Raw genomic sequence first — 57,671 nt, forward strand, 5'->3', positions numbered from 1 at the left:
CATCTCAACAAAATATCAAGCTGCAAATATCTGATTATTTTTTCTCCTCTCCACAACTTTTGAACATGATCCGTTATAAATAAATTATGGACAAATTTAACACAACACTGCAAAAGACAGACCATAACAAGGGTTTGGTGTCAGACGGGTCGAACGTTCCCATTCGACAGTTATTTGTAAATTTGGGCTCTGTCGTTAGTGGTCAGGTGCTGACTACACAATAAACAAGATGAATATGAAACTAATGAAACCTTTTATTATAATTTCCGCTTTAATTCTTACATATTGCTCAGTCAATAATTCGCGAGCAAAAAACAACGACAATGAAACACATTTTGTGGCAGACACGACAAAACACGACAGTACATATCTTTGCACAGGTTGGTATTACGTTGTGTACAACGACAGCAATTTCAAACGACAGTTAGATAAAACTAACGACACCTTTTCCATTGACCCCAAACCAATCGTTACAGCAAAAAACTTTACGACTTTTGAAATTTATACAAGCAACTATGGCGACATAGGGCTCACAATGCAACTTGACGAAAATGGAACTGAAAGCTGGAGTATTGCGACAGAAAAAGCAATTGGAAATTATCTTGCGTTTATTCTTGACGACAAACTTTTGTACCTAGCACGTGTAAATTCTCAAATTACAGTAGGCGTAACGGCATTAAATCGTGGCGACTATTCAAAAGAAGAACTTGAAAAAATTAGAATGATAATTGAAAGTGAAAAATAATACAAACTATCCAAACCGCTAACAAGGGTTTGGTGTCAGGCAGGTCGAACGTTCCCACTCGACAGTTATTTGTTAACTTTTGAATCAACATATGGACATAATATGAACATACTAGTAGTCATTACAAGGAAATATGGTTTTTTTTGATGTAGTTTTAAACGGCAGTATATATGCGCGAACAATAGAGTTGGCGCGATAAGTATCTTAAGTGGGTTTGTGGTTTTTCAGACGCGCAAGGTTGGGGGATTTATATCGGGAAAGACGATAATGGAAATGTTGTGGAAGTGGAAGACTATAAAAAGCTGATGGACGATATTCCCAACAAGATACGTAATGAAATGGGGGTAACCGTTGAGGTTAGTGTACGTGTTTTATAATCAGTTGTTTATGCTTTGTTGCAAAATTTTAGACGTATTTCGTATATAGGTGTGGCTTGAGAAATAGTTTGTATATTGGTTTCGCAAATACAATTGTTATGGGCAAGCTGAGCAGACGATAACACTAACGACAATGAACAAGGAAGTTACTTCAAAAATAATCGGACGACTTAAACAGGAAGACAACTTCCCTGATTGGTGGAAAAGCTCAGAAATTGAAATTCCTTTTTTTGACAACGAAAAGTTGACAATAACATTTACGGATTTTGAGCCTGAGCACGACAAGACTTTTGTTGAAGAAGCAGACCAAGCTTTAACAAACTTCCTTAAACTGACACCTACAGACAGAAACTTAATTTCTGAACTCGCTTATAAAAATTGTATGGACTTTTTAGAAGCAATTGGTTTTGACGAAATGGACGCCCCTCTCAGACAAATAAAAGACCGGAACAAAATTTGGAATTTTATACAGCCGACAGAAATTTATGTAACAAGACGGCCTTATAAGGAACAAGATGTTTATGTCCAAATTGCTTGTGAATGCGATTGGGAACAAGAGCACGGACTTCAGCTTGTGTTTAGACAAGGAAAACAACTGACAAGAATAAGCGACCAAGACGGACATTTAACCGAAGCAGACGCTTATGACAAACCTGACGAGGAAGACGAATTATTATCACATTACAACAATGGAACGACAAGAAAGCTAGCCCATAACGGCACCTTGCCAAAAGCGGGGCGTTCGTGGTGGCACAAACTTTTCGGCTCCGAATAAACATTAGTTGTAGCTTGACAAATGGTACTCCGAAAGCCCTTCCTTCGGTAAACCTCGAAACGCTAGCGGTAATTATAACAGGCGACACCACAGTACCAATAAGTTGAAAAATGACACTACCAAAAGACAGAATAATAATTGCAAGTGATGTTAGCGGCAGGGACGGAATTGGAGTAGAAATTTACCGTGATGACAAGCTCGTGATTGAAATATTTCGTGACGACACAAAACGCACAAGGACTGTTACGCTTTACCAACAAGACGTCTCATTGGACGTACTTGAGGAAAGCATCCAGACTTTTAAAAAAGAAATACCTTGGGACTTTATTGATTACGACAACTTCAAATAATTCGACTTATGCCATTTCCAGTAGACATAAAATATATCCTCGAAACGGAGCAAGAGCTTGAATTTGTATTTCCCGAAAGTTTCAAGTCTAAAATGATAAAAGAGAACGGAGGAGAACTAATGACAGGGGATGGTGATTGGCAGCTGTTTCCGTTTTTTGACAAGTCGGACAACAAAAGAATGAGCAGGACTTGCAACCACATTGTTTTAGAAACTAAACAAGCAAGAGAGTGGGACAATTTCCCTGACAACGGAATTGCAATTGCTTCAAATGGTTCGGGCGACAACTTGGTTTTATTACCATTTGACAACGACAACAAAAAATTGAAAGAAGAAATTTATTTATGGCAACACGAAACGGGAGACATTCAACAAGTAGCGAGGACGATAGACGAACTGACAGAAGAATAAATGTTTACCTTCGGCGTTGCGGTTGCGTCAGGCGGGCTGACATGCAAACCTCGAGCTTTTCGCTTCGGTTGCCCCGCCCGAACGCAAAGCCCGAAACAGTTACCTGCAAGCGCAAAGCCCGACACAGTATGACAGAAATTCTAAAAGCTCAATTTGACGAAATTTGTAAAGGGACAATTCTGCCTTTTTTCAAAGAGCTTGGTTTTAAGCGAAAAACTTTACATTTCGTTAAACAGACAAACGAGGTAACTCAATGTTTCAATGTGCAGAAAAGTCAATGGAATTCTTACCACAATGTTATGTTCACTTTTAATTTTGGATTTTACAACGCAGACATTTCTTCTATTCTTGCTGACAAGGAAATAGTAAATGAATTCCCTAAAACTTATGACTGCTTTATTCAGAATAGACTTGGAATATTTTCCCACAACAGAGACCATTGGTATACGTTATCAAAAAATATTGACGTTAGGAAAACTGCCGAGCAAATTAAAACAGACCTCGAAAAATATTTAAAACCAATGTTTGACAATTACGTTTCGCTTGACACTCTAAAACAGTTAATAGCAAAAGATGAAAAATATATTAGTCCGACTGTTTCACCACATTATTTGATAGCATTTTATATGTTGACAGACCAAATGGAGAAAGGACGCAAAACGATAATTGACACTGTTTCTGACAAAAGCCTTTGGACATACAACCCTGAGGTTTTTCTGAAACAAGACGGACATATGATTTTCTTTTTTAAAAATCAAGAAGTAGAAGAAACTTTGGACATTTTTGAAAACCAAATAACAGTAAGACGAAATAAATGAGAAAAACAACCGCTAACAGGGGAGAGTGTCAGGCGGGCTAACGTATCACTTGGGGCTTTGTGCTCCGAAACCCGAACGAATGCAAAGACTGGGAACGTTATAGGGCATTTTAAGACAGACGACAAAACGATAATGATAAATCAACTATTAAAAGGACTTGTTGACCTAATTTACGGGACAGGACGAGTAAGGCGAAAGTTTGAACTTAACAATCCGAACGAAAAGGTTCTGGCGGCAGACGCAAGTAAGGATATCGTGACCACAACAAATCAAGACATTCAACGTGGACTTGATTGGGTGACATCCCAACGAGCAGTTATCCTGCTGACAGACAAAAAGCTTGTTTGTGGTAAGTGGATAATTCCAATTGATACTATTTCAACGGCTCAACTATTAGAAATTAATTCGCTATTTGGCGGCGGACAAGTCTTAAAAATTCAAACAACGGATGACAAAAACTATCAATTCGGAATGCAATTCAATACTGAATGGACGAGTCAACAACAGCTTCCTTTGACACTTGAACATGGACAAGTAAAACACTCTGCGTTTAGTATTATCGTGAGACTAATTGTAGTTGGATATCTGATTTACTGGATTTATGAACGTTTTTTTGCTAACTAAAAAATATTAGGCAGACTGACAACTGAATGACGATACTGCCTGCTGGCCCGGTTACGACAGACTTACATCAGGTTATGACAAATTTTTCAGCATCTGCCCTTATTTCGGCTCTCGTCTTAGCTCCTAGAGGGGTCGCTTCGAAGTGAACATCCGTACCATTCAAGCTTATAGGGTAGAGCAATCCCGAGCGGACGTTCCGCTTATACTTGCTTTCGCTGATCCCCAATTTTTCAATGAGTTCCTTCCTTATCCATAATTTTCTATCTTCGAGATGAAAGCGTCTCCTTCACGATCCATAGCATGTACCTAATAATAGCCACAGCACTACTGACTTTTGCATTCGTGGGGTATTAACATCGGAAAATCTTGAAAGGTAATAGGTCTGAAAAAAAACTTGGAAACCAATTTGTGAACTCTATTTTTCAGGTGTGCTATTAAATTCTTCCATAAAGATATTCATCTCGACAAATTTAAAATTAGGTCTTCAACCTGTAAGCGGCTAAAGGTCGCTACTCTTTAAGTTTTTATAATTGTAAAATTTAAAGAAATAAGATTATTTAACCTAATTTTGTTGCTGTTACGAGATAAAAAAACTTTAGCGGTCTAAAAACAATAATATGAAGGAAATTTATTCTGTAGATGGTGTAGATAGCATCGATTTGCAATTACTAAATATACTGCACGAGAATTCAAATTTTACTACAAAGGAACTCGCTCAAATGGTGAATCTTTCTGCTTCGCCGGTATTTGAAAGAGTAAAACGGCTGGAAAAAAAAGGCTATATCAAAAAATATATTGCGATACTCGATGCCGAAAAGCTGAACCAGGGCTTTACGGTATTTTGTAACATTAAACTAAAACAGCACGACCGAAGTATAGGCCATAAATTTGTGACGGATATACTGGAAATCAACGAGGTTATAGAATGTTATAACATTTCGGGCGATTATGATTTCCTCTTAAAAGTAACCGTGCGCGACATGAAGCATTACCAAGATTTTGTTTTTAACAAGCTTGGTTCTGTAGATAGTATCGGTAGTACACAGAGCACATTTGTAATGGCTGAAATAAAAAATACTTTTGGAGCAGGAGTAAGGGAAGAATAGGTTTATAGCGCACTGATTTAGTACATCCCCTGTTATTATCGAGCTTGGATTTATACCTATTCCTAAGGGAATCGGTACACGTTCAGTATGCCTGTGTGTTGATTTTTTTGTCTTTACTAATTTCGAGTGTAAGGACGGTTTTTCTACCGGTTTAAATTTCTAAAGGAAAATAATCTGTTTTTTTTTACTTTTACGCTCAAATAAAGAATATTTATCTTTTTTGTTTTTAATAAAAGAATAATTATCTGAATTATATCTTAATTAGAAAAATTCATCTTTTATATTGAAATTTGTAAGACAAAATAACTGAATCCAATTAAATGGGAGCGATTATAAAAGAGGATTCAATACTAAATTAAATGAATTTATGGAAAATATCCAGCATGCCGTCAAGTCTGAATTTGTGTTCACACTAAAGAGTATTTATTTCAACGAGAACTATATACCGTCCAACAGTACGCGTACAACAACCAACTTTGCTAACTTGGCAAGAGGAACAAGCCGTCAAGAAAATTTACGTAATACCATTAATATGATAAACAATCGTTTTAATGCCTTGGCGAACTGGGATAATCCGAATAATGATCGCTATTCGGTAGAGTTAGAGATTGTTTCTGTTGATATCGATATTGATGGTAGCGGTACAACATTCCCATCGATTGAGATTTTAAAAACGCATATTATTGATCATACAACAGGTCAGCGCATTGAAGGTATTGTTGGAAATAACTTTTCTTCTTACGTGCGCGATTACGATTTTAGCGTATTACTTTTGGAGCATAACAAGGGGAAAGACAAGTTTAGCATTCCGGATAATTTTGGGGACTTACACGGTAATATATTTAAGCATTTTGTATCATCAGAAAGTTACAAAAACAACTTTATCAAAGCACCGGTTATATGTTTGAGTGTATCAGATAATAAAATTTATCAACGTACAGGAAACCATCATCCGATATTAGGTTTTGAATATCAACCCAACGAATCTTCTTTAACAGAGCAATACTTCATAAAAATGGGCTTGCAGGTTCGTTATTTTATGCCGCCTAATAGCGTTGCACCTTTGGCGTTTTTCTTCTTCGGAGACTTATTGGCTGATTATACAAATCTTGAATTGATCAGTACGATTAGTACAATGGAGACGTTCCAAAAAATTTATAGACCTGAGATTTATAATGCCAATTCTGCGGCAGGGGTGTGCTATAAACCTAGTTTGAAAAATCAAGATCATTCTTTAACAAAAATTGTATACAACCGGGAAGAGCGTAGTCAGTTAGCAATCGAGCAAGGTAGATTTGCAGAAAAGCATTTCATTAAGCCTCACCAAAGTGCCTTAGAGCAGTGGTCTGCAGATTTTGCGCGTTAATCAATAGAATACATTAAAATTATTTTTATATGAAGAAATTAGTGCCCACCTCAATTGTTGGTAGTTTACCTAAACCGGCTTGGCTTGCACCTCCGGAAAAACTATGGTCACCTTGGAAATTAGAGGGCGATCAGTTACTTGAAGGGAAACAAGATGCTTTACGCATTTCTTTACAAGAACAGCAATTGGCAGGGGTGGATATAATTAGTGATGGTGAGCAAACCCGCCAACATTTCGTAACCACTTTTATTGAGCATTTAAGTGGAGTGGATTTTGAGAATCGCAAAATTGTAAAAATTCGTGACCGTTATGATGCGAGTGTTCCGATTGTTGTTGGTGAGGTTGCACGTCAAAAAGCGGTTTTTGTTGATGATGCCAAATTTTTACGTAAACAGACTGATAAGCCTATAAAATGGGCATTACCAGGGCCGATGACTATGGTAGATACGTTATACGATGACCATTATAAAAGCCGGGAAAAATTAGCGTGGGAATTTGCGAAAGCACTCAATGAAGAAGCCAGAGAACTGCAAGATGCTGGGGTAGATATTATCCAGTTCGATGAACCTGCTTTTAATGTGTTTTTTGATGAAGTTAACGACTGGGGAATGGCAGCACTAGAGAAGGCCATTGAAGGTTTAAAATGTGAAACTGCAGTTCATATTTGTTACGGGTACGGTATCAAAGCTAATAATGACTGGAAAAAAACATTAGGTTCAGAATGGCGTCAGTACGAAGAAATTTTCCCGAAAATTCAAAAATCTAATATTGATATTGTATCGTTAGAATGCCATAACTCAAATGTGCCTTTAAATTTAATTGAACTGGTTCGTGGTAAGAAAGTAATGGTTGGTGCAATTGATGTGGCAAGCAATACTATCGAAACACCAGAAGAGGTAGCTAATACCCTACGTAGAACGCTTGAGTTTGTAAATATCGAGAATCTGTACCCTAGTACAAACTGTGGTATGGCTCCTTTGTCGCGAGAAGTAGCAAGAGGTAAGCTAAGTGCTTTAAGTGCTGGAGCAGAAATTATACGCAAAGAATTTGCAATTTAGTGCCAATGTGTTAATTGGAAAAAATGCATTCTTGTTTGCGCCTTTGTCCGTTGAGTTTTTCCATTAAACTCGACGGACAAAGGCGCATATGAATGTAGACACGCAGTCATATATTGCTCCTTCAATGTGATTCTTTACCACAAAAGAATAAAGGAGCACAGATCGTAAATAAAATTTATATTTCTTTTCGTCGAGCCATTCCCTGAGCAATGATGCTGGCTGCAATCAATTGCAACGCATGATAAAGCATGAGTGGCAACAATACAATGCCGGTGATGGTGCTGTGCTGAAAGAGTACTTTTGACATGACAGTGCCGTGTACCAATGACTTTTTAGATCCACAAAATAAGACAGTAATACGATCTTCATCTGAAAAACCAAAAAAGCGACAGAGAAGTCCGACACAAAAAAATACGGCAAAAAACAAGACCATCATCCCTAGGGTGAGTCCGACAAGTTCAAGAGCGGTAAAACCTTCAAAAAGATGTTCGGAGAATGATTTGCAAAACGACGTATAAATGATCGTGAGGATGATTGCCTGATCGAAATATTTGAGTTGTTTTTTATATTTTTCGGCGATGGCACCAAAACGGGAGTTGAGGCTGATACCGATGATGACAGGCAATAGGACTTGAAGAGTCAACTTTATGACAATATCAGTAACATCAAAATCACCTGTTGCTGAAGCGATGAAAAGCCCAACCCAGAGCGGTGTAACCAATACTCCAATCAAACTGGAAATGCTTGCATTGAAAATGGCTGCAGGAATGTTACCCTTGGCGATGGAAACCATAACCACGGAAGATGAAACGGTAGACGGTAAAGCTGCGAGAAAAAATACACCCAACCAAAGCAACTCGAAGTCGGTGTTGACGAACAAGGGACGAGATGCTAAAACAAGGAGCGGAAAAAACAAAAAGGTTGTCAGTTGAACGACAATATGCATTTTCCAGTTGGAAAGCCCAGCTTTTAGTTTATCAACACTAAGTCGCAACCCATAAAATAAGAAAATCAACGATACGCCTGCATTGGCAATCTCTTCTAGCGAAACAGGTTCTTTGATCATGCCTGGCTGCGGCAAAAAATAGGCCAGCAGAATCATGGTACCTATCATTAACAGGAAACCGTCGAAACCTGCTTTACTTAATACTTTTAATAACTTTTTCAATGTGTTCTTAATATATATTCTTCAGTTGAGCCAAAATTACAAAAATATCTCACGTAGATAAATTTGTTAAATAATATCTTCCGCAGATGGAGCTGATGATATATATCAACAACTTGTCTAACCACAGTAAAAGAATTTGTATAGAATACTTGTACAATGTTTTGGGGATTAAATTTCTTAAAAACAGTAAGTTATTAAAATAGGACGGAGCCGGATTTTTAATTTTTCGTCGACATAGATGGTCAAATGTCTGAGGGAGCTATTTAGTTCTTGGGATAACTTGTCTAAACTTTCAAAATAAACTTTCAGTATTTTTTGAAAGTTCAATAATTTCTTGTATGTTTGTCTCATGGAACTAGTGGAAGCAAAGAAAAAATTTATTGAGACCTGGGGTAAGTTGGGTTCGGAATGGGGTATAAATCGTACTATGGCGCAAGTTCATGCGTTACTTTTGATTTCTCCAGATGCGCTTACTACAGAAGAGATAATGGAAACACTAAGTATCTCGAGAGGAAACGCTAACATGACGTTGAGAGATTTAATCGGTTGGGGCTTGATCGAAAAGCAACATAAAGCAGGGGAGCGCAAAGAATATTTCTATGCAGATAAAGATACTTGGAACATTGCTCGTCAAGTAGCGAAAGAGCGGAAAAAAAGAGAATTAGATCCTGTGATAAAAGCTTTGGATGAATTAACACAAATAAAAGGGGACGTGAATGATTTAGAATACAAGACATTTAACAAATCGGTTACTGATATTAATAAGTTAGCGAAAAATGTAGATAAAACACTAGATACCATGCTTAAAGCCGAAGAAAACTGGTTTTGGGGATCTATTTTTAAAATATTCAAATAGAATATTTTTTTTGCTTTTGTTTTTTCAATTTTTTCTGAAAGTTCAATAATTATAAATATACGCTATAATGAAAACACTTAAAAATCATCTCATTCTTTTCGATGCCGAATGTCCAATGTGTCGTATATATACGCGTGCGTTTGTGAAAAGTGGCATGCTAGATAGCGATGGAAGAATGGCTTATCAAGAGGTTTCAACACAAGATTGTCCGGTACTTGATCGACAACGGGCTATTAACGAAATAGCGCTATTCAACCGGGAAACAGGAGAAGTAACTTACGGAGTTGAAAGCTTGTTTAAGATTTTCGCGACATCATTCCCCATGCTTAAGCCTCTGTTTCTATGGCGGCCTTTTCTTTGGTTGATGAGTAAGATCTATGCTTTTATTTCCTTTAATCGAAGAGTGATTATTCCTGCTACTTCTGCAAATGATAGATTTGAATTGCAGCCTACATTTAAGTTGAACTATCGTCTCGCTTATCTCTTTTTCACTTGGCTGCTTACCTCGGTTATACTTGCGTCTTACGGTCGTTTGATTTTAGGCTTGCTTCCCGAAGGACCTCTGTATCGGGAATATCTAATTTGTGCTGGACAGATTCTTTTTCAGGGGGCTTCCGTGCGTATGATTAACAAAGGTAGAAGCTGGGATTATTTGGGTAATATGATGACTATTTCTTTTGGAGGGGCTATACTTCTTTTTCCTATGATATTTTTAGGGCAATGGTTACATTTTCATCCTTTTTTTTACGCTAGTTGGTTCCTCATAGTCGTTGTCCTCATGTTATTAGAGCACATCAGGCGGACCAAGCTCCTTGGACTCGGTTGGCTGTTAACATGCAGTTGGATACTATATCGTATCCTGGTTATCTTATTGATTCTTTTAAATTCGTAATGAATATGATGTATCAAAAAATAGTACTCGCCGGAGGTAACGGATATCTTGGCGGAGTTTTGGCTGAATATTATAGTCCCCTTGCAAATGAAGTAATTATCCTGAGTAGAAAGAACAAGGTTGCTAAGGGAAATATAAAAACTGTGCTTTGGGACGGTAGCACTACGGGAGAATGGCAAAAATGCCTGATTGGAGCATACTTATTGATCAATCTGTGTGGAAAAAATGTGAATTGCAGATATACAGAGAGAAACAAAATGGCGATTATTCGTTCAAGAGTAGTTCCTACCTCGCTTTTAGGAAGGGTAATAGCTGATATGGACAAACCGCCAAAATTGTGGATTAATGTTACCTCTGCTACCGTTTATAGGCATGCGGAAGATCGACCTCAAGATGAGGAGACGGGAGAGATAGGTTATGGATTTTCTATTGATGTTTGCCGCCAATGGGAACAAGCTTTTTTTAATATAGATACACCTCATACCCGAAAGGTAGCTTTGCGAATGGGGATAGTACTCGGTCGTGCAGATGGCGCTTTCCCTCGGTTGCTAAATTTAGTAAAATGGGGTTTAGGTGGAAAGCAGGGAGATGGTCAACAATATGTTTCGTGGGTACATGAGCAAGATGTCGCAAAGTGTACAGAATGGATAATGACGCATGAACTGTTGACGGGGGTGATTAATTGTACAGCACCCGAGCCAATAAAAAACACACAACTAATGGCAATTATTCGCAAAGCTTATGGGATTGGCTTTGGCTTGCCTACTCCAACATGGTTACTCGAAATAGGAGCAAAGGTGATCGGTACGGAGACTGAGTTGATTCTGAAAAGTAGGTGGGTTTTACCTAAAATTCTCGTTGATAGTGGTTATCGATTTCTTTTTGAAAAAACGGAATATGCGGTGAAGGATCTTTTAAGTATCAGAATTTAATTTTATGACTACTATTTACGAGAGATGTTGTATGTTGAAAAACAAAACTTTCTATAAAAAGAAAGTTCAGAAAAACATTTTTACATTTTTTTTTATTTTTATTAAATCGATTTTAATGTATTTATATGCTTCTGAAGGGAAAAATTTCAATATTGGATTTTGTTAAGACTATTAAGTTTGATTTGATCGCCATTTCGATATTTAGTGTGTTAGTCGGTTTATTGGCTAAAACCCATTATCTGTCTGCCCTGGTTATTCCTTTAGGCTTAATCGCAATTGTAGGAACAGCGATATCTTTGTTGCTTGCTTTTCGTACGGGACAAGCATACGATCGTTGGTGGGAGGCGCGTATCATTTGGGGGGCAATAGTGAATGATTCGCGTACGCTTATCCGCCAACTCAAAGAATTTCTGCCTGAAGACCAAGACGATGAAGTTAGGTTATTTATGGAACGACAGATTATTTGGAACTATGCACTGAGTGAATCTTTAAGAAAATTGCCTTTTTCCAATAAGGTCGAAGCATATTTAAATGCGCATCAAGTAACCGACTTTAATGTGCCTAATGCATTACTAAACTTGCATGGAATGCAGTTGAAAAGTTTGGCGGATCGTGGTTTACTAACTGAATTTAGGCAAGTACAGCTGGATCAGACTTTAACGAAATTATGTGACGCTATGGGAAAATGCGAACGTATTAAAAATACGATTTTTCCGGTTTCTTATAGTACTTTGATTCATTTTCTCATTTACCTATTTACGCTGTTGCTTCCTTTTGGTTTGGATGATAACTACGCTTTCATTAAAGCTGTTCTTACCGCTGCTATTCCAACTATATTTATCGTTATTGAGCGTACCGCTATATTAATGCAGGATCCTTTTGAGAACGGTCCCTTAGATACTCCAATGACAAATATTAGTCAAAACATTGAAGTTGTACTCAGGCAGCAACTAGGTTTGGATGCCGAGAGACCAGCATCGCCGGATCCCGATGCATATTATATTTTATAATCCGATATTTGTCCTGTAGATTTAAAGTGTATCTGTTGCTTTTCTATCATCAGATTAAAATTTCGTCAAGACGAAATACGAATGATTGTAGCGCTAAAAAATGCAAAGGATATGCATGGAGATTTGGTGAGGAAGCACAAACGCCAAATGAGGTAGAATATATAGAGGCCTATTTTATGTGGGCGCAAATACGAATTAAGAATTACTTATAGTGGAACAAAAAACTCATTTTTTTAGAGGAAAGCCTCATCTGTTACTTCATGTTTCTGCTTGGCTCTGTTTTCTGTCTTTTCCTGTTTTTTTTCTGGATAGTCGAAACTTTAGCTTCATCTTGTGCTCTTCTGAATTTTGGTTCTTTACATGCTGTTTTCTTTCTTGTTTTTACATCAATGCTTATTGGTGGGCGCCATATGTGATAAGAAAAAGAAAAATTCTTTTGTATGTTGTTTCTGTTGTGCTTGTTGGAGGCCTATTTGCCTTTTATTTGCAGCCTTTTGACAAACTTATGCGTCGTAGCACTACAAATCACTCATCCGTGGTGTCGCCACCTATACCGTTAGAGTTCCGGGGCAACGATTTCCCGCCACCAAAACCTCCACAAGGACCACATAATAATCCCTCAATAGGTAGAGGTGGGCAAAATATTGATGTCGCTGCTGTCTATATATTTTTGTTGGTCCTCGCCTTAGGAACGTTGTTTCGGATTACAAGTTATTGGATGGAATCGGAAAGAAAAGTTCAACAGGAACAAAATGACAGAATGAAGGCCGAATTATCTTTCTTAAAGGCCCAAGTTCATCCTCATTTTTTATTTAATACGCTCAATAATATTTATTCGCTTGCGCTGACGAATGATCCAGCAGTGGCGGAGAGTATTTATAAATTATCGAAATTGATGCGGTATTACATGGATGAAAAAGAAGATAACGAAATAAATATTTCTTTAGAAATACAGGTTATAAAAGATTTTATTGCTTTGCAGAAATTAAGAACAGGACCTAATTGCCTTATAAAAGAGCAGTATTTGGGGTTGCATTTCGATAAAAAGATTCAACCTTTTATTCTTTTACCATTTATAGAAAATGCTTTTAAGTTTGGATTGAGCTCTATTGAAGAATGCGAACTGTCATTTGCTATTGAACTAACAGCATCTTCGTGTGAATTGACGGTTAGAAATTCAATTCCTAGAAAAAAAAATCTACAATCTAGTGCTGGGACAGGCATAAAGAATACTTTACGCTTATTGACTCATTTTTATAAAGATCGATTTGTAATCGATATTCAAGAGGATGAGCGGAGTTTTTTTGTGAAGCTTTTACTTTATATTTGATACTATGTTGTCTTGTATTGCTCTAGATGATGAACCATTAGCTTTGCGTATTCTTATAGAGTTCGCAAGGAGGCACTCGGCTGTTCATCTTTTGGCCTCCTTTTCCAGTCCTTTGGAGGCCAGACGCTATATAGATGAAAATAAAGTTGATCTGCTCTTTTTGGATATCGACATGCTTGAAGTCAATGGAATTGAGTTCTTCCGGGAATTAAAGCAAAAACCCCTGTTGGTTTTTACTACTGCCCATAAGGAATATGCCGTCGAAGGATTTGAGGTGGATGCTGTAGATTATTTATTGAAGCCTTTTGATTTTTCTCGATTTTCTCGGGCAATTGAGAAAGTGCAGGCCCGGTTTGTGAAAACGATAGATCGCCCATTTCTTTCCGTTTATTCGGAATACCAGCGTACTAAAATTTATTTGGATGAAATTGAATGCATTGAAAGTATGCAAGACTATGTCAAAATACATTTGATTACAGGTAAAATTATTTTGACGTTATCTACGATGAAAGCCATGCAGGAACGTCTTCCTCCAGATAGTTTCATCCGCATCCACCGAAGTTATATAGTTGCCACTGCACGGATTCTTTCTTTTTCGAATAGAAAGGTGCAACTTCCTCATTTTTCACTCAGTGTGGGGGAAAGTTATTATAAAGATGTTATTCAATTATTTGGAGATTCGTCGGTACAATAGTATCATTGGTCGGTACTTAACAATATTTTACAAATTCTCCCTGTAAACTTGTCGGTATCAAGAAGAGATATTATGGAAAGAAAGCATTTTATTAGGACATTATCTTTTTTAGCCTTTTCAGGTCCCATGGTTTGGGCTGCTTGTAAAAAAGATGATGACGTTACGACGTCTGAACAATCAGGAGAAGATATCGATGTGGATACGAGCTGTAGTGTGACGCCTACGGAAACTGAAGGTCCGTTTCCAACAAAGACACCCTCGTCTTATGTACGCTCCGATATCCGAAAAGGAGATAACATTGGTGTGGATATGACAGCACTGATCACCATTGCTAATGTGAGTAATAACTGTGCTGCATTAGAGGGCGCACTTGTAGATATCTGGCATTGTGATGTAGATGGTAACTATTCTCAATATGGTGGTACACAGATGCAATCTAGCAATTATCAATCTGTAAATTGGTACCGTGGTCGCCAAGTAACAGATGCAAACGGGCTCGTAACTTTTCAAACAATCTTCCCAGGTTGGTATCAATCCCGGGCAACACACATTCACGTACATGTGTACGATTCGACGGGTAAATCACTTCTCGTGACACAGATAGCATTTCAAGATAGTTTATGTATTAGTGTAAATACAAATGGATCTTCTTATGGCTATACAAAGGGGACATCAGGTTATACTTATAATGCAAATGATAATGTGTTTGGTGACGGTGTGGATAAGGAAATGTCTACTGTTACAGGTTCTCTTTCAGAAGGTTATGAGATGAAAATTACGATTAAGGTAAGTGCTTGATAAAGTGAGGTTTATTTATGGATGATATTCGTATATATATAGCCGATCAACGTGGAGAAATAGAATCTGATAATGTGCTGGTAAAAAGTACGTTGAATTACGGTTCTTTTTCCGCTCCCTATCGGTCGCCTATAGGAAAGCTTAAACACGTTAATGAATGGCGAGGAAAGGGAACTAAGAGTATCTTTTCGTTGACTTCAGCAAAAGGTGATACACACGTTGTTGTTCCATTGGCAGGTGATTTATCCATAACAATAGGAACAGAAAAGCATGAAGTACTTTTGGGTACTGTTTTTATTTATCAAGCTGCTGATAACGCTACAGGATTAGTCGTTAGCTCTTTAACAGCAGAAGATGATGAGATGGTTTTTCAGGAATTGATCTTCTCATCGGTGAAAGATACTTTAAACCTTGTAACTTGTTTAAAGTTGCCAATCGTCGATCTAAACCAGAGGAATAAGGTACTTCCTCTGGATAACGATGCTTTCGAATTCCGACTTTATTTTGGAGCATTTGTAGGAAGGCATACGTTCCATTTAAGCTTAGATGAGAAATTTTCAAATTTCTTTATACTAACGTTGGATGGTACTTTCGAAGTAGAAGAGCGGTTATTATATACTGGTGATGCATTATTTCTGCCTAGGCCTACGCAGGTGGAAACAGAATGCTTGTCGACTGCAGGTTTGCTGTTGGCGATATACTTTTAAGAAGTTGTTCTAATTTATAAGTTATTATATGAGCTTACTTGGGTTGATTAATTTGTTGAAACTAAATAAAAAAACTCCCGGAGCAGAGCGCTTCAGGAGTTTACCAAACCAATTATTAACCTAAATTATGAATTACTTATATAACGTATTGTACTGCGTTTTGTTTTATCAATAGGTGATTTATTTATTATTTTCCTTTTCATCCTGATATTGTTGAAACATACGGGATGTTCTCCGTTTAATTTTATCCCTCAAAATTTTGGGTGATAATACTTGAATACACTCTCCAAAGCCCAAAATTTCGCGCTCCAACTCAAAGTTTAGCACCACGTCTAAACGGATGGTGATTCCACCATTTTCTTCTTTTGTCAAGAGCTGTTGGGAATTATGAATAGGTTTCGTGAGTACATAAGGTGCATTGTAGGAGTCTATTCGTAATATAACACGATGCCCTCTATCTTTTTCTGTCTTGGTAACCCCAATAGTGTCTGCATAGTAACGTTCAAAATCTACACCTTCGTATTCGATGTAATCCGCTTTTGTCATTTCCGCCATATCTTCGATGCGATCTAATGCAAGTGTGATTAATGTTTTTCCTTTTCGTGGTCGACAAATAACAAACCATCTATTGCGGTATTCTTTTAATAGATAAGGATAATAAACGGCATCTTGTTCGTTGGCAGATTTGAATGATTTGTAGGTAATTAATAAAGGTATCTTTTCACGAATGGCTTTATGTATCGGTGTAATCCATTTCAATCCTTTTAATAATTTATTACTTTCTAATTGGACATAAGAAGGATTTTTTTCGTTTTTTTTGGATAGATTATTCTCTAGGCGAACGATCATATCGCTCATCTCATCAAAATATGAAAAGCCATTGAGGTGCTTTAAAATGTCTACAGCATCTTTCATTTTAGCCATATCGTTATCGCTTAATGGCGAGTTACTGATCGAATATTGTGCATCTTCGTAAGTATAATATTTGCGTTTTAAGACAACGATTGGAGCATTGTAGCCTAGCTTATTGCTGCGCATGAGTTGAATATCTCCTTGCACCGTTCGTTTGCTGACGCCACTGTGGATCCCCTCTAATTCATAGATGCCATCTGAAACTTTTTCGATTAAGTCGTCAAGGGTCCATTTGCGGTGCCGTTGTCGAAGGCAATTATCAATTATCTTATATCGAATTAAAGCTAGTTTATTAATAGCCATATCTGTTTCTGTTACAATGTTGTTAGATAAAGTTAAATCATTTTGATTAGCCACGCAATACAAATGCGTAATACACTCTCTTGTATTGTTTTTAGTTTTTTATGTTGTTGTATTTTAGTTGTTTATGTTTTTTTTGTGTTTTTTATTTTTTACGTAAAATGGTTGCGCAGTACCTGCGCCATCTTTGTGTTGTCGGATGTGACAAACGTTCTTTGATGAAATAACGAGAGTTTATAAATATTTGCCTTCGGGCATAAAGAGACCTTAAATCAGAAATGAGCCCTAGTCGCCTGTTTCTGTATAGCAGGGAAGTATTGATTCCGTGGAATGCAATATGCTGGTAAAGTGGATGATTTTGAGGTTTTAACGCGCTAGCGTCGTAGGTTCGAATCCTACTTCCGATCACTCGGAATAGCTCAGGGGTAGAGCATAGCACCAGTGTTGTGTGTCACAGGTTCGATTCCTGTCTTACAAAATGTGAGTAGTTCAGTGGTAGAACAACAACTTTCAATCGTGTGGGTTCGAATCCCACTTCTATTTCGATAGAATTGCATAATTGGGTAGTGTACAGATTCAGTGAATCTGATTTTGAAAAGTTATGACTTTCTTCAAAAAAGTCCAAAAAGAGCTTTTCCTTACCTCGTTCGCAACTCGTTTCCCACCCCAATTAAAGCAGGTGTTATCTGCTGATGAGGGGATCGAAACATAAGTTGAAGTTATTTACTCAACTTGTATTTCAAAACAAGTAATCGTGTGGATAATTGCATTTTAATAGTTAATTAATGCGGTTGTACAGTCGTCTACTCCTTTTGAGATCCGTGAGAAGATAATGAACGAGATAGGAAAGGCTTTTAAAAGCAAATGGTATCGATAGTGCAGTAGTCATATTATGGCTTGCGTCATTATTGCAAGAAAATAAAAAAGTAGAAATCATGAAAAGAGTAACAATTAGTATCAATCATGTTGGTTTAGTCGTCAAAAACAATAACGTTTTACGCTTGCTTACCGCTGGTAAGCATTGGTTGGGATTTAGAGAACGTATCGAAATATATGATCTATCAATTCCATTCTCTACAAAGCATGCTATTGATGTGCTCTTACAATTGAATGGTTTTTCTGATGTAGTTGAAATTGTTGAGGTAGCTGATGATGAAATTTGTCTTGTTTTTGTGAACAACAACTTTCACAAGGTACTGCCTGCGGGGCGACATGTTTTCTGGAAGAGTTTGGATCGCTACCGTTTTCAAATAGAGAGTATTGCAACGATAGAAATTCCACCTACGGTGGGGAGGCTGCTGTTGGAAAAACAACCTTTGGCATCCTATATTCGGCAGTATACGTTAGAACCTTCGGAAAAAGGTTTGCTTTTTGTTGATGGCGTTTTTACGAAGGTATTGGATGGAGGAAAGTATTACTGGTGGAAAAATTCTACTTCCATTGCGGTAAGTAAAGCCGATATGCGGGGCGTTGCGCTAGAAATGTCGGGACAGGAAATCTTAACGAGAGATAAAGCACAGATACGTATTAATTTCTCGATACATTATCAAGTGCAAGATTTGGAGAAAGCGTTGTTAGCGAATAAAGATTACGAAAAACAATTATATGCGCGATTGCAAATGTTGCTTAGGATGTATGTAGGTCAGTTGTCTTTAGATGAGTTAATGGAGAACAAAACTGAAATTGGGAAATATATCATGCGCGAGGGAGCCGAAGATGCGAATGCGCTAGGGGTGATATTGTATCGTGCTGGGGTAAAAGATATTATTCTTCCAGGGGATGTACGAGATATTATGAATCATGTGTTGATTGCAGAGAAATGTGCACAAGCGAATATTATCATGCGGAGAGAGGAAACAGCCTCAACAAGAAGTCTATTGAATACGGCACGTTTAATGGAGGAGAATAGTATGTTGTATAAGTTAAAAGAAATGGAATATGTGGAGAAAATTGCTGAAAAAGTAAATAGTATTTCACTGTCTGGTAATGGGCAAATTATAGATCAGCTAAAGCATTTGTTTGTAAAGTAGGCGCCGAATAAAAATACTTTGTTTGTAAAAAGAGGTGTAAGGGGCATCATAAAGAGGTCGATGCTCCTTACTTGAATGGGGGATTACAGCACCTACTTACAGTACCCAAAATGCGAGCGAAATCTTCTTGCTGTTATTTGATGTGTTTTAGCTTGAAAACAGATTATTTAAACGGTTTAGTTTGTGTTTTTATTAGGTTATTTGCCCAATAGGCAGTAATAGTTCTGTTGTTTTAAGCCGTTTTTTTTGATAAAAATGCAGGTTTTGGTCTGTATTTATATATATTTAGAAGACATTTACAGGGTTATGCCTGATGTATGCCGATTTTATATATAATATTTCAGAAACCTATTGATTAGAAAATAGCTATGGACAAACAGCTGAAAGGCTTTCTTATTTTATTTCTTTTAATTCCATTTTGGGTAAAAGGACAGGAGTTAAGACAGGAGTTTTTACTAGAACGTGATTGGCGTTTTTTTAAAGGAGAAGTGGAAGGTGCTTTTCATCCTTACTTTGATGATAGTCGTTGGCAAACAGTGACAATCCCACATGATTGGGCAATCTTTGGGCCTTTTGACCGGAATAATGATCTACAGGAAGTTGCGGTGACACAAAATGGGGAGAAAGCAGCTTCGGTAAAAACGGGTCGTACTGGGGGCTTGCCTTATGTAGGTGTAGGTTGGTATCGAAAATCTTTTGATGTACCTCAGTTTGTTAAAGGGAAAAAAAGTGTCACAATAAAATTTGATGGCGCGATGAGTGAAGCGCGTGTTTATGTAAATGGAAAAGAGGTTTGTTTTTGGCCATATGGATATAATTCCTTTTATTGTGATGTCTCTGATGCTATTCATGTTGATGGAAAGGCAAATGAACTTGCTGTAAGACTTGAAAATAAACCTCAATCTTCTCGCTGGTATCCTGGGGCAGGTCTTTATAGAAATGTACATTTAGTAGTAACGGAGAACGTACATGTGCCTATTTGGGGCACTTATATTACAACTCCTTTTGTTTCCGAAGCTACAGCTGCTATTCGGTTAGAGACCAAATTGCAAGGTGCTTCAGGAAAGAAAGTGAGAGTGGTTACAGATATATTAAATAGCGAAGGTAAGGTTGTTGCACATAAGGACAATCAACAGAAAATGAGCTATGATCGACCATTTATACAAAATTTTGAGGTATTGAATCCGTCACTTTGGAGTCCTGAAGCCCCTAGTTTATACCAAGCTTATTCTAAAATCTATGTAGATGAGGTGTTAGTTGATCATTATCAAACGCAATTTGGCATTCGAGATGTAAAGTTTATCGCCGATAAAGGTTTTTTCTTAAATGGTAAATTGAGGAAGTTTCAAGGTGTGTGTAACCACCACGATTTAGGGCCTTTGGGTGCCGCAATTAATGTATCCGCACTTCGCTATCAGTTGGAATTATTGAAAGATATGGGCTGTGATGCGGTTAGGACTTCGCACAATATGCCTGCTCCGGAGTTGGTATCACTGTGTGATGAATTGGGATTGATGATGATGATTGAGCCTTTTGATGAATGGGAGATTGCGAAATGTACGAATGGTTACCATCGCTTTTTTGAAGAATGGGCAGAAAAGGATATGATCAATATGCTGCATCAGTTTCGAAATAATCCCTCCGTTGTGATGTGGAGTATTGGTAACGAAGTGCCTACGCAATGTCGGGCAGATGGTTATAAAGTTGCTTCATTTTTGCAGGAAATATGCCATCGAGAGGATCCTACTAGACCTGTTACCTGTGGAATGGATCAGGTAAGTTGTGTGCTTGAAAATGGATTTGCTAGTTTATTGGATATTCCTGGGCTAAATTATCGTACGCAACGTTATCAAGAAAGTTATGCGAAGTTGCCACAAAATCTAGTACTTGGATCTGAGACAGCCTCCACTGTAAGTTCAAGAGGAATCTATAAATTTCCTGTAGAAAAGAAGGGGGATGCCTTATATGCCGATCACCAGTCGTCATCTTACGACGTAGAACATTGCTCTTGGTCCAATCTTCCTGATGAAGATTTTGCGCTAGCTGAGGATTATCCGTGGACTATAGGGCAGTTTGTTTGGACTGGATTTGATTACCTTGGAGAACCGTCGCCTTACGATAAGGATTCATGGCCAAATCACAGTTCTATGTTTGGAATTATTGATTTAGCAAGTATTCCAAAGGATCGTTATTACCTGTATCGAAGCGTGTGGAATAAAAACGAAAATACACTTCATGTTCTACCTCATTGGACCTGGCCCGATCGTATTGGACAGAAGACTCCCGTTTTTGTTTATACCAATTATCCTAAGGCTGAACTTTTTATTAATGGAAAAAGTCAAGGGATTCAAGAGAAAAGTCATGAAAGCCAATTACATCGTTATCGTTTGATGTGGATGGAAGCGGTATATGAGCCTGGAGAAATTAAAGTTGTTGCGTATGACGCCAAAGGTGAAATTGCGGAGGAGAAGACGATACAAACGGCTGGAAAACCCTATCAGCTGCTTTTGGAACCTGTTCAAAAGACGATTAAGGCTGATGGGAAAGCGCTAACATACATACGCGTAAAAGCCGTGGATAAGGCGGGAAATCTCTGTCCGTTTGATAGTTCTTTAGTTAATTTTGAAATTAACGGAGTTGGTGTCTATAAGGCCGCAGCGAATGGCGATGCAACTTGTCTCGATCCATTTCATTTGCCGAAAATGCATCTCTTTAGTGGACAACTAACTTGTATTGTACAGGCTACTGATAAAGAAGGTCGTATAGAAGTACGAGCAAAGGCAAAAGGTTTGAGAGAAGGGAAGGTAGAAATTATAGCAAACAAGTAAAATACATAAAAACCTACTATGTGTTGTTTTGTTTAAGGGATAGATAGAATAAAATAATGGGATCTACAGCACAAATTCGCTACGATATTGTTTTTCTACGTTGTATCGCTATTTTGGCTGTGATCTGCTATCACTTTAAGTTGCCTCTTTTGAAAGATGGATATGCTGGAGTTGATATCTTTTTTGTTATTTCTGGATACCTTATAACCGCAATAATAGGTAAGAATGATCGAGAAACGAACGTTAATCTTCTTGATTTTTTTTACAGACGGCTAGCAAAGATATTGCCGCCTTTATTGGGGCTTATTTTTGTTTTTTCAGTTCTCATAGGCTTTATACTTCCTTTTAAGCTGTATGATTTTGGCCGGTTTGCGTTCGCAAGTAGTTTATTTTTCTCCAATATCTATTACTATTTGGGTGCTGGGTATTTTATGCCATCCTCGCAATTGAATTTTCTTTTGCATACTTGGTCGCTTTCGCTTGAACTACAGTTTTATGTTAGTTATCCGCTGTTGTTACTTTTATTTCGTTGGTGGAATAAAAGAAAAAAGGTGCCACTTTCTTATTTTATTTACGTTTTAGCGGGAATGTCCGTAATACTGATGTATTGTTGTGGGCAAAAAGACCAGTCTTTGGCATTTTATATGTATCCTACACGTCTTTGGGAGTTTTGTATAGGTGCTCTTGCATTTGTTTATCGGGAAAACGTATTTGTCAGATTTAGCATTGCCAGACGAAATATGCTGGGCGCTGTCTTTCTTGGGATGCTTATTTTTTCAATATCGGGAATTCTATCTTTGGGTAAAATGGGCTGGCCATCTTTCTTGACAATCATACCTACTGTTTGTACCGGCATTATTATTTGTATAGCTCCCGATATTTCTCTTTTTAAAAATAGGTTTATCGTATTTATAGCCAAAATATCATACTCTTGGTATTTGTGGCATTGGCCGATTATTGTATTCGCCACTTACCTTTCTTGGCCCGAAACTTTATGGAGTAAGCTGGCCTATTGTATTGGTTCTTTTTTTCTAAGTGTGATCGCATATACTATTTTTGAACAAAATAGAATCCTACGTAAACCGAAGATAATGTTGATTAGTGCTTTAACAGCAATTGGAATGGTCTATTCTTTTACACAGATATTCCAAACGGGTTTTCCGCTAGATAAACAGCTGGCCAAGTTGTACAATTTTTACAGAAATTACCCAACGGTACAGGCACCTTCCCAATTTCATTTTGGCCAGGGACATTTACTAGCCAGTGCTGATTTTGGAAAAGTAGATACAAATTTACTGCTTCAATTTTCCGATAGTTTGGATAATTATCTTCTTTTGGGGGATTGCCACGCAGGGATGTTTTCACACACGTTAATGGAATTAGCACAAAAAAATAATGTGAATCTGCTACAAGCAACAGGAGATGAGACTTTCCCCGCGCCAAATGTTACATCGCTTTATGCTGGGCCGGAACAGTTGGTGCATTATCTTTATGAGAGTTATCTTCCAATGTATGGTAAAAGGATAAAAAAAGTAATTTTAATGGCAAATTATGTAGACTATACGAAAGCGCAGCTAGAGACCTATCTTCGTCGTGTGCAGGGCTATTTTCGGCCAATGAATATCCCGGTAGTCTATATTGGACAGACGGAAAGTTACACTATAGAGTATCCCATTATTGAGAGTTTGCGCCTGAAATTTGGTGTCAATCCCACTGATTATCTTGTGCCTTCGCGTCGTAACGTTAATGAATATATGAAGAAATCCCCCTTCGTAAACGCATACATCGACCTTTATCAGTCCCCTGATATACAACAGACGAATGCAAAAGAGACATATCTGTATGATGCAGATCATTTCTCCATCTTTGGAACAAATCAATATGCTGCCCAGCTTGAAGAGGTTATATTTTTAGATAAGTAGCTGCCTTGAATTTGTTGTCTCCCATCGTGAAATGAAATCGTTAGTTAATAGTTTGTGTGCGTCGCTCTATATGCACACAGGTTCTTACTAAATGCTTACCTTGTTTTGCGAATATGGACATTCTTTAGAATGGATTAAGCACTCTTTGCTTGAACAGTTTCTTCATTGACACTTTTACCAAAAAATCCATATAATATAAGTCCTAAAAGTAGAACCAAAACTATTTTTCCGCCATATCTGGTGTAAAAAGGCAGGGATAGCAATTTATCTTTATCAATTTTGTTCGCAAGTAGTATATCTTCAAGTTGTGCGTCGGTCAATTCGTAGTATACGTCTGCGCCATCTGTTGTCAGTACAAGTTTCGGTTCTTTGGTAATCCAAGCAGGAATAATCCAAGCGATGTTGAACTCTTGGTGGAGTCTTGCCAAATCTAGGTACACGGAAGTACTTTCCTTTTCTTTATATTCTTCTGAATCAGGTAAATTTGCCACTATTTCTAACTTGTCTATCTTTCCAAAAGGAATTCGAGCTTTTGCTTTTAATGTATTTGTAACAAGCAAAGTGAGCGCCATCAGGATGATCGTTTTCATACGTTTCTAAATATTATTTATAATTGTTCTGTTACTAGACTGTTATTGTTAGCGTCAAATAATTTTGTTCTTGTGGTAAACAAGAATCGTGCTAGTTATCACTGTTAATTATAAAAAACATATAGGACTATTATAATAACTTGAAGAGACCTTATGTGGAATCGAAAAATATCGCTATAGCGTCTATTGAAAATGGTTAATGTTCTCCATACCCTACATCATCTAGTTTTCCTTTAAAAACGCGAAATTGTATGAAAAAATAAAGTACAACCAGAATGAGAGCAATAATGAACCAGTAGAGACCAATAGAAAGACCATACGATTCGGCAGCTGCATTTTCGATAGTCAACGAAGGATTTAGGCTGTTTGTTGAAGGGAGAAGGGTTGGGAACATGGAAGCTGCGGTGGTACCGAAACTTCCTAAAATGAACAGGGTGGAGCAGAGGAAACCTGCACCATCATGTTTAAACTTTCGAATATAAAACTGTCCAATGAGACCGCTTAGGCCGATAATTGGGAATATCCATAGCCAATAATGTTTTTCAAAGTTAGTGAGTGCAATAGGTTTTACATAAAACCATAAACTTGCTGATACAACGACAAGAAACAGGAGTAGAAAGTTCAGTTTAAAGATAAGCTGGCGCAATCTGACGTTTATTTTTGAGCGGGTTTTCAACAGAATCCAGTTTGCACCATGTATAGTAAGTGTGACAACGGATACAAGACCTAAAGTAATGGTAAACCAATCTATTATCCCTTGATGATCAGCAAGAGGATCGAACGTTGGATTCCATAATGCCAAAAAGAAATACTGGGGCTCTTGTTGAGAGATTCCATTTTCAACCATCCCTAGATTGACTCCACGAACGACATTTCCTAATGCTGCGCCTAAAAATAGGGCTAAAAGAAAACTTGCGATTCCAAAAGCCTTATCCCATAAACGTTCCCAAAGTCTGTTATGTACTTGTCCGCGTAACTCTAAGCCTATTGCCCGAAAAATAAGTAGCCATAATACGAGCATCAAAGGGAGATAAAAGCCACTAAAAGATGATGCATAGAGTGTAGGAAACGCAAAGAAAAGTACACCTCCAGAGGCGATCAGCCAGACTTCGTTCGCATCCCAAAAAGGGCCTATGGCATTTGTTATCGCTTTTCGCTCTTCGTCGTCTTTCGCAATAAAAAGGTGGACAATTCCTGCTCCAAAATCGTATCCATCAAGAACGATGTATATCGCTAACATACATACCAAAACAATAAACCAAAACATTTCCATATGCATAAATATTTAATGAGCCAATTGAGGATCGGGACCTTTACGTATAATTTTTAAAACCAATAACAAGAACAGTAGACCAAGGAGAATATATAAGCCTACAAAACCGAGTAAAGTAAATAATGTATTGCCAGAAGAAACTGTGGGTGATACACCGCTTGTCATTCGCATTAGATTGTATACGAGCCAGGGTTGTCTACCTAGTTCGGCCGTGTACCAACCCGCTGTATTGGCAATATATGGAAAAGGAATCATAAACATAAGGATCCATAGTATCCACTTGCTTTGGTAGAGTTTACGTCGATAAAGAAGAAAAGCCGCTACTAACATAATGCCGATAAAGATGGTGCCGAGACCAGCCATGATATGATAAGAATAATATAATCCCGGTACGTTTGTCGGATGAACACTGTCATCAAACTCGTTTAATCCTTTGATTTGTGCATCCCAACGTTGGTACGTTAAAAAGCTTAAAATGTTAGGGACTGCAATTTTATTATCCAATTTTTTGTTAATCATATCGGGTTGTCCAATCAACACAATTTCAGCACCACCATCTTCTGTATGGAAAATACCTTCCATAGCAGCAAAAGTAGCCGGTTGATATTTGACAACATTTTTTGCGGCAAGGTCTCCTGTAGGGAATGCAACGGCGATAGAGGATATAACGCCGAAGATGACCCCGCTTCGCAAAAATATTTGACCAAAACGACGGTGTCTGTCACTCAATAGATAAAAAGCTCCTACCGAAGATATAAAGAATGAACTCGTAATTAAGGACCCTGCTTGATTGTGGAAATAGGATGGCAATACCCAGGGGTTTCTAAATAGTGCTCCGAAGTTGTTGAGTACGAATTTTCCATTTTCGAGTATTTCATAACCAACAGGATGTTGCATCCAGGAGTGTGTCGCAATAATGAGATAGCCGCTGGCCCAAGAGCCGATAAAAACCATCAAACCGGAGAGGAAATGCAATCGCTGACCTAGCAACTTTTCTCCGAAAATAAACATACCTAAAAAAGAAGACTCTAGAAAAAAAGAAAACATGCCCTCCATGGCCAGGGTCTGACCAATAATGCCTCCAGTACGTTCAGAGAACTTCGCCCAGTTTGTGCCAAATTGAAATTCCATTGGAATCCCTGTAACAACTCCCATCGCAAAATTTAAGGCGAAGATTTTCATCCAAAATTTTGCGGCGTAGTTATAGTCTTCCTTACCAGTCTTAAGAAAAACCCATTTAAAATAGACGATCATTAAAGATAACCCCATCGTAAGCTGAGGAAATAAGTAATGGAATGTGATTGTAAAGGCAAATTGAAGCCTATTATATAAAATCATATCCTCCATAGCTGTCTCTTTTAAGTTAATGCAACTAAATATATTGATTATTTAATATAATCGTTTTTATGAATCTATCTTACAAAAGAAAATGTATAGTTTAAAACTGTTCTAAATAAATGATGGCGAAACAAAAATTACTTATTGGGATGTGTATTTTTCTGATAATCCCAAGGAAATAGCCGGAAAATTGGGTTTTTATCGGCAGGAAATTGCGTACATATACCGCTATTGTTTTCTCGTAGAACTTTGAAGAAGGTCAACTGTTATCGCTATATATTAAGATGTACAACGATAATCTAAGGAGATATTTTATGGAACTAAAATTACAGAATCGTAGAATCAAAATTATTAAAAGTACAGAAGACCAAATAGGAACATTTTCAGAAGAGATATTTAAAGAGTGCGATGATAATGGGGATGTGCTATTGTCTTTTAAAGAAATTGAAGGGGCTTACAAAGCAAATCCAAATTATGAATTTTTACAAGGGCCCCGTGAAACATTATCACTTCGTTTTAGAGATAAACATTCTAATCAAGAGATACGTTTTATTGCTTCTGATTAAAAAGAAAGTGTATTTATAAAAAATCTTCACGGAATGGGGTGAATGCGTCAATTAGTTCTCCAGCCTCTAGGCATTCGCAGCCGTGTTGGGCTCCTGCTGGAATAATGCAGGTATCTCCCTGCTGCAGGATATGAATTTCACTTTCTATTGTATATCTAAATTTTCCTGCACTAACATAGGAGGTTTGTACATGCGGATGAGCGTGTAATTCTCCCACAGCTCCTGCCTCAAAACGTACTTTCACTACCATTAAGGCTTCATTGTGTGCCATAACCTTGCGTCGAACTCCTTTACCAAGTTCTATCCAGTTTACTTCATCGTCTTTGACAAATAGTTTTTCCATATTGTGGGTATTATAGTCAAATGTACAAACTTTGAAGTTAATCGTGGCTTAGAGCAAGCTTCGCAGAAAAATATTGATGATGGATATTTTAGATAAAAAAAGGGGAGGTATGAATCTCCCCTATATCGTTTGAATAATGAAACAAGTTTTCAATTGGCGTTGGCACTTTAAGTATTCACTATTAAACTAAGACAAAAATAAGAAATAAATTTCAAACAATTCTTCGAACAACAATTAAACTCCACAGCTTTCGGATCTATGCCTTAGATACACATGTGTATTCCCCCAATCCAAAGAGTTGAAAAAAACAATATATTTACAGTACGTAAACGTTTACCTTCGATTACTGTTAATTAAATCACAAAATAGGATTAGATTCTTAATGTGTAAGTTGACACCAAATAGAGGATGTATTTAATTTAGTCTATGAAATACGAAGAAATTTTACAGGATATAGAACCGTTTTTATTTAGACGCGTGAAGGAGCTGGGGACATATTCGACATTTTGTTTCCATGATCGGGGACATACCGAAGCTGTTGTAGAGGCGGTAGAGGAAATGTCGGTATATTATAAGTTATCTTCTCAGGATCGCTTTATTGTTGTATGTGCAGCTTATTTTCATGATATAGGATATCTTTCGGGAGGGCCTGTTGGGCATGAACAACGGAGCGCAGATATAGCCGTGGAATTTCTGCAGAAACATCAAGTGCCAAAACAGGTGTCTGATCAAGTTGTCGCTTGCATATTAGCAACTAAAATGCCACAGATGCCTACCAACCTTTTGGAACAGATTATCTGTGATGCCGATTTGTATCATCTTGGAGGCGTTGATTTTGAAGAACGTAATAAATTGATGCGAAGAGAGGCTATAGAGTTGTTGGGTAAGTCTATTGATAAAGAGCTGTGGCGTGCCTCGACGATTAAATTACTTAGTAATCATCACTATCATACTGACTATGCGAAAGAAAGAAGGGACCAAGGTAAGGCACATAATCTTAAAGAACTTATGGATAAAGAGATAAAAGCTTCGTTGAAACAAGAAAGCAAAAAGAAAAATGAACAAAAAAATAACAAACCTGAGCGTGGTATAGAGACGATGTTCCGAATTACTTCGGCCAATAATCAGCGGTTGAGCGATATGGCGGATAACAAAGCTAATATTTTACTTACAGTAAATTCTATTATTCTTTCTGTTGTTGTCGCGGGGTTGTTTCGAAAATTGGACAGTAATGCACATCTGATTATCCCAACTTTCATATTGATTATCGCTGTGGTCTTAACCATTGTACTCGCTATTTTGTCGACAATTCCTAAGGTGCCAGGAGGTACATTTAAACCGGAACAAATTGAAAATAAATCAGCTAATTTATTGTTTTTCGGGAATTTCTATCGAATGCCTTTCGATCGGTATATGGATGGAATGGTAAAGGTAATGGAAGATCGTGAATTTTTGTATGGCATGATGACTCGCGATGTTTATTCGCAAGGAGTCGTGCTTGGGCGAAAATATAGATTGTTGCGCTATGCCTATGGTACCTTCATGTTTGGACTGGTACTGGCTATTTGTGCTTTTTTTATTTCGATTTTGACATATTAGTACTTCGATGATGAAATCAAGACATTTCTTTTCTTCCCTAATGAAACTTAGTTTTACAGGAATAGTAACACTTTTTTTTCTGAGCTGTCATCCACCGGTGAAAAAAGAGATCAAACGTGAATCGGGGAATATATCTTTTCCTTATTCTTGGGATCAGAAATCAAATTACGAAATGCCGAAGGATCTAGATGAAATCTCCGGTATAACGATCCTATCTCAAAGGCCGAATACCATTTTTGCTATTCAAGATGAAAAAGGGATTCTTTTTGCTTATGATTTAGTTCATCAAAAACTTATTGATAAACGTCCTTTCGCTGGAGATGGGGATTACGAAGATGTCACTTCAAATGGTGTGTTTTTTTTCGTGCTACGCAGTGACGGTGTAGTCTACAGTTTTCCTACGACAACGGAAGATCCCAAAAAAAATGTTTTACAACAAAAGAAACTGTTGCCTAAGGGCGAATATGAATCAATGAGTTACGATAGTGCAACTAATCAAATTTATGTGCTATGTAAAGAATGTAAAGTGGATCGAAAGAACGAAACTGTAACAGGTTATATATTTAAAATTCAAGATGATGGCCAGCTTGTAAGGGATAGCACCTTTAAAATAAAAATAAGTGCTTTGCGTAAATTGGATGACTCTTTATCTAAAACATTTAAACCTTCCGCTATGGCTCGTCATCTGCGCAATAATGAATGGTATGTTCTATCATCAATAGATCGATCTCTTGTGGTTTTAAATAATGATTTTGAACCTATTAAATTGCAACGCTTTGATCGATCTGTCTTTCAACAGCCTGAGGGTATGGTGTTTGATCACTCGTATAACTTGTATATAGCTACCGAAGCAGGGGGGCAAAAGAATGGTTGGATATTTAAAATCCAGGAACGTTGATATGAAGAACTTTATTGGGATTTTCCTGCTTTCATTTTTGTTTTATTTTAATCTTCTTGGACAAGAAGATGTTCTTAAACGTATCATTCTGATTGGAGACGCTGGAGAAATAAATCACAAGCAAGAAACCCTACTGGAAAGAGCTTCTGATATGATTTTATCAGCGAAAACAACGGTATTTTTCTTAGGCGATAATATATATCCTTTGGGTATGCCGGTAGATACGATTGGAAGAAAGGAAGCAGAGGAAATTCTGATGAAACAATTTACGCCTTTCCGCGAAAAGATAGTGCCCGTATATTTTCTAGCTGGGAACCATGATTGGGATAAATCTGGACCGCTAGGACTTGAGAAGGTCATTGCTCAGGAAGATTATTTGTACGAACAAAAGGATCCCGATTTACATTTTGTGCCCAAAGCGGGAAAGTTGGGGCCAATTGATATTCGATTGGGCAAGGGGCTGACTGCAATTGTTTACGATAGTGAATATTGGGTCTTTCCTCATCATAAGCAATCTGATCATGAAATTAGTCTTGAAAAAAACGTCTTCTTTCAGCAGATGGATAGTTTACTAAAAATTCATAAAGAAGATATTATACTTATACTGGCCCATCATCCTATGCTATCTTATGGTGAACATGGTTTAAAGTTTGCATGGAAACAACATGTTTTTCCGCTAACGGCTAAATGGCGATGGATGTACGTCACCTTACCGGTTGTAGGATCGATTTATCCAGTTCTCCGCTCTACCGTATTTAGTTCGGCAGAGGATCAAAAACATCCTATTTATCGAGATTTGATTAAGAGAATGACTAAGCTGCTTCACGATCACCCTAATGTAATCCTAGTATCAGGGCATGACCATGGTTTACAATATATAGAGAGTGATAATTTAAGACAAATCGTGAGTGGATCTGGAGCTAAGACATCAATGATTACAAACGCAAAAGACTTACTTTTTCGTTATGAAAAGCAGGGATTTTGTATCTTAGATTACTACAGTAATGGACATCTGAATGTCAAGTTTTATACTTATGAAAAAGGAAAGGTGTACGAAGCTTACAATAAGCTAATTTTGCCCCGATAGATTAGTAATGTATGGAAATGTGGATAAAATCGATAGCAATAAATAAACTCGTTAATACCGATGATGTATTACAAGAGTTGTCTTTTGATGCCTTACATCGACATTTAAACAATAGGAAGATAACAGCAAGCACTGGAGACGCAATTATAAAACTTGTTGCAGATCATATTGGACGTTTAGAACAGCAGTATGGGACATTGTCATCCGATAATCTAACTGATTTTAGTAGCGCGTTTTCACTAATTTATGGTTTATCCAATAATCTAACTGCTTTATCTTCTTCTGGGGCTTGGGGTATTGGTTTTCCAATTCCGACCAGCGTAATAGCTGGTACAGCTTCTTTATATCGGGATGTAGAGTTACCGTTAAGACCGTTAAAGAATAACGAATTAGAGTTTTTCTATAAAGAAATTAATTGGCCCAATAAAATACTCTACGCCTTAATATTGGATAGGCTCTATGGTATTCCTATGACCGTTCCACCATTTCTGTACGAATACGTTAATGAAGGTGGAGTGAAACGTTACTTTGAGCTTGAAGTGGATTTTTCTTTTGTTGATGTGGAAGCAAGACTACCACTTCCAAAAATTGATTTTTCCTGTATTCGGCATAAAGAGATTACAGAACACAGCGATATCGAGCCATTTCTGAAAAATTTCCCTTTGGAGAGTTTTAAGTTTAAAGGGTTTTCTATGCTGAAGTTAGAGGATTGTACAGAACGGTATGTTGCAGATAAAATTCAATATATCATTGCCAATCTAACAACCTATACAAGGAGTGTTTTATTTCAAGATATTGACGACTGTATAGCAAGTGTCATTGATAATAGGGATATAAAATGTACTTTATTTCCTATATTATATTTAAATGGCGTTCCTATTGTCAAAGCTGATGTCTCTTCCGAAAGTACATTATTCGACGAGTTGTCGGGTTTACAAGAACGTTTGGGATCTCAAGAGCTTATCCGTTATCTCGAATCTCCTTATATAATATCTTATGGATTTGAACAGGAACTTGAGGTTACCGATCCTTATTTTCTAAACAAAATTAAGGCAAACCAGAATGGTAGCTACGCTTGTTTCCCCTTAAAGCATAATCAAAACTTGGTTGGTTTTTTGGAGCTTTCTACTGGTATATCTACAAAAATGGATCGTTCGATATTTTCTCGACTGTCACCTTTTTATCCTTTGTTGACGCAGTTAGCATACGATCTTCGATTGGAATTTAAAAACCGTCTGGATGCGGTTATCATGCAACAGTTTACGGCTTTACAACCAGCTGTGCAATGGCGCTTCAACCAAGCGGCAGCAACATTTTTAAAAAATAAGGAAAATGAAGAAGGCACGCATTTATTACCAGAAGATATCGGCTTCACAGATGTCTATCCGCTATACGGGGCTATTGATGTTCGTGACTCCACCTTATTACGGAATTTAGCTTTCCGAAAGGATAATAAAAAACGTTTGGAACAACTTCAACAGATTTTTATTCATCCAAGTAAGTTCAATTTATCTGATAGACATGCTTTTGCAAGTTTCTTGAAAAGAATGGACATGGTAGATGGATGGTTGTTGACGGATAATGCAACAATACATATGCAAGATATTGTGCTTTTTTTCCAGGAGGAAGTTCCTACTTTTCTAAAGGCCTTAGAGGGAGGGGACCCTGTATTGGATGAACGTATAGCACGTTATCATATCCAAGGTCATCAAGATCACTATCAACAGGCATTTGAGAACTCATTGCAGCGTTTAAATGCGCTGATCAATGAAGAAATATTGGTGTTAAACGAATTAGTACAAAATACCTTTCCTTCTTATTTTGAAAAATTTAGAACGGATGGAATCGAGTATGATATTTATGTTGGACAGTCCATTTCGCCGATAGTAAGTTTTGACAAAAGTGTTGTAAATGAATTTCGTAGGCAACAGATTATCTCTATGGCCCGAATTTGCGAAAGGGTGTCGCAACTATCAGAATCTTTGCCGGTCACTTTATCTACAACACAACTTATTTTTGTTCATCCCACACGTATCGACATTAGTTTTAGACATGATGAAAAACGCTTTGATGTAGAGGGGGGATATAACATCCGTTATCAAGTTATTAAAAAGCGGATTGATAAGATTCTTATAAAGAACAAAAAAGAACGATTGGTACAACCCGGCAAGATTGCAATAGTAACCAATGGCTCGGTGGCATTTGATGAATTGCATCATGAATTGTATCAACTAGCCGAACTTGGAATACTGTCGAAAAAAATAGAATTGCTAGAACTTGAAGAACTACAAGGGGTAAGTGGTCTCAAAGCTTTTCGTGTGGAAGTGTGTTCAACTAAAAAATAAACCCAAAAAGATGCATAATTCGATGAAACAGTTTTTGATGCGGTCTTCTTTTTTGATTTTTTGTCTTCTTGCAAGCGAAGCGAAAAGTCAACAAAGAGATAGTGTGTTTGCACGAGTTGCCCCTGAATATGATACGGTTGGCATCTTTCGTCGTTTTTGGTTTGGGGATAGCTACCGGAAGCTGTATAACACGCCGGTTGAGATGCGCATATTGCATTTGGGAGAAGAACACGGAGGTTTGTCTGTTGTTAAGCTTGGAGGTGGTATGCAAACGCAGTCTTTACGTTTAGTCGATGCGCAGGGAAGAGAATGGGTATTACGTTCTATCCAAAAATATCCGGAGCGGAGTTTGCCTGAAAACCTGCGCCATACGATTGTTAAAGATATTGTGCAAGATCAGATTTCGATTACACATCCTTTTGGAGCGTTGACGGTACCTCCATTCAACGTCGCTTTGGATATCCCGCATGCAAGTCCAGAGCTGGTATTTGTTGGAGATGATGAGCATCTAGGAGAATATAGATCCATTTTTAAAAATAGACCCTATATGTTCGAACCGAGGATGCCTTTTGAAGATTCTAAAACCGATAATACACAAAAGGTCATACGAAAAGCGCTGGCGGATAATGATACACAGATAGAGCAGCGACTTACCTTGCGTGCACGATTACTTGACATGATTTTAGGAGATTGGGACAGGCATGAAGATAATTGGAGATGGGATCCTGAAAAAGAAAAGGGGAAGCGTATTTATACACCCGTACCTCGAGATAGGGACAAGGTCTATTATAAAACATCGGGTGTTTTACCTGTTCTTTTATCGAAACAATGGCTGAAAGCACATTTGCAACCTTTTAGTCCACATATTCGAAATGTCTCTCACTGGAATTTTAACGCGAGGCATTTTGATCGTTTCTTTCTCACACATTTGGACGAAAAGGATTGGAAAAAAGAAATCAAGTTTATGCAGAAAACGCTTTCCGATTCTCTGATAGAGGGAGCTATAGCACAAATGCCTGATACCATTGTAGCGCTAAGCGGAGGTGAACTAATTCATAATATTAAATCTAGACGTGACGAGCTGAACCAAATAGGAATTGACTATTATCATGCGTTAGCTAGGGTTATTGATATTCCATTGTCCGCTAAAAATGAATTCGTAGACCTCGACTATAATAAAGATGGAAGCATATCATTAAAAGTGCTAAACAAAAAGAAAGACGGTTCTGAAGGTAGAGAACTAATTAAAAGGAAATTTACGCCCAATGAAACCAAAGAATTGAGAATTTATGGAATTGATGGTGAAGATGTCTACAATGTTCATGGTAGTGGAAAAAGCCCAATAAAAGTTCGGGTAATTGGAGGAAAAGGGTACGACAATTATACCTTTAAAAATAATTTCCGGAACGGCAGAAGGTTATTTTTGTACGAGGATAGTGATCGTCAAGCCAATGATCTTGATCTAAAGCAGGGGATCCGATACCGATTAAAAAAAGATACTGCTGTACATAATTTTGTGTATGATGCCTTTGCCTATGATCGTAGGGGGATGCTCGTTGATCTAAATTATGGTGTGGATAGGGGATTGATCTTTGGTTTGGGGTATATTATTGAAAATCAAGGTTTCAGAAAAAAAGGATATGCAACTAAACATATATTTAAGGCAAGTTATCTGACGGGTAGAGAATCCTTTATACTTGGGTATGATGGGGCTTTTCGATCCATCGTTGGGGAACAGGATCTACTTATAAATGTCGAATCTGAAGGTCCGAGAAATTTAGCAAATTTCTTTGGGTTTGGTAATGAGACGAGATTTGAAAAAGGGGAAGGAAAAGGTATTCGTTATTACCGTAATCGGTATGATTTGGCTTCGGCGGAGGTGTTATTAGACTTTAATCCAGTAAAGGAGCTGCACATTAAATATGGCTCTCTTTCTACATTTTATAACAGTAGTGAGGAAGCAAACAATGGTCGTTTCTTTCAAGATTTTCATGCTTCTCAGCCTGATGTTGGCGTGTTTGGAACAAAATTCTTTACTGGGGCGAGTGTTAGTTTGGACTACGATAGTCGTGATCAAAAAGATAATGCTAAGAAAGGTATTCATTGGCTTTCTAAATTACATTGGCAAGGAGAAATTGGAGGAGATCAGCGTAATCATGTTTATCTCTCAAATGCATTTAGCTTTTATAAAAGTTTATTTAACGAACGATTTGTTTTTGCAAATAGAACAGGATTAGATGCGGTTTGGGGAAATCCTTATTTTTTTCAATATGCGCAGCTAGGGGGCGAAAGAAATTTACGTGGTTATAATTCGCGTCGTTTCACGGGGAATACTATGGCTTATAACAATGCAGAACTTCGTGCCAAGTTATTCAGCTTTGATTCCTATCTTGTTCCAGGTACAGTTGGTTTAATCGGATTTTATGACATCGGTCGCGTGTGGGAAAAAAATGAAAGGTCAAAGACCTGGCATCAGGGCTATGGAGGAGGTCTTTACCTCATACCTGCTGATCTAATGGTCATTCAGGCGGCTTGGGGTATTTCAAAAGAAGCTGTTTTACCCTATATTAATATTGGACTTCGTTTTTAATAAGTAATTATATCGTGGGAGGAGCGTGGTGAATCGGTATTAGATTTACATTACTTCCGTGTAATAAAACTACAGTACTTTCGTACTCAAAGAGGAGAATATGTTAATTTGGCGATGAGGCGGCAAATACAATTCGGACTTTTGTGTATCAAGATCTCGAAGAGCCTTCTTTAAAAATATTAAAACAGAGATGATACTGCACCAGTTAATCTCTGTTTAATGATCTATATAGAAATACACAAAAGTATCTCTTAATAGTATGCTGGTTGCAGTAAAGGCCTGCCTTGTTCATCTTTTTCAAAAGCGGCAAGAAAAGCAACCTGATGACCTTCTAAATGCATAAAACGGGAGATAAAATCTTCATTTCGTTGAGAAGATTCTATCCGAAGAATAAAATCTTCGTCATCTAAGTCAATAGTTGCAAATTGCACGTCCTTTGATACCTGATAAAGTTTTGAGATGAGGTGTGAACGCTCCAAAATAGTTCTGATAGAGGTTTTAAAAATCAATACGTACTTTTTCATGATATACATTTGTTAGATTCCTTTTCAGAGGCGTTCCTGCTTCTGAACAGAACAAATATGCAACGAATGCTTCGTATTTATTATTTAAAATCGGCCGAAGCGGACAAATTTTCGGCTGAACCGATCATTCAATCGGTAGATGGGATACTACATAGTAAGCCTCAGCCTTCTAGCCATAACATAAATGTATGGTACTTTTCTTTGCTAACGGAAATTTTAATCGGATGATCTACATGAAGATTGAGAATAAGTTTTCTAGAAAGACTCATATTGGCAAAAGCAATGCTTGTTCGTTTCAAAATATGTTGGCGGTTTACTCGAAAAAAATCGTTACCCAATAGATTTTCCATTTCCTCTAATGATTTATTCACTACATATTCTTTTCCATTATCAGTCTTAACAAAAACATTATCGAATTCAATATAACAAATGGCAATATCGTCCATTTGTAAAGGGATGATTTTATCACCACTAATTACAATCAGCGATTTTTTTCGTACTTCCGAAGTCAGTTGAGGTGATTGATTCTGAAAAGCCTGTACCAAATCCATCGCTCCTTTATTGAATGTCTGTTTTAGTAGATCATACTTCGCTAATGTCTTTGATATGCTGTCGTCAGAAAATGGTTTAAGAATGTAATCAAGGCCAAATGTCTGAAATGCTTTCAACATGTATTGATTGTAAGCGGTACAGAAAATAATGGGTGCAGTGGGTGAAACCTGTTGAAATACATCGAAAGATTCTCCGTCACCCAGTTGAATATCGCTGAATATGAGGTCTATTTTGGGCGATGTCTTGAAATATGCTACTGCCTCTTTTACACTCGAAAGACGCTTACATAACTCCATCGCAGGTTGTAGCCTTTTTAGTGTCATTGCTAAATCTTCTGCTGTCAGGTCTTCATCTTCAATAATGACTGTTCTCATGCCAAAATAATTTTTATACGAACTTCAAAACAAGGCCCCTCGTTACGGATAATAACGCTATCTTTTAGATAGTAGCTAAATCGCTCCTTGAGATTGTTCAAACCATAATTATTTGTGTCATCTGCAGAGGTCTTTCTTAAACATACATTGTTACTAACTATAATCCATCCGTCTTCTTCTCCTATATGAATATGGAGAGGGTTTTCTGTAGTGAAATGATTATGTTTTAGCGCATTATCTACAAGCGGTTGTAAGGAGAAAATAGGTAAATGTTGATTTAGTACTTGCTCCGGAATTTGAATCTTATATAGAATAGCATCTTTGAATCGGATCTTTTGCATAGATAGATAATCTTCGCAAAGTTTTAGTTCTTGACTTACACGAGCTAATCCATCATCGGAAGTCATGAAGCTACCACGTAGATAATCTGAAAGCTGTAGAAGGTAGGATTCAGCCATAGCACTATCTTTTTTGATAAGGGATTTGAGACTTGATAATGCATTGAAAAGAAAATGAGGTTGAACTTGTTGTCTAAGCATTTGGTTTACAGCTCTTTCTTTTAGCTTATCCAGTTTTGAACGCTCAAGTTCAAGTTGATTTTTGAAGTAGTCATTCATCAGGAAATACAACCAAAGTAGAACAATAAAATCAAGTATAGCCGCTCGGAAGCCGGAAAGTAAAAATACGTTTAATGGAGCTCCTTGGATGATCCGACATTCTTCGTGTGTGAGCATTCCCAGCTTTGCAGAAAATGCAAGCATTACAAGGCATATTCCGAAAGTTATAATAAAACCTAGGATTTTGACCTTTATGGGAGATTTAACAGGGTCCTTGACATCAAAATGTACATGCAAAATGAGGTTAGAAACGATTATTCCAAATAATCCCATAAAGGCTATACTCGTATTTAACCAAAATCGACCTTGTTCTTTATACAGGGAGTCTATGACGAGAATCGATACAATACAAAGAGAAAAAACTGCACTTCGTTTCGTCCAGTATTTTAACGGATATCGGTGTTTATTTTGGAAAAATCCCATGTATACGTCGTTTAGGAAGCAAAGATAAGTGAATCTTTTTAATATAAGGAGGGGGGAATTCGTGTTGTAGACGTTATGAGGCTGTCAATTATATGACAGCATTGGTATTCTAGTTTGTAAGATTTTGTATTTATTGATCTACAAAGGTCCACAAATTTCTGTTTATCTTCTTGAAGCACCCTTTTTCAAAAAGATAGTTATCCGGACCTTCAATCCAAATCTCTTTTCCTTGATTGTATTGGAGTAATCTATAGTTAACTTGTACGTGATGCCCGAAATCCGTGATAGACAAGTAAGCATAATCGGAAAAAGTTGAAGAACCACTTGGTCTTAGATAGCAGTCTTGATTAACGACAGTCTCAGCTACTTTGTCTTGAGGGAAGTAATGCTTGATAAGCTTTTTGTGAATATCAGATCCCTGTTTTCCAAGACCGAGAGCGAGCGTAAGCTTGCAATATTCACCATCACAGGATGATCCTCCTAACGCGGCATAGAATGCTGCCAGCGCCCGAATTTTGGGTTCTAATTGTGTTATAGCTGTCGTGTCAATCCGACCGGGTATTTCGTCCGACGCTTCAATAAGCGTGTAATTAACAGAATCTACCTGTGCGGTTTTTGTGTTCACGGACTGCTTATTCAGAGACCGTTGTTTTTCTCCTTGCTGACAAGCTGAAATGAGAAATAAAATACCAATAAAAACAAGATAAAAATGTAGACCTTTCATATAGCGATAAAACGTTGAAAAAACGGTTTAGTTTTTATTTATTTTATCTATTTGTTTGTCAGTTGTTTATATTTTGTTTGGGGCTAAATGACCTTTTTTTGACTTAAATGTCTACTAAATTAATGGAATAAATGTACTTTTGTTGCTCAAATCTTTTATTTCAATTGTGGAACTATGTATATTGTTATTACACAACGAATGTGTTTAGGAGGTAATTGAGGTTATATTATCTCCAGTAATCACTTACTATCTAACAAAAAATAATTTCAACCAGCGGTTTTTATAATGAATACAGCAAACTATTTTAGTATAGTGGGGCTTGCTTTTGCCTTAGGAACAGGGCAACTTTATGCGCAATCAACACTTAAAGGTCGAGTTGTCGACGAGAACAATCAAGCGATTCAAGGGGCTACAGTCACAGATCGTAACACGAAAATACAGACATTAACCGATGCTAACGGCGATTTCTCTCTTTTGGTGAATGCCGATAAACCCGATGTTTCGGTTCAATTTATAGGTTTTGACGAGAAAATAATAAACAATTTTGGTAGTGGTTCTTTAGTAATACAACTATTGCCTCATAGTTCAGAAATTACAGAGGTAGTTGTAACGGCATTGGGTATTTCTAGAGAAAAGAAAGCGTTGGGTTACGCTGTCCAGGAAGTTAAATCGGTGGAATTGCAGACGAGACCGACAAATGCATTAAGTGCCCTATCAGGTAAGGTTGCAGGTCTGCAGGTAACAACATCGGGGGGAAATATGGGGGGCTCTTCTCGCGTTACGTTACGAGGTGTTAATTCAATTTCAGGAAATAATCAACCTTTGTATATCGTTGACGGAACGCCTATTGATGATAGAGATCTTAACTCTACGGCCACAATCAATGGTAGTGCGGGAAAGGATGTCGGAAATCTTATTCAGGACATCAATCCAGACGATATCGAAAACATATCGGTATTGAAGGGACCGGTATCAGCTGCCCTATATGGTTCACGGGCTGCGAATGGGGTAATTATGATTACAACGAAAAAGGCTAAACAAGGAGAACGTACTTCTATCTCATTGAATACAGGTCTGGATTTCGAGAATATTGTGCGTTTACCTAAGCGACAAAAGCTATACGGACAAGGATATGCTACAGAATTTCAGACTGTCAATATCAATGGAGCAGATTACAAGATCGTAGATTATGCATCTGATGAAAGCTGGGGGCCGCGTTTGGATGGAACAAACGTACTACAATGGTATAACTTAAATCCAGAAGATGAAGCGAATTACTTGCAAGCGACTCCTTGGTTATATCCTAAGAACGATGTGAACTACTTTTTTAGAACGGGATTGGCCAATACAAATAACTTAGCCATAGCTGGAAGTGGGGATAATACGACCTATCGCCTTTCATATACAAATAAAAATGTGAGGGGAACTACTCCGAATTCAACTTTATCCCGTAATAGTCTGAATTTTTCGGGAAGCACGCAAATTGGGAAAATCAAAGTGAGTTCTGTTTTAAACTATATTAGAAACGAATCGTTGGGTAAGCCATGGTCGGGAGCATCGAACAGAAATATTATGTTAGAAGCGTTCCAGTGGGGAGCTGTACAGGTGGACTACAAAATTTTGGAGAACTATAAACGGGCTGATGGTACTCCTTTAGCTTGGAATAGAACGGGTTGGCAGAATACGAGTGCTGCAGAAGCGACTCGCTTCATTGACAATCCCTACTGGTCGGCGTACGAAAGTTACTTAGAAGAACAAAGGGACCGTGTATATGGAAATGTAGGTGTTGAATATCAAGCTAACGATTGGCTAACATTGCAAGCCAAAGTACATGGTGATATCTATAGTTTTAGATCGGAAGACCGAATAGCGGTGTATTCTAGAAGTACGTCGCAGTATGAGGAGTCAAGTAACAATCTAAATGAATATAACTATGAATTTTTGGCTACAGCCAAGAAACAATGGAACGATATATCTCTTACCGCACTTGCTGGAGCAAATTTACGGGATATGCAAAGGAAAGTGGGATATGGTATAACACAGGGCGGATTGATTATCCCGAATTACTATAACTTAAAAAATGCTTCTTCGGCATTGATTGACAATAGTAAATACCACAGAAGAATCGCCTCAGTCTTCGGTAGTGCATCTTTGGGCTATAAGGATATCTTGTTCCTTGATGGAACATTGAGAAATGATTGGTCATCCACCTTACCGCTTGAAGATAATTCTTATTTCTATCCGTCATTATCTGGAAGTTTTGTGTTTAGTCAATTGGATGCGCTTAAACGTTTAACATGGCTTTCTTTTGCTAAAGCTAGGCTTGGGGTATCTTGGGTTGGTAATGATACCGATCCTTATAATTTGGAAAATGTTTACACAGCAGAGCAGTCTTATGCGGGTACACCTTCGTATAGTTTGCCTACGATATTAAACAATCGGTCTTTGAAGCCTGAACTGACAAACTCATGGGAGGCAGGTTTGAATGCGCAATTCTTTAGAAATCGTTTAGGATTCGATGTAACCTATTATAATAATAGTACAAGAAATCAAATTATGTCTGTACCGGTTTCTTCTGCTTTTGGATATGAAAGCAAAATGTTGAATGCCGGTCTTGTTGAAAATAAAGGGATAGAGGTGGTCTTAAACGGTACACCGATTAAGAAAGAGAAATTCCAATGGAATACCTTTATTAACTGGTCAAAAAATGCAAATAAAGTGGTAGAGCTTGATGAATTGGTTAATACATTGAGTTTGAGTAGTACGTTGGTCAATTTGGTTGCTCGTGAGGGTGAATCGTATGGGCAGTTTCTTGGATATGACTTTGTGTATGCAGAGGATGGACAGCGTGTTATTCAAGAAGATGGAACATATATGCGGACATCGCAGCTTGTTCCGTTAGGATCAATTCTGCCTAAGTTTTTATTTGGTTTTCAAAATAGTTTCACTTATAAAAATTTCAATTTAGGTTTCTTAGTGGATGGACGTGTTGGAGGAAAATTCTTCTCCCAAACGTATAAAGTAGGAATGTATGCGGGAATCTTAGATAAGACAGCTGCGAATAACATTCGCGAGACGGGGGGAGTATTGGATGGCGTAAAAGCAGATGTAAATTTTAATGCTGACGGCACGTATACGGTGACTGATCCAGTACAGAATGATACGCGTGTAACTGCACAGCAATGGGCTAGAAATGAGTATAACGGACCTACGACCTTCTCTATATTTGATGCTACGTTCGTTAAATTGCGTGAGATCACTTTTGGCTACACTTTTCCATTACGAAATACGAAAACAGTAAAAAATTTAGGGGTTTCGTTGTATGGCAGAAATCTTTGGAATATCTATACGAAAAGTAAATACATTGATCCTGAGTTTACTTCAAGTGGAGGGAATGTGCAAGGGATAGAAGGTGGGAATATTCCTACTCCTGTCACGTATGGTTTCAATGTAAACGTTAAATTTTAAGACCTTATGAAAGCATTTAAAACGATATATATAGCGAGCATCGTTGCTTTGTCAACGTTAGGAGTGACGAGTTGTTCGAATGACATCTTTTCGGAGATAAATACAAATCCAAACGGATCTTCTACAGTGTCTACACCTTATATTTTGGTGAGCGCTGAGAAACAACTTATGAATACGTTGCGCAACGAAGAATTAAACCTAAGAGGGGCACAGTTGTACGCGCAATATTTTAGCCAGAATATTTATACAGATCAATCGCGTTATGTGGTAACGAACAGCTATGCCGATAACTATTGGACAGGATTGTATAAAGCCTTAAATAATTTGAATGAAATTATTCGGTTAAACACTGATGAAGCGACGAAAGCTGTAGCGACAGCCGGTACGGCGGGAACGAATGCAAATCAGATTGCTATTGTACGTGTACTAAAAGCATATGCTTTTCATTCTTTGACAGATGTGTTTGGTGATATTCCTTACCAGTCATATGGCAATTCTGATGCTGATTTTCAGGCACTGCAACAGAATCCCGATAATCTGACACCTGCGTACGCAACACAGGAAAAAATATATAAAGATTTGTTAGAGGAGTTAAAGCAATCTGCTGATACACTGTTAAAATATGCTTCATCGACTACATTTGGGACAGCAGATATCATTTACCAAGGGCAAAATGCGAAATGGGCTAAATTTGCAAATTCTCTTCGTTTACGTTTGGCAAACCGTATTGTAAAAAAAGAGCCTACTCTAGCTGTTCAACATATTGAAGATGCTATTAATAAGGGAGTGTTTACTTCTAATTCAGATAATGCGGTATTCAAATATACAACGACATCTCCAAATGAGGCACCTCTTTATAGGGCTACCGTTACAGCAAATAGGAAAGACTTTGCCGTATCGCATGTCGTTATTGAAGCATTGCAGGGAAAGCGAGGACCGTTTAGTACTGTCGACCCACGTCTAACAAAATATGCGAAACCTAATGTGAAGGGCATTTATTTTGGACAGCCGTATGGACTACCGCTTGCAGCTGGAAACTTGTTTCCTACCGACTCTATCTCTTTACCGGGCGAGATTATTAATGCGGCTGATTATGCTGAAGTATTACAAGAGTATGCCGAAGTTCAGTTTATCATTTCTGAGTATAAAAATTGGGATCAAGAATCTTATCAGAAAGGGGTAAAAGCTTCGTTGGAAAAATGGGGAATAAGTGCGGATAATGCAGATACCTATGTTGCTGGTTTGCCTGCTGCATCTCAGGAAACAGTGTTAAGCCAGAAATATCTAGCACTCTTTAATCAGGGGGTAGAGGCTTGGTCGGAAATTCGAAGAACTGGATATCCTTTGTTTTTGGTGAAAAAGGATGATGTTATTTGGTCGGGAAGTTCTGCTACCTATCGTTTTGAACCAGAGGTTGGGACTACTATTCCAAGTCGATTCATATATCCGTTAAAGGAGCAGAGTACGAATAAAGCAAATTATCAGAAGGCACTTGCTGGTCAAGGTGACGATGTGATAAGTACGAAAATATGGTGGAACACGAGCGAATAGCTTAGTTTGTCTAGAAACAGGCTGCATGTAAACTGCAGCCTGTTTTTTTGAAAATATCGACCGATCAACTCTCTTTTTCAGCAAGCTCTTTTAGCTTGCGAAGTGTCTTGGGCCAAGCTGTCTCAAAAAATGTGATGTGATCTTCATTTGTATCTACTTCAATACGTAATAAGGTACCACCGTCACTATCTTCAAAATGATAGTTCTCTAATGCCCCCGGCCCATTCGTCGACAATAGCCCCACTCAAAACTTCTTCTTGTCCATCTAAGACACCATAATGTCGGATAGAAACATATTGATCGGGTATAAATGCCATTATTTCGCCAATCATCCCTCCTTTTTTACCTTCTTTATCTATTGCTGTAAAGTACATTTTGCTACCTTTCTGCCAATTCCCTTCGAAATCAGATGTCGGATCGAATTCGCTAGTCCATTCTTGATATGTGGCTTTGCTTAACATCGTCTCAAAAACTTTCGAACGAGGAGCTTTAATCGTTATGTTGTACGTTAATTTTTTCATATGTAAATAGTTTGTTTTCATCTTTGTTTTTTTGGAAAATTAGGATGCGCTTTTATTTCTTCTATTTGTTTTGTACGGCGCGCGCAATGTGCAGCGATAAATAAGAGATTTTGATATCCATCAACTTTTCCGGTAGGAAAGTCACTGATGTGATTTCTCAAATCTTCACTATTTGCTTCCCGAATATATACTAATACTGGCTCACGCGCATCTTCGAAGTCATTCCATGCGGTCTTCACATCCTTGTATTTTCCTGTTGGTTGTAGTTCCTCTGGGGCAGAAAACTTATGATTCCGATCGGTCATCATACTTTTGAGTTGCGTATCAGATACCTGTACGTTTACTTTTTCCTCAGGTTTTGGGTCTTTTTTTAATTCTTCTTTTGCCATTTCAAATAGCATCTTTTCGGATAACACAATATGTTCTAAACATTGACTAATTGACCATTTGTCGGCTTGAGGTTTGAACTGAAGTTGAGCTTCATTGAGATCTGAGACCTGATTTTTTAAGTTCAGCGTCATTTCTTCAAAATACTGAAGAAGAGAATCAACAGCGAACACATTCACGTCTGATGCAAGATGATAGTCTTTGTGTTCCGTTAATGTTTCCTTTGAATAAGGTTTCCATGATAAACCGAGGCTGGAACTTAGCATTATCCCGGTGATCGCGATTAATGTTACAGATGATTTCATGTTTTTTATTTATTGTAGTGTGTCTATCTATTTCTTTACACAATTTTACCATTAATTATAGAAGATAGACTTGGCATAAGACAAGATTTGCAACCTTGTGTGAGGTGAAAGGAAAGAGGACTCTGAGCAGTTGAGATAAAACTAGTGATCACACTTTAGCTATCGCATCCAGATGTCCTTAAAAATATATACTTTAGTAGTAAGCAAGGCTAAAAATAAGAAAGACGAAATTATATATGGATGGACGACAAATACTTTTGGTAGAAGACGAGAAAAATGTCGCTGAGGTTATCATTCAAGGATTGGAGGAAGACGGCTATGTCGTTTTACATGCAACGAAATATGACGATGCATTATATAAGCTTCAAAGTAATGCTATAGATCTCGCTATTTTAGATGTTTTGTTGCCAGAAGTAAATGGTTTAGATATCTGTAAGAACTTTCGTTCTTTAGGGTATACCGATTTGCCTATTCTAATGGTTACCGCCTTGGGTAGTCCTGAAAATGTGGTACTTGGATTAGATAGTGGTGCCGATGATTATTTGTCGAAGCCATTTAAACTGATAGAGCTTAAGGCACGGGTGAGGACATTGATTCGGCGAAAGCAAGAAATAGCGAGACAGGTACAAGCGACAGAGAAGAGAAAGTTTAGCTATAAATTTTTAGAAATTGATGATTATAAAAAAGTTGCTTATGCCAATGGTCAAGAGTTGAATCTGACATCTACAGAGTATCGTTTGCTGCTCTTGTTTATTCAAGCTCCCCAGAAGGTTTTTGAACGAAGCGAGCTATTGGACAAGGTTTGGGGGATAAATTTTGATATAGGATCAAATGTTGTGGATGTGTATGTTAATTATCTTCGTAAAAAAATAGAAAAAGTTACGCCGCTAAAGGCGATACATACTGTTATAGGTATGGGATATGTCTTAAAAATGGAAGACTAAATGCGCAGTTATAATAAGTTATTATATGCCCTGATTACGATTTTGGTCGTTTATACGATTTCTTTCGTGGCTTTTATTTTGTACTCTATTACAAATTTTGCTTTCTCTGATTTCAATAAGAGATTAGATCTTAGAAGAGATTTGGCGGCAGAGAAAATGTTTAATGGTAAAAGTCAACGTACGGAATGGTCTCTAACTTATCTAGAAGAATTAAATAATCAACGCGAATTTGTAGTTGAATTTGACAAGAATGGCCATATTTTACATAATAGTGGGTTTAATCAAGATCTTTGGGAAGAGGTTAATAAGCAAGGGACAAGTAGTTTTAAGATTGGTAATACTTTTTATTCTACAAAGTTTTATCCTTTTAAGGGAAAAAGTTATATCGTAGGTGTTTCTGCTGAAAATTATTTTTATACCCACCATCTCAATTACTTACGTAATTTGTTATTTGTAGCGTTGTTGTTAGGGTTACTTTTTGTTGTAGTAATCTCGCTTTTAGTTAAGAAATCTTTTATAAAGCCTATAAATGAACTCATTGGCGACGTGGAGAAAATTGGATCGGAAAATCTATATCTGCGATTAACTGTGGGAAAGGATAAAGGGGTTTTGAACAAATTGGCAGAAACATTTAACCGTATGTTAAATCGTATAGAAACCTCTTTTGAAACGCAAAAGAATTTTATAAGTAATGCTTCTCATGAATTGAACACCCCATTAACATCGATTATTGGAATAGCAGATCTCGCGCTTTCAAAGGAGCGTAGTGTTGATGATTATAAACAATCCATTCAGAAAATTATTGATGCAGCTGAAAATTTGGAGAAGAAAACAAGTGCTTTGTTGCTTTTAGCTCGAACTGGATTTGAAAATAATAATGTAAACTTTCGTCCAGTACGCATAGATCAGATCGTTATGGACGCTGAGATGACCGTAAAAGCAATAAATGAACGTTTTCATATTAAGACGGACTTCAGTATGCTACCTGATGATAGCATGAAATTGAATGTGAACGGTTCGGCTCCATTATTGCAGCTAGCGATTTCAAATATTGTGTCTAACGCTTGCAAGTATTCGGAAAACAATACGGCTTACGTTGCTTTAGGTGCATTTGATAAAGGTGTATTATTACTTGTCCGAGATGAGGGGATAGGTATTCCTGAACACGAATTATCACATATTTACGATCCTTATTTTCGAGCATCCAATACGGCTAACTTTTCCGGATATGGTATAGGCTTGCCCTTGGCCCGTAACATCATTAAAATGCACGATGGAGAGCTTACCGTATCCTCGACACTTGGAAAAGGCACTACCGTACGTATAGAATTACCCACTATTCGTATGAAGTAGATTGTAAATTTTCTATGATTCTCATTGTATTTTAATTCTTCTGCTTTTTTTAATCTCATTTTAATTTCTTTCTTAAAAGTCTAACGGAAAACTAATGTTGGTCTCATGTCATTGCTATGTTCGTGCCGTAGCTTTGAATAACTTTTGCGAGGGCATGTTTTATGTGCTTATCGTGAAGGCCATGGAAATAGCCTTTTGGTTGAAAAGACTTTAGAAAATAGATTATGTCGGAAATAGCACGTATCCTAGTACCCACAGATTTTACTGTTAAATCGCTTCGTATTGTTCTTGATTTTTTAGAAAAAGACGATAATAATAAGGTGGAAATAGTCTTGGCTTGTGGATATGATATAGGTGATTCTATTACTGGATTATTAGGGTTTACAAAAGACGATCATTTATCAAAATTAGAAAGTGATGATTTTATAAAAGGTTGTGAAATGATTAAAGCAAGTTTTAAAACTAAAGTTGTCGAGATGTACGCTGATCTGGTAATTTCTAAAAATACGAGGTATTTACAGAATTTTTTTAAGGGCAACAGAATCACACATGTCGTATTACCAGAAGATTATCGCTTCCATGCTTCCGTGCGCGCCTGTTTTGATATAACGATGCTTCTCAAAAAAAATGCTGTGCAGACCGGAATAAAAGTAATTCCGTTGCGATGTGATGGCGAGACTGCTGAAAGTATTGATAGCATGGATAGTATTTTTTTTAGAAAGGATTGGAGGGTTAGTTATGAATAGAGATATTTTAATAAAGATCAACTACATTTTTATTGCCCTATTGTTGATAGGAAGTAGTTTGGTGGTTATGTATCATGAGAGTCCTGAACGCCTTATCCAAGGAGAATGGGTAGAAACAGGATGGCGTTTGGAAAAGGATAATGCCTCTGCGGAATTAACGGATCATTTCTATTTACAGGAGGGGTTGCGCCAAGAAATATTACGTGACTTCCGGGAGTTGGATCACGGAATATGGCGTTTTAATAGAAATCGCGCGTTATTAACCGCTGATCCCAATCACGAGACAGATATAGAGTGGCTTATTAAGGGAAGGGGACATGTGTTGGAATTGCGGAAAAACGGTAAACAAATTGAAAGTTTCCAAATTCAACAGTTGAGTGATGAAAAATTGGTGTTACATCTCAATTTTGATTTGCAGGTTAAAGGTATTATGGAAATAGTTTTAGAACGAAAGGAGCAGACGGATCAATATGCTAAGAAAATATAGTAATCATAGAACGCAAGGCGACAACATAAAATTAGGGGCATTAACTGCCTTCTCTGCAGGTATGGTGAATGTGGCATCGGTAACGGTGTTTTTTGCATTTACATCAAATATAACGGGATACTATGCGGTGTTTGCACAGGAGTTAAGTAAAGGCAATTGGTATCAAGGAGCGGTAGTCTTGTTTTGGATATTGCTCTTCTTCATGGGAAGCTTTTTGTCTAATTTTGTGATTATTCAAGGGCGAGGTCGATGGAGTCAATACATTTCACATGCTATTCCTGTTATTTTAGAATTTTTGAGTATTCTATTTGTTGGGTTGTATTTGGATTTTTTTTACGGGAATTCTCTCCAGGAGACGGAGTTTTTAGTGGCAGCCTTGTTGTTTGCGATGGGACTACAGAATGGTTTAACGGCAAGTATATCTAATTCGGTCGTAAAAACAACTCACCTTACAGGGTTAACAACAGACTTGGCGATCTTGGTTTCCATGTTTAGCAAAAAAGAAAATCGACAGAATCAGGCACTTGTAGATAAGTTTCACCTTCTATTAACCATTATGGGATCTTATGTGCTGGGAGGAATATTTGGAGGAGTAGGGTATCTTTATTTAGCGAATGGCACGTTCTATTTAGCCTGTGCTATTTTGCTTGTTATTGCATTATACGATTTTTACAAATTAACTCGCGTAAAGCATTTATTTGAAAAACGTAGACAACGAGATGTTTGTACAGTTTAAAAAGTAGGCTCTCATATAAAGCCGTAATTTTGTGTATTATGCTCGGTGACGTAGTCACCGAGCATAATTGCGTTTGATCTGTAAATGATTAGTCATTCACTGTCAACTCACCGCGAATGTCTTTTTCAATCCAGTATGCGACATCCTCTTGTTTTTCTAACTGGCCTTGTAAATACATTAATTTTGTAACAGCGGCTTCAAAGGTCATATCATAACCATTTAAAACGCCTATTGCTTTCAAACCTTGGGATGTTTCGTAACGGCCTAATTCGACAGATCCTACCTTACATTGAGAAATGTCGAGAATATTTTTACCACTATTTACGGCTTCAGCTATAAGTTCCAAGAACCATTCATCGGTCATCGTGTTACCCGAACCAAAAGTTTCCATGACGATACTTCGAACATCGGCATTTAAGATTGCACGAATAGTTTCGGGGCTTATTCCCGGGAATAATTTTAGGACACCAACTCTATTATCGAGTTCGGTATGCATAATAAATTCTTTATCCGTATTGTCTAGTAACGCTTCTCGGTTATAATTTATGTGGATGCCGGCTTCAGCGAGTACGGGATAGTTTGGTGAACGGAAAGCTTCGAATTTTGCAGAATTGTACTTGAAAGACCTATTTCCACGGAACAGCTTGTTGTCAAATAGAATACAAACTTCCTGAATAATTGATTTCCCGTTTTCTTTTGCTGATGCTATTTCTAAAGCTGTCATCATATTTTCGCGTGCATCAGTTCTAATTTCTCCTATAGGTAGCTGGGAACCTGATAGAACAACGGGTTTTTGTAGCCCCTCTAGCATAAAACTTAAAATTGAGGCTGAAAATGACATGGTATCGGAGCCATGTAAGATCACAAACCCATCGTAATGCTCATAGTTATCTTTAATGATTTGTGCCATCTCTACCCAGATAGAGGGTTTCATATTGGATGAATCTATGATAGGTGTAAAGGAATGTACTGTCAGTTTATAATTTAAACGTGCCAAGTCTGGAAGATTTCTAGCAATCAGTTCGAAATCAAATGGTACGAAAGTTCCTGTTTCAGGATCTTTCACCATCCCAATAGTGCCTCCTGTGTAAATGATAAATATATTCTGCATGGTTAATGCTTAAATGCCAAAAATTCGTTTTGAATTGGTTGTCGTGATACGAGCAACTTCTGCGATATCGATTTGATGTAAATCCGCTACCTTTTCTGCTATGTAGTGCAAATAACTGCTTTCATTTTCTTTACCTCGGAATGGGCTAGGGGCAAGGTATGGAGCATCAGTTTCTAATACAATATGTTGAAGATCGATCTCTTTAACAACGGCGTCAAGTCCTGCTTTTTTGAATGTTACCACTCCGCCTATACCTAGTGTGAAACCTAAATCGATAGCTTTTTCTGCTTGATCTATCGTTCCTGTGAAACAATGCAAAATGCCGAAAAGCTTATCATCTTTCAATTCTTCGAGTAGTTCGAATAGTTCATTGAATGCTTCGCGGCAATGTATGTCTATAGGAAGTCCCATTGATTTTGCCCAATTCACCTGTATTCTGAAGGCCTCTTTCTGCCATTCCAGCGTACTTTTATCCCAGTAAAGATCTAGCCCAATTTCTCCTATTGCATATACTTTATGAATAGCAAGGGCTTGTTCTAAAGATTTTAATTCTTCCCGATAGTTTTCTTTTACAGAACAAGGGTGTAAACCCAACATTGGAAAGCAATTTTTCGGGTAGGCTTTAACTGTATCCATTACAGGGGTTACAGATGCTACATCCACATTGGGAAGAAACAACCGCTCGATCCCCTTATCAAGACATCGCAGCATCTGCTCCTCCAGAGTAGAATTGTTGACGTGGTAATAAATATGCGTATGGGTATCTGTAAGTATATAGGACTTAGTAGACATAATAATGTTGATAATGGGGCTAAATTTAGGGTTTTCGTAGTAAACGACCTAATACAACATAAAAAAACGCAAGACTATTAATAATCTTGCGTTTTTCTTGTGAAATTTATAATTTTCTTATTTTTTTGTTGCAGTAGAGTCAACTGGAAGTGCAGGAGTTGCTGCAGGGCCAGGGATTACATCCACCAATTCTACTTCAAACACTAAAGGTGCGTATGGAGGAATTGCGCCACCACCACGTTCTCCATATCCTAAATTAGAAGGAACAAGTAGTGTTGCTTTACTTCCTTTAGTTAATAGCTGTAAACCTTCTGTCCAACCTTGAATAACTGGATCATGTCCTACACGGAAACGGATAGGCTCATATTTACGCATTGGATTAAATGAATTGCTCTTTTTTGCTTCGTCAACATTATTTGTATCAAATACTTTTCCAGATACCAATGTACCTGTATAATTAACAACAACAGTATCTCCGACAGCTGGTTTATTACCTTTACCTTCAGATGCAACTACATACTGTAGGCCAGAAGCTGTTTTCTTAGGCTCTAATTTTTTATCAGCGATGTAACCAGCTAATTTGCCTTCTTCTGCTTTTTTCAAACCTTCGATTTCACCTTTGAAGTAGCTGTCGATTTGTGCGTAAAGAGCAGAATCAGTTAAACTACCTTTTTTGAAATGTTTTCTAACTTTAATGGTGAATGTTACATATTTGTCTGCAAATTCTGGTTTTGGTTGACCTGTTTTCGCTGCCATTGTATCTAGATTTAAACGAAATACAGCACTATCACCTTCTCCTAAGAATTTAAACATTGAATTGTAGTCGCCGGCATATAGACCTGGGATAGAATCTGGAGCAATGTTAACAATTTGCGGCAATCCGATGTCGTATGTGCTCTGTAGCAATGAATCTTTACGATCTGATTTTACAATCATGTCTACAGAAAGCAAGTCACCTGCTTTAGCTTTATCTGCTCCGGCATCTTTGACGATGTTATATTCAAGACCACCCTCACCTTTTTTAAAGTTTTGACAAGCTGCAATCGCTAATAACGTGACAGCTGCCGAAAGGAATAAAATTGATTTTTTCATTTTTCTGATATAATCACTAAGTTATTTTGTTAATATTTCTTGATATTCTGGTAAAATGGATTTGAACTTGTTAACAACTTGGCTTAGTTCTTCACTTGAACTCCCCCCAGATGCATTCTGATGTCCTCCTCCGTTAAAGTATTTTTTACAAATTTCGTTGCATGGTATTTCTCCAATCGACCGCAAAGATAGTTTAATTAATTCGGTTCTGTCAATAAATAAAGCAGCTAATCGTACACCTTTCACCGATAATGCATAGTTTACTAAGCCTTCTGTATCGCCTGTTGTGACGTGAAATTTTGCTAAGTCTTCTTTTGTAATTGCAAAAAGTGCGGTATTGTATTCAGGAATAACCTCTAAACAGTTTAATAGACAGTAGCCGATAAATTTAAGACGGTTTTCCGTGGAACTATTGTATATGTATTCATGGATTTCCCAATTTCTTGCACCGGCGTCAATAAGTGCTGCAATGATATGGTGTACAGCAGCTGTGGTTGAACGAAAGCGAAACGAGCCTGTATCGGTCATTATACCGGCATATAAGCAGGTTGCAATTTCTGCGGTTACCGATTCGGCATCTCCATTGACATCACTGATAAAAGTATAGATTAATTGGGCTGTGGCTGCAGCCTTCGGATCCCAATAGCTTAGGTCAGCAAAGTCTTCTGGATCCAAGTGATGATCGATCATCCATTTTTGACCTTTAGCTTCACGAATAAGAGGCTCTAGGATATTTGTTCTACTTAATGCACTATAATCTAAACAATAGATAATATCCGCATTTTGTAGAAGTGATGCTGCTTTGTCTTTTGATTCAGGATAAATAATTACTTCTTCCCTTCCAGGCATCCAATCTAAGAACGATGGAAAGTCTGAGGAGAGCACAATTTCAACTTGATGACCTTTCGACTTCAACCAGTGAAATAAACCTAGTGAAGAGCCTAAGGCATCTCCATCTGGTTTATGATGCGTGGTGATAACGATGTTCTTAGGTTCGGAGAGTAACTGTAATTTTTTTTGTCCTGTAAGCATAAATATTCTAAGAATGCAAACCTACTATAATTTTGTTGGTTCAAGAAATTTTTTGATCACAACTGTTTCTTAAAAAATGTTAAGAAAGCAAGTCTTTTCATGTTATTAATTTTTAAAAGCATATAGTTTCTTGTCACGGCGTACACACAACAAATAGTTAGCACTGTTATAATCTATTTTTCCGTAGTAAAAATCGGGTAAGGCTTCGATCGGAAAACCGTTATACACTAGCCCTTTCTCGTCGAAAAGATAAATTAGCGAACTTTCACGTGAAGCAATGCCCAGCATATTCCCCACACCTCCAACGCTAAAGAACTGTGGTCTATTAGAGACTTCTTGTGTAAAAGTGAAGTCGTATAGATTTTCAATCGTGGGAAATGCCTTGGAAGAAAGTTTTTTGTGGTCAATGGCGACCATTCTAGCTGTAGATTGTTGACCGATGTCATCAAATGCAATAATTGTCTTGCTATCCCAGTCTCCAATCTTTCGTTTACTTGCGGGGTTTTGGAAATCAGCCATGATTAAATTACCGCTTGTGTCGATTGCATATACAGTAACTTGATTTTTGTTGTTAAGTCCTAGGGTGATTGGGTTTCTAAATTGACTATTATCTATTTTTGATTCCTTCACGAGTGTGCCATTTGCATCAAATTGATAAAAATGACCGTTATCCGTACCAATAAATAGATGGTTTTGCTGCACTTTTACATCAAATAGAATATTCCCAGCCAGTGATATGTTGTTCCATTGTTCGGAAGGCTTACCATCAAGTGTATACACAAGTAGATTTCTGCCCGCAGGGATGAAAATAAGTTGTTCGTTCGTGAGCTTTGCAACTGTTGGAGTAAAGGTTGGTTCTTGCTCTAGCCCCAATGAAAACCCAGGAAGAGCTTTTCCTTGTGGGGCAAAACGGTAGAGACGATTTTTATCTGTGACTAGTACAATTGAGCGATCTGAAAGTTGCCTCGCCTCGCCTACAATACGACCATGGAAAACAGACGACCATAGTTGAGTTCCTGATGGGTGTATCCCGTGTACCGTATGGTCCTGTTCTTGAATAAGAATGAATTGACTGGTGTCAGAATGTTCAAAAACCCAAGGAGCTGTAATAGGTCTGTTATTGAAATCATAAGTCCAATCTGCTGTAGCTCCTAATGCATGTTTACTCTTATAGATTCCATAGATACTTGTCAGGAAGTTACCATTATTTCCTGAAATTTGTGCTGACCAAGAATAAAAGTCTTGATAACCATATTGCTCTCTGTCACGAAATGAGACACTAAAGTCGTGTTTCAATAAACTGCTTAGTATCGTAGATGCCGTTTTTGTGCGTTGAAAAAAAGTAATGTTTGCTTCATTTCCTTGTGTTTTTTCAAAATTCTTAAAGCCTAATGTATTGATTAATAGGTTTTCGTTTCTCCAATCATGAAGGTAAGTTTGTAGAAGATTTGCACTGTTAGAAAGAACCAATACATCCTGTAATCGAACAAAATAAGGGCGAGCGAAATTTTTTAAGGGGTCACCAAATAACGCATATGGGATATTCGAATAATCAAAGCGGAAAATCGAATCCCCAACAGCCGTAGCTAAAGATAATAGGCCTTGTTTTTTCTTACCCATTTCACTGAGAGAAATAAACGCAAGCATCGTTTGATTACTTTGTTCGACGACAGAAAACTCATTTCCCAGAAGTGGACGGATATCCTGCATTATGGAAAGGTTTTTCTTGTTTTCTATATCTTTAAGCTGTTGTTGTAGTTTTTCTAATTCATCCCTTTGCTCGAATAGTTGTGCGAGTTCTTCCTGAAATTGTCCTGTATTGCTGATCGCAAAAGATAGATAAGAAGCTGTGTTTTCTGGGAAGAAATTAAAAAGGGTTTGTGTTGTCTTACTCTGTTTCGCGAAAATTTCGAGATAATTTTCCTTTTGACGAGCTGTTTTACTTTCGCCGCTGAGGATGAGTGCATCATTTTTGAAATTGAGATTCCAGGCCGATTCTCCTCCTAAGTTTTCAAATAGGCGTAGAAAACCACCGGATTTACTCCTGAAAAAATGATTGATTATAGGCTTTATCTGTTTATGAGAAAAATATACAGATAAAGGCGAGTTGCGGCTGTTATTTTCTACGAAATAATCTATTTCTTCTTTCGCTATTTTAGACGATTTTCCATCAATTATTTTATAAAGAAGGCTATCTGAACGTGAGGCAAAGAAAATGTCTTTAAAATAAATAATGTGGAATACCGAATCTTTTACGCCTTTGTCTAAGCTATATATGCGGGTATCTAAAGTATCTTTTTGACGAATATTATAACTTTTTTTTCCTTCAGAAAGGATTGCAGCTAAACTTTCTGGACTTATTTTCTCTGTAGTAGGTATGGTGAATAGGGTGGCCAAATGATCTTTTTCTGGATGAAGCGAAACATAAATTTCCACTCCTTCCACATAAGGTTGTAGAATTTCATTTCGTAAGATTTTTAGCTTCAGTTCTTTCCATTGTTTTATCTCTTGTTTTCCGACCAAGGCTTCAAAGATTTCGAAGTCCTTGAAAATATTGTCAGTCGTAGCATCATTATGAAAAGTGGAGATGAGAAAGGTTTCTTGAGGCAGAAAGGTCAGCGGTCGTAGCGTTTCTTTTTTTTCTCCATTGAGGTCGGAAAAATAATATACAGAAGCCCCAATAACGGCGATAAACAATATAATCGTAAGGATGATGGTATTTCTCATTGCGCACTAGCCTATAACAACTTCAAAAATAAAAAAATAAAAAGTAAATAAGCAATGCTTTTCCATAGGTCTCATTTTCTTCGTTACTGGCAAAAAAACTTCGACGATTAATTTTCTGAAAATTGAAACGCTATTTGCATGAAATTTTATACATTTATAGGCGGAAAACATACGTTATAGGAATTTAATCTCTTTTATGAATAAACAAATTATATTGACAGCATCCTTTTTTGGACTTACCGCTGTCATATTAGGAGCGTTTGGAGCACATGGATTAGAAGGGAAAATAAGTGATTATCATTTAGGGACGTGGAAGACAGCCAACCAGTACCATTTTTATCATACGTTGGCTTTATTGTTTTTATCTACGTTTTCACGCGCGAAAAATGCGTCGATACGTGTTTCATATTTTTGTTTTGTTTTGGGGATTGTCTTGTTCTCTGGGTCACTTTATTTATTAAGTGTTCGCTCGTTGATTGGATTAGATGATTTTCGATTATTGGGACCTATCACACCGATAGGGGGACTTTTCTTCATCATTGGATGGGTAGGGTTATTCATAGCGGCC

The 57,671-nt window shown here is 37.5% G+C and carries 53 protein-coding genes and 1 tRNA gene (1 of these 54 running past the window's edge); 36 read left to right on the forward strand and 18 right to left on the reverse strand.

Going from position 1 to position 57,671, the window contains the following annotated elements:
- Positions 1-86: 86 nt before the first annotated feature.
- From ACSZOX_RS19750 to ACSZOX_RS19795, 10 genes are all read left to right on the forward strand, one after another.
- Positions 87-224 (forward strand): hypothetical protein, encoded by a 138-nt coding sequence (locus ACSZOX_RS19750; protein ID WP_437921916.1) that lies wholly within the window; start codon positions 87-89, stop codon positions 222-224.
- Positions 225-235: 11 nt separating this feature from the next.
- Entirely contained in the window at positions 236-745 is a 510-nt protein-coding gene (locus ACSZOX_RS19755; RefSeq protein WP_437921917.1) for a SecDF P1 head subdomain-containing protein, read from the forward strand.
- Positions 746-1,255: 510 nt separating this feature from the next.
- Positions 1,256-1,897, forward strand: a complete 642-nt coding sequence (locus tag ACSZOX_RS19760; protein WP_437921918.1) for a DUF6985 domain-containing protein — start codon at positions 1,256-1,258, stop codon at positions 1,895-1,897.
- Between the two features lie 110 nt (positions 1,898-2,007).
- Positions 2,008-2,247, forward strand: a complete 240-nt coding sequence (locus tag ACSZOX_RS19765; RefSeq protein WP_437921919.1) for a hypothetical protein — start codon at positions 2,008-2,010, stop codon at positions 2,245-2,247.
- Between the two features lie 8 nt (positions 2,248-2,255).
- Positions 2,256-2,657: an SMI1/KNR4 family protein gene (locus ACSZOX_RS19770; RefSeq protein ID WP_437921920.1), complete on the forward strand. Its 402-nt coding sequence runs from the start codon at positions 2,256-2,258 to the stop codon at positions 2,655-2,657.
- A gap of 128 nt (positions 2,658-2,785) precedes the next feature.
- Positions 2,786-3,475, forward strand: a complete 690-nt coding sequence (locus ACSZOX_RS19775) for a DUF4304 domain-containing protein (RefSeq protein WP_437921921.1) — start codon at positions 2,786-2,788, stop codon at positions 3,473-3,475.
- 132 nt (positions 3,476-3,607) lie between these two features.
- Positions 3,608-4,099 (forward strand): hypothetical protein, encoded by a 492-nt coding sequence (locus ACSZOX_RS19780; RefSeq protein ID WP_437921922.1) that lies wholly within the window; start codon positions 3,608-3,610, stop codon positions 4,097-4,099.
- A gap of 617 nt (positions 4,100-4,716) precedes the next feature.
- Positions 4,717-5,205 (forward strand): Lrp/AsnC family transcriptional regulator, encoded by a 489-nt coding sequence (locus ACSZOX_RS19785; RefSeq protein WP_437921923.1) that lies wholly within the window; start codon positions 4,717-4,719, stop codon positions 5,203-5,205.
- Between the two features lie 367 nt (positions 5,206-5,572).
- Positions 5,573-6,571 (forward strand): DUF1852 domain-containing protein, encoded by a 999-nt coding sequence (locus ACSZOX_RS19790; RefSeq protein ID WP_437921924.1) that lies wholly within the window; start codon positions 5,573-5,575, stop codon positions 6,569-6,571.
- A gap of 29 nt (positions 6,572-6,600) precedes the next feature.
- Positions 6,601-7,629, forward strand: a complete 1,029-nt coding sequence (locus ACSZOX_RS19795) for a methionine synthase (protein ID WP_437921925.1) — start codon at positions 6,601-6,603, stop codon at positions 7,627-7,629.
- A 175-nt stretch (positions 7,630-7,804) separates the two neighbouring features.
- On the opposite strand, the gene ACSZOX_RS19800 is transcribed toward ACSZOX_RS19795, so the two are convergent.
- Complete coding sequence (locus ACSZOX_RS19800; RefSeq protein WP_437921926.1) at positions 7,805-8,797, reverse strand: bile acid:sodium symporter family protein; 993 nt, start codon at positions 8,795-8,797, stop codon at positions 7,805-7,807.
- Between the two features lie 349 nt (positions 8,798-9,146).
- Between ACSZOX_RS19800 and ACSZOX_RS19805 the strand changes: the two genes are divergently transcribed.
- From ACSZOX_RS19805 to ACSZOX_RS19840, 8 genes are all read left to right on the forward strand, one after another.
- Positions 9,147-9,653 (forward strand): GbsR/MarR family transcriptional regulator, encoded by a 507-nt coding sequence (locus ACSZOX_RS19805; RefSeq protein ID WP_437921927.1) that lies wholly within the window; start codon positions 9,147-9,149, stop codon positions 9,651-9,653.
- Positions 9,654-9,720: 67 nt separating this feature from the next.
- On the forward strand, positions 9,721-10,545 hold the full coding sequence (locus tag ACSZOX_RS19810; RefSeq protein ID WP_437921928.1) for a DCC1-like thiol-disulfide oxidoreductase family protein: 825 nt from the start codon (positions 9,721-9,723) through the stop codon (positions 10,543-10,545).
- Between the two features lie 5 nt (positions 10,546-10,550).
- Positions 10,551-11,477: a TIGR01777 family oxidoreductase gene (locus ACSZOX_RS19815; RefSeq protein ID WP_437921929.1), complete on the forward strand. Its 927-nt coding sequence runs from the start codon at positions 10,551-10,553 to the stop codon at positions 11,475-11,477.
- A 125-nt stretch (positions 11,478-11,602) separates the two neighbouring features.
- Positions 11,603-12,487 (forward strand): bestrophin family protein, encoded by an 885-nt coding sequence (locus ACSZOX_RS19820; protein ID WP_437921930.1) that lies wholly within the window; start codon positions 11,603-11,605, stop codon positions 12,485-12,487.
- 412 nt (positions 12,488-12,899) lie between these two features.
- Positions 12,900-13,817 carry a sensor histidine kinase gene (locus ACSZOX_RS19825; protein ID WP_437921931.1) on the forward strand — a complete coding sequence of 306 codons (918 nt, stop codon included), beginning with the start codon at positions 12,900-12,902 and terminating at the stop codon, positions 13,815-13,817.
- Between the two features lie 4 nt (positions 13,818-13,821).
- Complete coding sequence (locus tag ACSZOX_RS19830) at positions 13,822-14,511, forward strand: LytR/AlgR family response regulator transcription factor (protein WP_437921932.1); 690 nt, start codon at positions 13,822-13,824, stop codon at positions 14,509-14,511.
- Between the two features lie 72 nt (positions 14,512-14,583).
- Positions 14,584-15,309, forward strand: coding sequence for an intradiol ring-cleavage dioxygenase (locus ACSZOX_RS19835; protein ID WP_437921933.1), 726 nt, complete (start codon positions 14,584-14,586; stop codon positions 15,307-15,309).
- Positions 15,310-15,326: 17 nt separating this feature from the next.
- Positions 15,327-16,016 (forward strand): hypothetical protein, encoded by a 690-nt coding sequence (locus tag ACSZOX_RS19840; protein ID WP_437921934.1) that lies wholly within the window; start codon positions 15,327-15,329, stop codon positions 16,014-16,016.
- 180 nt (positions 16,017-16,196) lie between these two features.
- On the opposite strand, the gene ACSZOX_RS19845 is transcribed toward ACSZOX_RS19840, so the two are convergent.
- Positions 16,197-17,231, reverse strand: a complete 1,035-nt coding sequence (locus tag ACSZOX_RS19845) for a helix-turn-helix transcriptional regulator (RefSeq protein ID WP_437921935.1) — start codon at positions 17,229-17,231, stop codon at positions 16,197-16,199.
- Positions 17,232-17,704: 473 nt separating this feature from the next.
- Between ACSZOX_RS19845 and ACSZOX_RS19850 the strand changes: the two genes are divergently transcribed.
- From ACSZOX_RS19850 to ACSZOX_RS19865, 4 genes are all read left to right on the forward strand, one after another.
- Positions 17,705-17,772, forward strand: a tRNA-OTHER gene (locus ACSZOX_RS19850).
- Positions 17,773-18,163: 391 nt separating this feature from the next.
- On the forward strand, positions 18,164-19,258 hold the full coding sequence (locus ACSZOX_RS19855) for a slipin family protein (protein ID WP_437921936.1): 1,095 nt from the start codon (positions 18,164-18,166) through the stop codon (positions 19,256-19,258).
- Between the two features lie 368 nt (positions 19,259-19,626).
- A complete protein-coding gene (locus ACSZOX_RS19860) occupies positions 19,627-22,086 on the forward strand; it encodes a glycoside hydrolase family 2 TIM barrel-domain containing protein (RefSeq protein ID WP_437921937.1) in 2,460 nt (819 codons plus the stop codon).
- Between the two features lie 56 nt (positions 22,087-22,142).
- Positions 22,143-24,008, forward strand: a complete 1,866-nt coding sequence (locus ACSZOX_RS19865) for an acyltransferase family protein (RefSeq protein ID WP_437921938.1) — start codon at positions 22,143-22,145, stop codon at positions 24,006-24,008.
- Between the two features lie 134 nt (positions 24,009-24,142).
- Here ACSZOX_RS19865 and ACSZOX_RS19870 read toward each other — a convergent pair whose 3' ends face one another.
- The 3 genes from ACSZOX_RS19870 to ACSZOX_RS19880 form a co-directional block, all read right to left on the reverse strand.
- A complete protein-coding gene (locus ACSZOX_RS19870; protein WP_437921939.1) occupies positions 24,143-24,598 on the reverse strand; it encodes a hypothetical protein in 456 nt (151 codons plus the stop codon).
- A gap of 196 nt (positions 24,599-24,794) precedes the next feature.
- On the reverse strand, positions 24,795-25,871 hold the full coding sequence (cydB, locus tag ACSZOX_RS19875; protein ID WP_437921940.1) for a cytochrome d ubiquinol oxidase subunit II: 1,077 nt from the start codon (positions 25,869-25,871) through the stop codon (positions 24,795-24,797).
- Positions 25,872-25,883: 12 nt separating this feature from the next.
- Positions 25,884-27,218, reverse strand: coding sequence for a cytochrome ubiquinol oxidase subunit I (locus ACSZOX_RS19880; RefSeq protein WP_437921941.1), 1,335 nt, complete (start codon positions 27,216-27,218; stop codon positions 25,884-25,886).
- 305 nt (positions 27,219-27,523) lie between these two features.
- Here ACSZOX_RS19880 and ACSZOX_RS19885 point away from each other — a divergent pair, with 305 nt between their 5' ends.
- Positions 27,524-27,775 carry a hypothetical protein gene (locus ACSZOX_RS19885; RefSeq protein ID WP_437921942.1) on the forward strand — a complete coding sequence of 84 codons (252 nt, stop codon included), beginning with the start codon at positions 27,524-27,526 and terminating at the stop codon, positions 27,773-27,775.
- Between the two features lie 13 nt (positions 27,776-27,788).
- Here ACSZOX_RS19885 and ACSZOX_RS19890 read toward each other — a convergent pair whose 3' ends face one another.
- A complete protein-coding gene (locus tag ACSZOX_RS19890) occupies positions 27,789-28,118 on the reverse strand; it encodes a cupin domain-containing protein (protein WP_437921943.1) in 330 nt (109 codons plus the stop codon).
- A 426-nt stretch (positions 28,119-28,544) separates the two neighbouring features.
- On the opposite strand from ACSZOX_RS19890, the gene ACSZOX_RS19895 reads away from it, so the two are divergent.
- Genes ACSZOX_RS19895 through ACSZOX_RS19915 form a run of 5 tightly spaced genes read left to right on the forward strand, consistent with a single transcriptional unit; the run spans position 28,545 to position 36,637 of the window.
- The gene (locus ACSZOX_RS19895) at positions 28,545-29,717 is read left to right on the forward strand and encodes a Pycsar system effector family protein (RefSeq protein WP_437921944.1); all 1,173 of its coding nucleotides are present in this window, start codon (positions 28,545-28,547) and stop codon (positions 29,715-29,717) included.
- A 7-nt stretch (positions 29,718-29,724) separates the two neighbouring features.
- Entirely contained in the window at positions 29,725-30,615 is an 891-nt protein-coding gene (locus ACSZOX_RS19900) for an SdiA-regulated domain-containing protein (RefSeq protein WP_437921945.1), read from the forward strand.
- 1 nt (position 30,616) lies between these two features.
- Entirely contained in the window at positions 30,617-31,702 is a 1,086-nt protein-coding gene (locus ACSZOX_RS19905; protein ID WP_437921946.1) for a metallophosphoesterase, read from the forward strand.
- 11 nt (positions 31,703-31,713) lie between these two features.
- Positions 31,714-34,047, forward strand: coding sequence for a hypothetical protein (locus ACSZOX_RS19910; RefSeq protein ID WP_437921947.1), 2,334 nt, complete (start codon positions 31,714-31,716; stop codon positions 34,045-34,047).
- A 22-nt stretch (positions 34,048-34,069) separates the two neighbouring features.
- The gene (locus ACSZOX_RS19915) at positions 34,070-36,637 is read left to right on the forward strand and encodes a BamA/TamA family outer membrane protein (RefSeq protein ID WP_437921948.1); all 2,568 of its coding nucleotides are present in this window, start codon (positions 34,070-34,072) and stop codon (positions 36,635-36,637) included.
- 251 nt (positions 36,638-36,888) lie between these two features.
- Here the strand turns inward: ACSZOX_RS19915 and ACSZOX_RS19920 are convergent, their stop codons facing one another.
- The 4 genes from ACSZOX_RS19920 to ACSZOX_RS19935 form a co-directional block, all read right to left on the reverse strand.
- Positions 36,889-37,161 (reverse strand): hypothetical protein, encoded by a 273-nt coding sequence (locus ACSZOX_RS19920; RefSeq protein ID WP_437921950.1) that lies wholly within the window; start codon positions 37,159-37,161, stop codon positions 36,889-36,891.
- Positions 37,162-37,322: 161 nt separating this feature from the next.
- Complete coding sequence (locus ACSZOX_RS19925; RefSeq protein WP_437921952.1) at positions 37,323-38,087, reverse strand: LytR/AlgR family response regulator transcription factor; 765 nt, start codon at positions 38,085-38,087, stop codon at positions 37,323-37,325.
- Positions 38,084-39,127, reverse strand: a complete 1,044-nt coding sequence (locus ACSZOX_RS19930; RefSeq protein ID WP_437921953.1) for a sensor histidine kinase — start codon at positions 39,125-39,127, stop codon at positions 38,084-38,086. Before ACSZOX_RS19930 ends, ACSZOX_RS19925 begins: the two co-directional genes overlap by 4 nt.
- Before the next feature lie 130 nt (positions 39,128-39,257).
- Entirely contained in the window at positions 39,258-39,851 is a 594-nt protein-coding gene (locus ACSZOX_RS19935) for a hypothetical protein (protein ID WP_437921954.1), read from the reverse strand.
- A 285-nt stretch (positions 39,852-40,136) separates the two neighbouring features.
- Here ACSZOX_RS19935 and ACSZOX_RS19940 point away from each other — a divergent pair, with 285 nt between their 5' ends.
- Both ACSZOX_RS19940 and ACSZOX_RS19945 read left to right on the forward strand, forming a co-directional pair.
- Positions 40,137-43,319, forward strand: coding sequence for a SusC/RagA family TonB-linked outer membrane protein (locus ACSZOX_RS19940; protein WP_437921955.1), 3,183 nt, complete (start codon positions 40,137-40,139; stop codon positions 43,317-43,319).
- A 6-nt stretch (positions 43,320-43,325) separates the two neighbouring features.
- Entirely contained in the window at positions 43,326-44,870 is a 1,545-nt protein-coding gene (locus ACSZOX_RS19945; protein ID WP_437921956.1) for a SusD/RagB family nutrient-binding outer membrane lipoprotein, read from the forward strand.
- Between the two features lie 64 nt (positions 44,871-44,934).
- Here the strand turns inward: ACSZOX_RS19945 and ACSZOX_RS19950 are convergent, their stop codons facing one another.
- From ACSZOX_RS19950 to ACSZOX_RS19960, 3 genes are read right to left on the reverse strand one after another with little or no spacing between them, the layout of a single operon-like run.
- On the reverse strand, positions 44,935-45,114 hold the full coding sequence (locus tag ACSZOX_RS19950; protein WP_437921957.1) for a hypothetical protein: 180 nt from the start codon (positions 45,112-45,114) through the stop codon (positions 44,935-44,937).
- Entirely contained in the window at positions 45,062-45,391 is a 330-nt protein-coding gene (locus ACSZOX_RS19955) for an SRPBCC domain-containing protein (protein WP_437921958.1), read from the reverse strand. Before ACSZOX_RS19955 ends, ACSZOX_RS19950 begins: the two co-directional genes overlap by 53 nt.
- A 17-nt stretch (positions 45,392-45,408) precedes the next feature.
- Positions 45,409-46,083: a DinB family protein gene (locus tag ACSZOX_RS19960; RefSeq protein WP_437921959.1), complete on the reverse strand. Its 675-nt coding sequence runs from the start codon at positions 46,081-46,083 to the stop codon at positions 45,409-45,411.
- 236 nt (positions 46,084-46,319) lie between these two features.
- On the opposite strand from ACSZOX_RS19960, the gene ACSZOX_RS19965 reads away from it, so the two are divergent.
- The 5 genes from ACSZOX_RS19965 (at position 46,320) to ACSZOX_RS19985 (ending at position 50,349) form a co-directional block, all read left to right on the forward strand.
- On the forward strand, positions 46,320-47,027 hold the full coding sequence (locus ACSZOX_RS19965) for a response regulator transcription factor (protein WP_437921960.1): 708 nt from the start codon (positions 46,320-46,322) through the stop codon (positions 47,025-47,027).
- A complete protein-coding gene (locus ACSZOX_RS19970) occupies positions 47,028-48,380 on the forward strand; it encodes a HAMP domain-containing sensor histidine kinase (protein WP_437921961.1) in 1,353 nt (450 codons plus the stop codon).
- Positions 48,381-48,604: 224 nt separating this feature from the next.
- On the forward strand, positions 48,605-49,126 hold the full coding sequence (locus ACSZOX_RS19975; RefSeq protein WP_437921962.1) for a hypothetical protein: 522 nt from the start codon (positions 48,605-48,607) through the stop codon (positions 49,124-49,126).
- Positions 49,119-49,613 carry a hypothetical protein gene (locus tag ACSZOX_RS19980; protein ID WP_437921963.1) on the forward strand — a complete coding sequence of 165 codons (495 nt, stop codon included), beginning with the start codon at positions 49,119-49,121 and terminating at the stop codon, positions 49,611-49,613. The genes ACSZOX_RS19975 and ACSZOX_RS19980 overlap by 8 nt, the downstream gene beginning before the upstream one ends.
- Positions 49,597-50,349 (forward strand): YoaK family protein, encoded by a 753-nt coding sequence (locus ACSZOX_RS19985; protein ID WP_437921964.1) that lies wholly within the window; start codon positions 49,597-49,599, stop codon positions 50,347-50,349. Before ACSZOX_RS19980 ends, ACSZOX_RS19985 begins: the two co-directional genes overlap by 17 nt.
- A gap of 88 nt (positions 50,350-50,437) precedes the next feature.
- Here the strand turns inward: ACSZOX_RS19985 and ACSZOX_RS19990 are convergent, their stop codons facing one another.
- From ACSZOX_RS19990 to ACSZOX_RS20010, 5 genes are all read right to left on the reverse strand, one after another.
- Positions 50,438-51,460 carry an asparaginase gene (locus ACSZOX_RS19990; protein WP_437921965.1) on the reverse strand — a complete coding sequence of 341 codons (1,023 nt, stop codon included), beginning with the start codon at positions 51,458-51,460 and terminating at the stop codon, positions 50,438-50,440.
- 9 nt (positions 51,461-51,469) lie between these two features.
- Complete coding sequence (locus tag ACSZOX_RS19995) at positions 51,470-52,252, reverse strand: TatD family hydrolase (protein WP_437921966.1); 783 nt, start codon at positions 52,250-52,252, stop codon at positions 51,470-51,472.
- 117 nt (positions 52,253-52,369) lie between these two features.
- Positions 52,370-53,344, reverse strand: coding sequence for an FKBP-type peptidyl-prolyl cis-trans isomerase (locus ACSZOX_RS20000; RefSeq protein WP_437921967.1), 975 nt, complete (start codon positions 53,342-53,344; stop codon positions 52,370-52,372).
- 21 nt (positions 53,345-53,365) lie between these two features.
- The gene (locus ACSZOX_RS20005; RefSeq protein ID WP_437921968.1) at positions 53,366-54,376 is read right to left on the reverse strand and encodes a DHH family phosphoesterase; all 1,011 of its coding nucleotides are present in this window, start codon (positions 54,374-54,376) and stop codon (positions 53,366-53,368) included.
- Between the two features lie 105 nt (positions 54,377-54,481).
- Positions 54,482-57,103: a hypothetical protein gene (locus ACSZOX_RS20010; RefSeq protein ID WP_437921969.1), complete on the reverse strand. Its 2,622-nt coding sequence runs from the start codon at positions 57,101-57,103 to the stop codon at positions 54,482-54,484.
- A gap of 196 nt (positions 57,104-57,299) precedes the next feature.
- Between ACSZOX_RS20010 and ACSZOX_RS20015 the strand changes: the two genes are divergently transcribed.
- On the forward strand, positions 57,300-57,671 hold the 5' portion of the coding sequence (locus ACSZOX_RS20015; protein WP_437921970.1) for a DUF423 domain-containing protein. It continues 18 nt past the right edge of the window; 372 of the gene's 390 nt are visible here — the first part of the coding sequence; it begins with the start codon at positions 57,300-57,302; the stop codon falls past the right edge of the window.

The organism is Sphingobacterium sp. LRF_L2 (genome assembly GCF_965644235.1).
Classification (GTDB): domain Bacteria; phylum Bacteroidota; class Bacteroidia; order Sphingobacteriales; family Sphingobacteriaceae; genus Sphingobacterium.

Bases quoted from the DNA above. Each gene is read 5' to 3' on its own strand.
- ACSZOX_RS19750 (WP_437921916.1), top strand. From the start codon at position 87: ATGGACAAATTTAACACAACACTGCAAAAGACAGACCATAACAAGGGT.
- ACSZOX_RS19755 (WP_437921917.1), top strand. From the start codon at position 236: ATGAAACTAATGAAACCTTTTATTATAATTTCCGCTTTAATTCTTACA.
- ACSZOX_RS19760 (WP_437921918.1), top strand. From the start codon at position 1,256: ATGAACAAGGAAGTTACTTCAAAAATAATCGGACGACTTAAACAGGAA.
- ACSZOX_RS19765 (WP_437921919.1), top strand. From the start codon at position 2,008: ATGACACTACCAAAAGACAGAATAATAATTGCAAGTGATGTTAGCGGC.
- ACSZOX_RS19770 (WP_437921920.1), top strand. From the start codon at position 2,256: ATGCCATTTCCAGTAGACATAAAATATATCCTCGAAACGGAGCAAGAG.
- ACSZOX_RS19775 (WP_437921921.1), top strand. From the start codon at position 2,786: ATGACAGAAATTCTAAAAGCTCAATTTGACGAAATTTGTAAAGGGACA.
- ACSZOX_RS19780 (WP_437921922.1), top strand. From the start codon at position 3,608: ATGATAAATCAACTATTAAAAGGACTTGTTGACCTAATTTACGGGACA.
- ACSZOX_RS19785 (WP_437921923.1), top strand. From the start codon at position 4,717: ATGAAGGAAATTTATTCTGTAGATGGTGTAGATAGCATCGATTTGCAA.
- ACSZOX_RS19790 (WP_437921924.1), top strand. From the start codon at position 5,573: ATGGAAAATATCCAGCATGCCGTCAAGTCTGAATTTGTGTTCACACTA.
- ACSZOX_RS19795 (WP_437921925.1), top strand. From the start codon at position 6,601: ATGAAGAAATTAGTGCCCACCTCAATTGTTGGTAGTTTACCTAAACCG.
- ACSZOX_RS19805 (WP_437921927.1), top strand. From the start codon at position 9,147: ATGGAACTAGTGGAAGCAAAGAAAAAATTTATTGAGACCTGGGGTAAG.
- ACSZOX_RS19810 (WP_437921928.1), top strand. From the start codon at position 9,721: ATGAAAACACTTAAAAATCATCTCATTCTTTTCGATGCCGAATGTCCA.
- ACSZOX_RS19815 (WP_437921929.1), top strand. From the start codon at position 10,551: ATGATGTATCAAAAAATAGTACTCGCCGGAGGTAACGGATATCTTGGC.
- ACSZOX_RS19820 (WP_437921930.1), top strand. From the start codon at position 11,603: ATGCTTCTGAAGGGAAAAATTTCAATATTGGATTTTGTTAAGACTATT.
- ACSZOX_RS19830 (WP_437921932.1), top strand. From the start codon at position 13,822: ATGTTGTCTTGTATTGCTCTAGATGATGAACCATTAGCTTTGCGTATT.
- ACSZOX_RS19835 (WP_437921933.1), top strand. From the start codon at position 14,584: ATGGAAAGAAAGCATTTTATTAGGACATTATCTTTTTTAGCCTTTTCA.
- ACSZOX_RS19840 (WP_437921934.1), top strand. From the start codon at position 15,327: ATGGATGATATTCGTATATATATAGCCGATCAACGTGGAGAAATAGAA.
- ACSZOX_RS19845 (WP_437921935.1), bottom strand. From the start codon at position 17,231: ATGGCTATTAATAAACTAGCTTTAATTCGATATAAGATAATTGATAAT.
- ACSZOX_RS19855 (WP_437921936.1), top strand. From the start codon at position 18,164: ATGAAAAGAGTAACAATTAGTATCAATCATGTTGGTTTAGTCGTCAAA.
- ACSZOX_RS19860 (WP_437921937.1), top strand. From the start codon at position 19,627: ATGGACAAACAGCTGAAAGGCTTTCTTATTTTATTTCTTTTAATTCCA.
- ACSZOX_RS19865 (WP_437921938.1), top strand. From the start codon at position 22,143: ATGGGATCTACAGCACAAATTCGCTACGATATTGTTTTTCTACGTTGT.
- ACSZOX_RS19870 (WP_437921939.1), bottom strand. From the start codon at position 24,598: ATGAAAACGATCATCCTGATGGCGCTCACTTTGCTTGTTACAAATACA.
- cydB (WP_437921940.1), bottom strand. From the start codon at position 25,871: ATGGAAATGTTTTGGTTTATTGTTTTGGTATGTATGTTAGCGATATAC.
- ACSZOX_RS19880 (WP_437921941.1), bottom strand. From the start codon at position 27,218: ATGGAGGATATGATTTTATATAATAGGCTTCAATTTGCCTTTACAATC.
- ACSZOX_RS19885 (WP_437921942.1), top strand. From the start codon at position 27,524: ATGGAACTAAAATTACAGAATCGTAGAATCAAAATTATTAAAAGTACA.
- ACSZOX_RS19890 (WP_437921943.1), bottom strand. From the start codon at position 28,118: ATGGAAAAACTATTTGTCAAAGACGATGAAGTAAACTGGATAGAACTT.
- ACSZOX_RS19895 (WP_437921944.1), top strand. From the start codon at position 28,545: ATGAAATACGAAGAAATTTTACAGGATATAGAACCGTTTTTATTTAGA.
- ACSZOX_RS19900 (WP_437921945.1), top strand. From the start codon at position 29,725: ATGATGAAATCAAGACATTTCTTTTCTTCCCTAATGAAACTTAGTTTT.
- ACSZOX_RS19905 (WP_437921946.1), top strand. From the start codon at position 30,617: ATGAAGAACTTTATTGGGATTTTCCTGCTTTCATTTTTGTTTTATTTT.
- ACSZOX_RS19910 (WP_437921947.1), top strand. From the start codon at position 31,714: ATGGAAATGTGGATAAAATCGATAGCAATAAATAAACTCGTTAATACC.
- ACSZOX_RS19915 (WP_437921948.1), top strand. From the start codon at position 34,070: ATGAAACAGTTTTTGATGCGGTCTTCTTTTTTGATTTTTTGTCTTCTT.
- ACSZOX_RS19920 (WP_437921950.1), bottom strand. From the start codon at position 37,161: ATGAAAAAGTACGTATTGATTTTTAAAACCTCTATCAGAACTATTTTG.
- ACSZOX_RS19925 (WP_437921952.1), bottom strand. From the start codon at position 38,087: ATGAGAACAGTCATTATTGAAGATGAAGACCTGACAGCAGAAGATTTA.
- ACSZOX_RS19930 (WP_437921953.1), bottom strand. From the start codon at position 39,127: ATGGGATTTTTCCAAAATAAACACCGATATCCGTTAAAATACTGGACG.
- ACSZOX_RS19935 (WP_437921954.1), bottom strand. From the start codon at position 39,851: ATGAAAGGTCTACATTTTTATCTTGTTTTTATTGGTATTTTATTTCTC.
- ACSZOX_RS19940 (WP_437921955.1), top strand. From the start codon at position 40,137: ATGAATACAGCAAACTATTTTAGTATAGTGGGGCTTGCTTTTGCCTTA.
- ACSZOX_RS19945 (WP_437921956.1), top strand. From the start codon at position 43,326: ATGAAAGCATTTAAAACGATATATATAGCGAGCATCGTTGCTTTGTCA.
- ACSZOX_RS19955 (WP_437921958.1), bottom strand. From the start codon at position 45,391: ATGAAAAAATTAACGTACAACATAACGATTAAAGCTCCTCGTTCGAAA.
- ACSZOX_RS19960 (WP_437921959.1), bottom strand. From the start codon at position 46,083: ATGAAATCATCTGTAACATTAATCGCGATCACCGGGATAATGCTAAGT.
- ACSZOX_RS19965 (WP_437921960.1), top strand. From the start codon at position 46,320: ATGGATGGACGACAAATACTTTTGGTAGAAGACGAGAAAAATGTCGCT.
- ACSZOX_RS19970 (WP_437921961.1), top strand. From the start codon at position 47,028: ATGCGCAGTTATAATAAGTTATTATATGCCCTGATTACGATTTTGGTC.
- ACSZOX_RS19975 (WP_437921962.1), top strand. From the start codon at position 48,605: ATGTCGGAAATAGCACGTATCCTAGTACCCACAGATTTTACTGTTAAA.
- ACSZOX_RS19980 (WP_437921963.1), top strand. From the start codon at position 49,119: ATGAATAGAGATATTTTAATAAAGATCAACTACATTTTTATTGCCCTA.
- ACSZOX_RS19985 (WP_437921964.1), top strand. From the start codon at position 49,597: ATGCTAAGAAAATATAGTAATCATAGAACGCAAGGCGACAACATAAAA.
- ACSZOX_RS19990 (WP_437921965.1), bottom strand. From the start codon at position 51,460: ATGCAGAATATATTTATCATTTACACAGGAGGCACTATTGGGATGGTG.
- ACSZOX_RS19995 (WP_437921966.1), bottom strand. From the start codon at position 52,252: ATGTCTACTAAGTCCTATATACTTACAGATACCCATACGCATATTTAT.
- ACSZOX_RS20000 (WP_437921967.1), bottom strand. From the start codon at position 53,344: ATGAAAAAATCAATTTTATTCCTTTCGGCAGCTGTCACGTTATTAGCG.
- ACSZOX_RS20005 (WP_437921968.1), bottom strand. From the start codon at position 54,376: ATGCTTACAGGACAAAAAAAATTACAGTTACTCTCCGAACCTAAGAAC.
- ACSZOX_RS20010 (WP_437921969.1), bottom strand. From the start codon at position 57,103: ATGAGAAATACCATCATCCTTACGATTATATTGTTTATCGCCGTTATT.